Annotated in this window: 62 protein-coding genes and 1 pseudogene (2 of these 63 running past the window's edge); 27 read left to right on the top strand and 36 right to left on the bottom strand. The window is 52.9% G+C overall.

The features are described from left to right. The 4 genes from PGQ95_RS08285 to otnK form a co-directional block, all read right to left on the bottom strand. A protein-coding gene (locus PGQ95_RS08285) for an MFS transporter (RefSeq protein ID WP_430917682.1) crosses the window boundary here: on the bottom strand, positions 1 to 1226 show its 5' portion. It extends 91 nt beyond the left edge of the window; only the first 1226 of its 1317 coding nucleotides appear in the window; the start codon lies at positions 1224 to 1226; its stop codon lies off the left edge, out of view. A gap of 63 nt (positions 1227 to 1289) precedes the next feature. Beyond that, complete coding sequence (otnI, locus tag PGQ95_RS08280) at positions 1290 to 2069, bottom strand: 2-oxo-tetronate isomerase (RefSeq protein WP_430917680.1); 780 nt, start codon at positions 2067 to 2069, stop codon at positions 1290 to 1292. After that, positions 2069 to 2698 carry an aldolase gene (locus PGQ95_RS08275; protein WP_087860718.1) on the bottom strand — a complete coding sequence of 210 codons (630 nt, stop codon included), beginning with the start codon at positions 2696 to 2698 and terminating at the stop codon, positions 2069 to 2071. Before PGQ95_RS08275 ends, otnI begins: the two co-directional genes overlap by 1 nt. Then, positions 2695 to 3963, bottom strand: coding sequence for a 3-oxo-tetronate kinase (gene otnK / locus PGQ95_RS08270; protein ID WP_430917678.1), 1269 nt, complete (start codon positions 3961 to 3963; stop codon positions 2695 to 2697). Before otnK ends, PGQ95_RS08275 begins: the two co-directional genes overlap by 4 nt. A gap of 221 nt (positions 3964 to 4184) precedes the next feature. Here otnK and PGQ95_RS08265 point away from each other — a divergent pair, with 221 nt between their 5' ends. Then, entirely contained in the window at positions 4185 to 4958 is a 774-nt protein-coding gene (locus PGQ95_RS08265; protein WP_015705335.1) for a DeoR/GlpR family DNA-binding transcription regulator, read from the top strand. Here PGQ95_RS08265 and tam read toward each other — a convergent pair. Then, complete coding sequence (gene tam, locus PGQ95_RS08260; RefSeq protein WP_430917676.1) at positions 4948 to 5712, bottom strand: trans-aconitate 2-methyltransferase; 765 nt, start codon at positions 5710 to 5712, stop codon at positions 4948 to 4950. The two genes, PGQ95_RS08265 and tam, sit on opposite strands and share 11 nt — an antisense overlap. Positions 5713 to 5889: 177 nt before the next feature. Here tam and PGQ95_RS08255 point away from each other — a divergent pair, with 177 nt between their 5' ends. Continuing rightward, entirely contained in the window at positions 5890 to 6690 is an 801-nt protein-coding gene (locus PGQ95_RS08255) for an MBL fold metallo-hydrolase (protein ID WP_213316029.1), read from the top strand. Between the two features lie 6 nt (positions 6691 to 6696). On the opposite strand, the gene PGQ95_RS08250 is transcribed toward PGQ95_RS08255, so the two are convergent. Both PGQ95_RS08250 and PGQ95_RS08245 read right to left on the bottom strand, forming a co-directional pair. Further along, a complete protein-coding gene (locus tag PGQ95_RS08250; protein WP_015366702.1) occupies positions 6697 to 6987 on the bottom strand; it encodes a hypothetical protein in 291 nt (96 codons plus the stop codon). A gap of 215 nt (positions 6988 to 7202) precedes the next feature. Then, positions 7203 to 8387 carry an MFS transporter gene (locus PGQ95_RS08245; RefSeq protein WP_430917673.1) on the bottom strand — a complete coding sequence of 395 codons (1185 nt, stop codon included), beginning with the start codon at positions 8385 to 8387 and terminating at the stop codon, positions 7203 to 7205. Between the two features lie 190 nt (positions 8388 to 8577). Here PGQ95_RS08245 and PGQ95_RS08240 point away from each other — a divergent pair, with 190 nt between their 5' ends. Then, positions 8578 to 8811, top strand: a complete 234-nt coding sequence (locus tag PGQ95_RS08240; RefSeq protein WP_213794080.1) for a hypothetical protein — start codon at positions 8578 to 8580, stop codon at positions 8809 to 8811. Positions 8812 to 8862: 51 nt separating this feature from the next. Here PGQ95_RS08240 and PGQ95_RS08235 read toward each other — a convergent pair whose 3' ends face one another. Continuing rightward, complete coding sequence (locus tag PGQ95_RS08235) at positions 8863 to 9741, bottom strand: DMT family transporter (protein WP_271032489.1); 879 nt, start codon at positions 9739 to 9741, stop codon at positions 8863 to 8865. Between the two features lie 98 nt (positions 9742 to 9839). Between PGQ95_RS08235 and PGQ95_RS08230 the strand changes: the two genes are divergently transcribed. Beyond that, on the top strand, positions 9840 to 11168 hold the full coding sequence (locus PGQ95_RS08230; RefSeq protein WP_430917747.1) for a PLP-dependent aminotransferase family protein: 1329 nt from the start codon (positions 9840 to 9842) through the stop codon (positions 11166 to 11168). Positions 11169 to 11342: 174 nt separating this feature from the next. Further along, positions 11343 to 12515: a YbfB/YjiJ family MFS transporter gene (locus PGQ95_RS08225; RefSeq protein ID WP_430917671.1), complete on the top strand. Its 1173-nt coding sequence runs from the start codon at positions 11343 to 11345 to the stop codon at positions 12513 to 12515. On the opposite strand, the gene PGQ95_RS08220 is transcribed toward PGQ95_RS08225, so the two are convergent. After that, positions 12450 to 13334: a LysR family transcriptional regulator gene (locus PGQ95_RS08220; protein ID WP_271032491.1), complete on the bottom strand. Its 885-nt coding sequence runs from the start codon at positions 13332 to 13334 to the stop codon at positions 12450 to 12452. The two genes, PGQ95_RS08225 and PGQ95_RS08220, sit on opposite strands and share 66 nt — an antisense overlap. A 91-nt stretch (positions 13335 to 13425) precedes the next feature. Between PGQ95_RS08220 and PGQ95_RS08215 the strand changes: the two genes are divergently transcribed. Next, positions 13426 to 14484, top strand: a complete 1059-nt coding sequence (locus PGQ95_RS08215; RefSeq protein WP_430917669.1) for an NAD(P)H-dependent flavin oxidoreductase — start codon at positions 13426 to 13428, stop codon at positions 14482 to 14484. Between the two features lie 18 nt (positions 14485 to 14502). Here the strand turns inward: PGQ95_RS08215 and PGQ95_RS08210 are convergent, their stop codons facing one another. Genes PGQ95_RS08210 through PGQ95_RS08195 form a run of 4 tightly spaced genes read right to left on the bottom strand, consistent with a single transcriptional unit; the run spans position 14503 to position 17800 of the window. Continuing rightward, entirely contained in the window at positions 14503 to 15162 is a 660-nt protein-coding gene (locus PGQ95_RS08210; protein WP_161798788.1) for a methionine ABC transporter permease, read from the bottom strand. Beyond that, complete coding sequence (locus PGQ95_RS08205; protein WP_213292570.1) at positions 15159 to 15950, bottom strand: methionine ABC transporter ATP-binding protein; 792 nt, start codon at positions 15948 to 15950, stop codon at positions 15159 to 15161. The genes PGQ95_RS08210 and PGQ95_RS08205 overlap by 4 nt, the downstream gene beginning before the upstream one ends. Beyond that, the gene (locus PGQ95_RS08200) at positions 15947 to 16753 is read right to left on the bottom strand and encodes a MetQ/NlpA family ABC transporter substrate-binding protein (RefSeq protein ID WP_015366692.1); all 807 of its coding nucleotides are present in this window, start codon (positions 16751 to 16753) and stop codon (positions 15947 to 15949) included. Before PGQ95_RS08200 ends, PGQ95_RS08205 begins: the two co-directional genes overlap by 4 nt. An 18-nt stretch (positions 16754 to 16771) precedes the next feature. Beyond that, on the bottom strand, positions 16772 to 17800 hold the full coding sequence (locus PGQ95_RS08195) for an isopenicillin N synthase family dioxygenase (protein ID WP_430917667.1): 1029 nt from the start codon (positions 17798 to 17800) through the stop codon (positions 16772 to 16774). A gap of 296 nt (positions 17801 to 18096) precedes the next feature. Between PGQ95_RS08195 and PGQ95_RS08190 the strand changes: the two genes are divergently transcribed. Further along, a complete protein-coding gene (locus PGQ95_RS08190) occupies positions 18097 to 18372 on the top strand; it encodes a VF530 family DNA-binding protein (protein WP_430917665.1) in 276 nt (91 codons plus the stop codon). Positions 18373 to 18378: 6 nt separating this feature from the next. On the opposite strand, the gene PGQ95_RS08185 is transcribed toward PGQ95_RS08190, so the two are convergent. Next, entirely contained in the window at positions 18379 to 19338 is a 960-nt protein-coding gene (locus PGQ95_RS08185) for an AraC family transcriptional regulator (RefSeq protein ID WP_430917663.1), read from the bottom strand. A gap of 104 nt (positions 19339 to 19442) precedes the next feature. On the opposite strand from PGQ95_RS08185, the gene PGQ95_RS08180 reads away from it, so the two are divergent. Continuing rightward, positions 19443 to 20642, top strand: a complete 1200-nt coding sequence (locus PGQ95_RS08180; protein WP_213292565.1) for an MFS transporter — start codon at positions 19443 to 19445, stop codon at positions 20640 to 20642. Positions 20643 to 20836: 194 nt separating this feature from the next. Here the strand turns inward: PGQ95_RS08180 and PGQ95_RS08175 are convergent, their stop codons facing one another. Both PGQ95_RS08175 and PGQ95_RS08170 read right to left on the bottom strand, forming a co-directional pair. Further along, positions 20837 to 21085, bottom strand: coding sequence for a hypothetical protein (locus PGQ95_RS08175; protein ID WP_015366686.1), 249 nt, complete (start codon positions 21083 to 21085; stop codon positions 20837 to 20839). Positions 21086 to 21360: 275 nt separating this feature from the next. Further along, entirely contained in the window at positions 21361 to 22344 is a 984-nt protein-coding gene (locus PGQ95_RS08170; protein ID WP_430917661.1) for a zinc-binding dehydrogenase, read from the bottom strand. Positions 22345 to 22518: 174 nt separating this feature from the next. Here PGQ95_RS08170 and PGQ95_RS08165 point away from each other — a divergent pair, with 174 nt between their 5' ends. After that, the gene (locus PGQ95_RS08165; RefSeq protein ID WP_430917659.1) at positions 22519 to 23433 is read left to right on the top strand and encodes a TIGR03571 family LLM class oxidoreductase; all 915 of its coding nucleotides are present in this window, start codon (positions 22519 to 22521) and stop codon (positions 23431 to 23433) included. Here the strand turns inward: PGQ95_RS08165 and PGQ95_RS08160 are convergent. After that, on the bottom strand, positions 23430 to 24314 hold the full coding sequence (locus PGQ95_RS08160) for an SDR family oxidoreductase (RefSeq protein ID WP_430917657.1): 885 nt from the start codon (positions 24312 to 24314) through the stop codon (positions 23430 to 23432). The genes PGQ95_RS08165 and PGQ95_RS08160 overlap by 4 nt on opposite strands. A gap of 458 nt (positions 24315 to 24772) precedes the next feature. On the opposite strand from PGQ95_RS08160, the gene PGQ95_RS08155 reads away from it, so the two are divergent. From PGQ95_RS08155 to PGQ95_RS08135, 5 genes are all read left to right on the top strand, one after another. Further along, positions 24773 to 24958, top strand: coding sequence for a general stress protein (locus PGQ95_RS08155; protein WP_004143718.1), 186 nt, complete (start codon positions 24773 to 24775; stop codon positions 24956 to 24958). An 89-nt stretch (positions 24959 to 25047) separates the two neighbouring features. Further along, positions 25048 to 25548 carry a ferritin-like domain-containing protein gene (locus tag PGQ95_RS08150; RefSeq protein ID WP_015366681.1) on the top strand — a complete coding sequence of 167 codons (501 nt, stop codon included), beginning with the start codon at positions 25048 to 25050 and terminating at the stop codon, positions 25546 to 25548. Positions 25549 to 25574: 26 nt separating this feature from the next. Then, positions 25575 to 25790: a hypothetical protein gene (locus PGQ95_RS08145; protein WP_323786832.1), complete on the top strand. Its 216-nt coding sequence runs from the start codon at positions 25575 to 25577 to the stop codon at positions 25788 to 25790. Positions 25791 to 25814: 24 nt separating this feature from the next. After that, entirely contained in the window at positions 25815 to 26321 is a 507-nt protein-coding gene (locus PGQ95_RS08140; RefSeq protein WP_015366679.1) for a ferritin-like domain-containing protein, read from the top strand. 264 nt (positions 26322 to 26585) lie between these two features. Beyond that, the gene (locus tag PGQ95_RS08135; RefSeq protein ID WP_430917654.1) at positions 26586 to 28211 is read left to right on the top strand and encodes an alpha-amylase family protein; all 1626 of its coding nucleotides are present in this window, start codon (positions 26586 to 26588) and stop codon (positions 28209 to 28211) included. Here the strand turns inward: PGQ95_RS08135 and PGQ95_RS08130 are convergent. Further along, positions 28208 to 29203, bottom strand: coding sequence for an SDR family oxidoreductase (locus PGQ95_RS08130; protein WP_430917745.1), 996 nt, complete (start codon positions 29201 to 29203; stop codon positions 28208 to 28210). The two genes, PGQ95_RS08135 and PGQ95_RS08130, sit on opposite strands and share 4 nt — an antisense overlap. 22 nt (positions 29204 to 29225) lie before the next feature. On the opposite strand from PGQ95_RS08130, the gene PGQ95_RS08125 reads away from it, so the two are divergent. After that, positions 29226 to 29501, top strand: coding sequence for a hypothetical protein (locus PGQ95_RS08125; RefSeq protein ID WP_213794120.1), 276 nt, complete (start codon positions 29226 to 29228; stop codon positions 29499 to 29501). A 5-nt stretch (positions 29502 to 29506) separates the two neighbouring features. Here the strand turns inward: PGQ95_RS08125 and PGQ95_RS08120 are convergent, their stop codons facing one another. After that, positions 29507 to 29953, bottom strand: a complete 447-nt coding sequence (locus PGQ95_RS08120) for a DUF421 domain-containing protein (RefSeq protein ID WP_087860738.1) — start codon at positions 29951 to 29953, stop codon at positions 29507 to 29509. Between the two features lie 11 nt (positions 29954 to 29964). Further along, positions 29965 to 30468 carry a hypothetical protein gene (locus PGQ95_RS08115; RefSeq protein WP_430917652.1) on the bottom strand — a complete coding sequence of 168 codons (504 nt, stop codon included), beginning with the start codon at positions 30466 to 30468 and terminating at the stop codon, positions 29965 to 29967. Between the two features lie 143 nt (positions 30469 to 30611). Between PGQ95_RS08115 and PGQ95_RS08110 the strand changes: the two genes are divergently transcribed. Next, a complete protein-coding gene (locus PGQ95_RS08110) occupies positions 30612 to 31016 on the top strand; it encodes a YdeI family stress tolerance OB fold protein (protein ID WP_087860740.1) in 405 nt (134 codons plus the stop codon). A 15-nt stretch (positions 31017 to 31031) separates the two neighbouring features. Then, positions 31032 to 31196 carry a hypothetical protein gene (locus PGQ95_RS08105; RefSeq protein WP_015705356.1) on the top strand — a complete coding sequence of 55 codons (165 nt, stop codon included), beginning with the start codon at positions 31032 to 31034 and terminating at the stop codon, positions 31194 to 31196. A 37-nt stretch (positions 31197 to 31233) separates the two neighbouring features. Here the strand turns inward: PGQ95_RS08105 and PGQ95_RS08100 are convergent, their stop codons facing one another. Further along, positions 31234 to 32379, bottom strand: coding sequence for a trans-sulfuration enzyme family protein (locus PGQ95_RS08100; protein ID WP_430917650.1), 1146 nt, complete (start codon positions 32377 to 32379; stop codon positions 31234 to 31236). 9 nt (positions 32380 to 32388) lie between these two features. Next, positions 32389 to 33765 (bottom strand): pyridoxal-phosphate dependent enzyme, encoded by a 1377-nt coding sequence (locus PGQ95_RS08095; RefSeq protein ID WP_430917648.1) that lies wholly within the window; start codon positions 33763 to 33765, stop codon positions 32389 to 32391. Between the two features lie 95 nt (positions 33766 to 33860). On the opposite strand from PGQ95_RS08095, the gene PGQ95_RS08090 reads away from it, so the two are divergent. Both PGQ95_RS08090 and PGQ95_RS08085 read left to right on the top strand, forming a co-directional pair. Continuing rightward, complete coding sequence (locus tag PGQ95_RS08090; protein ID WP_213794067.1) at positions 33861 to 34034, top strand: hypothetical protein; 174 nt, start codon at positions 33861 to 33863, stop codon at positions 34032 to 34034. An 83-nt stretch (positions 34035 to 34117) separates the two neighbouring features. Beyond that, the gene (locus PGQ95_RS08085) at positions 34118 to 34603 is read left to right on the top strand and encodes an E3 ubiquitin--protein ligase (protein WP_213316046.1); all 486 of its coding nucleotides are present in this window, start codon (positions 34118 to 34120) and stop codon (positions 34601 to 34603) included. Between the two features lie 50 nt (positions 34604 to 34653). Here PGQ95_RS08085 and PGQ95_RS08080 read toward each other — a convergent pair whose 3' ends face one another. Next, entirely contained in the window at positions 34654 to 35988 is a 1335-nt protein-coding gene (locus PGQ95_RS08080; RefSeq protein ID WP_087860743.1) for a gluconate:H+ symporter, read from the bottom strand. A gap of 69 nt (positions 35989 to 36057) precedes the next feature. Beyond that, the gene (gene uxuA, locus PGQ95_RS08075; RefSeq protein WP_045365882.1) at positions 36058 to 37128 is read right to left on the bottom strand and encodes a mannonate dehydratase; all 1071 of its coding nucleotides are present in this window, start codon (positions 37126 to 37128) and stop codon (positions 36058 to 36060) included. Between the two features lie 262 nt (positions 37129 to 37390). Between uxuA and PGQ95_RS08070 the strand changes: the two genes are divergently transcribed. Continuing rightward, positions 37391 to 37549: a YqaE/Pmp3 family membrane protein gene (locus PGQ95_RS08070; protein ID WP_002903230.1), complete on the top strand. Its 159-nt coding sequence runs from the start codon at positions 37391 to 37393 to the stop codon at positions 37547 to 37549. Between the two features lie 54 nt (positions 37550 to 37603). Here PGQ95_RS08070 and PGQ95_RS08065 read toward each other — a convergent pair whose 3' ends face one another. The 4 genes from PGQ95_RS08065 to PGQ95_RS08050 all read right to left on the bottom strand — a co-directional run bounded on the left by PGQ95_RS08065 (position 37604) and on the right by PGQ95_RS08050 (position 41247). Continuing rightward, on the bottom strand, positions 37604 to 38704 hold the full coding sequence (locus PGQ95_RS08065; protein WP_271032500.1) for an NADH:flavin oxidoreductase/NADH oxidase: 1101 nt from the start codon (positions 38702 to 38704) through the stop codon (positions 37604 to 37606). 118 nt (positions 38705 to 38822) lie between these two features. Next, positions 38823 to 40436 carry an FAD-NAD(P)-binding protein gene (locus tag PGQ95_RS08060; protein ID WP_271032501.1) on the bottom strand — a complete coding sequence of 538 codons (1614 nt, stop codon included), beginning with the start codon at positions 40434 to 40436 and terminating at the stop codon, positions 38823 to 38825. Between the two features lie 71 nt (positions 40437 to 40507). After that, a complete protein-coding gene (locus tag PGQ95_RS08055; RefSeq protein WP_087860747.1) occupies positions 40508 to 40993 on the bottom strand; it encodes a GNAT family N-acetyltransferase in 486 nt (161 codons plus the stop codon). Then, positions 40981 to 41247, bottom strand: a complete 267-nt coding sequence (locus tag PGQ95_RS08050; protein WP_015705366.1) for a DUF1778 domain-containing protein — start codon at positions 41245 to 41247, stop codon at positions 40981 to 40983. The genes PGQ95_RS08055 and PGQ95_RS08050 overlap by 13 nt, the downstream gene beginning before the upstream one ends. Before the next feature lie 272 nt (positions 41248 to 41519). Between PGQ95_RS08050 and PGQ95_RS08045 the strand changes: the two genes are divergently transcribed. Beyond that, positions 41520 to 42755 carry an MFS transporter gene (locus PGQ95_RS08045; RefSeq protein WP_047067471.1) on the top strand — a complete coding sequence of 412 codons (1236 nt, stop codon included), beginning with the start codon at positions 41520 to 41522 and terminating at the stop codon, positions 42753 to 42755. Positions 42756 to 42798: 43 nt separating this feature from the next. Here PGQ95_RS08045 and PGQ95_RS08040 read toward each other — a convergent pair whose 3' ends face one another. From PGQ95_RS08040 to surE, 6 genes are all read right to left on the bottom strand, one after another. Next, positions 42799 to 43296, bottom strand: coding sequence for a GlcG/HbpS family heme-binding protein (locus tag PGQ95_RS08040; protein ID WP_087860748.1), 498 nt, complete (start codon positions 43294 to 43296; stop codon positions 42799 to 42801). A 95-nt stretch (positions 43297 to 43391) separates the two neighbouring features. Beyond that, a complete protein-coding gene (locus PGQ95_RS08035; protein WP_113373398.1) occupies positions 43392 to 44009 on the bottom strand; it encodes a response regulator transcription factor in 618 nt (205 codons plus the stop codon). After that, complete coding sequence (locus PGQ95_RS08030) at positions 44009 to 45328, bottom strand: sensor histidine kinase (protein WP_271032502.1); 1320 nt, start codon at positions 45326 to 45328, stop codon at positions 44009 to 44011. The genes PGQ95_RS08035 and PGQ95_RS08030 overlap by 1 nt, the downstream gene beginning before the upstream one ends. Beyond that, positions 45325 to 45912: a hypothetical protein gene (locus PGQ95_RS08025; RefSeq protein WP_047048272.1), complete on the bottom strand. Its 588-nt coding sequence runs from the start codon at positions 45910 to 45912 to the stop codon at positions 45325 to 45327. The genes PGQ95_RS08030 and PGQ95_RS08025 overlap by 4 nt, the downstream gene beginning before the upstream one ends. Positions 45913 to 45933: 21 nt before the next feature. Beyond that, positions 45934 to 46887 (bottom strand): hypothetical protein, encoded by a 954-nt coding sequence (locus tag PGQ95_RS08020; protein ID WP_430917642.1) that lies wholly within the window; start codon positions 46885 to 46887, stop codon positions 45934 to 45936. Between the two features lie 276 nt (positions 46888 to 47163). After that, entirely contained in the window at positions 47164 to 48033 is an 870-nt protein-coding gene (gene surE, locus PGQ95_RS08015) for a 5'/3'-nucleotidase SurE (RefSeq protein WP_271032503.1), read from the bottom strand. Between the two features lie 361 nt (positions 48034 to 48394). Here surE and PGQ95_RS08010 point away from each other — a divergent pair, with 361 nt between their 5' ends. The 4 genes and pseudogenes from PGQ95_RS08010 (at position 48395) to PGQ95_RS07995 (ending at position 51607) form a co-directional block, all read left to right on the top strand. Next, a complete protein-coding gene (locus PGQ95_RS08010) occupies positions 48395 to 49192 on the top strand; it encodes a histidine phosphatase family protein (RefSeq protein ID WP_430917640.1) in 798 nt (265 codons plus the stop codon). Between the two features lie 61 nt (positions 49193 to 49253). Continuing rightward, positions 49254 to 50561, top strand: a complete 1308-nt coding sequence (locus PGQ95_RS08005) for an OprD family outer membrane porin (RefSeq protein ID WP_271032505.1) — start codon at positions 49254 to 49256, stop codon at positions 50559 to 50561. 428 nt (positions 50562 to 50989) lie between these two features. Further along, positions 50990 to 51106 (top strand): annotated as a pseudogene (locus PGQ95_RS08000) (hypothetical protein); the annotation flags it as partial. Between the two features lie 48 nt (positions 51107 to 51154). Beyond that, positions 51155 to 51607, top strand: a complete 453-nt coding sequence (locus PGQ95_RS07995) for a nuclear transport factor 2 family protein (RefSeq protein WP_430917743.1) — start codon at positions 51155 to 51157, stop codon at positions 51605 to 51607. Between the two features lie 119 nt (positions 51608 to 51726). Here the strand turns inward: PGQ95_RS07995 and PGQ95_RS07990 are convergent, their stop codons facing one another. Both PGQ95_RS07990 and PGQ95_RS07985 read right to left on the bottom strand, forming a co-directional pair. Then, complete coding sequence (locus PGQ95_RS07990; RefSeq protein WP_113373392.1) at positions 51727 to 52203, bottom strand: hypothetical protein; 477 nt, start codon at positions 52201 to 52203, stop codon at positions 51727 to 51729. Further along, positions 52200 to 52955 (bottom strand): winged helix-turn-helix domain-containing protein, encoded by a 756-nt coding sequence (locus tag PGQ95_RS07985; protein WP_430917637.1) that lies wholly within the window; start codon positions 52953 to 52955, stop codon positions 52200 to 52202. Before PGQ95_RS07985 ends, PGQ95_RS07990 begins: the two co-directional genes overlap by 4 nt. Positions 52956 to 53257: 302 nt before the next feature. On the opposite strand from PGQ95_RS07985, the gene PGQ95_RS07980 reads away from it, so the two are divergent. Both PGQ95_RS07980 and PGQ95_RS07975 read left to right on the top strand, forming a co-directional pair. Continuing rightward, positions 53258 to 54007, top strand: coding sequence for a fimbrial protein (locus tag PGQ95_RS07980; RefSeq protein WP_213794058.1), 750 nt, complete (start codon positions 53258 to 53260; stop codon positions 54005 to 54007). A gap of 76 nt (positions 54008 to 54083) precedes the next feature. Beyond that, a protein-coding gene (locus PGQ95_RS07975; RefSeq protein ID WP_087860770.1) for a CS1 type fimbrial major subunit crosses the window boundary here: on the top strand, positions 54084 to 54455 show its 5' portion. It continues 135 nt past the right edge of the window; 372 of the gene's 507 nt are visible here — the first part of the coding sequence; its start codon is at positions 54084 to 54086; its stop codon lies beyond the right edge, outside the window.

Below are 54455 nucleotides of genomic sequence, written 5' to 3'. Positions count from 1 at the left end.
GAATGGGTCATATCGGTGAGCAGGCCCATAATCCACGGCGCGACAAAGCCGGCAAGGTTGCCAAAGGAGTTGATTACCGCGATACCGACCGCGGCGGAAGCGCCGCCAAGGAAGGCCGTCGGCAGGCTCCAGAAGAGTGGTAGGGTGCTTAATCCGCCCGCTGCGCCAATTGTTAACCCGATCATCGCAATCACCAGATCGTGGCTGAACAGCGCCGCAATAATCATGCCCAGACCGCTCATGACCGCGATGGCGGCGAGATGCCAGCGACGTTCTCTGCGTTTATCGGCGCTGCGCGAAGCGGCAATCATGGTGACTATCGCTGCGGCATAAGGAATAGCGGTTAACAATCCGACTTTCAGCACATCGCCTTCACCGGCGTTATGAATCAGCGTTGGCATCCAGAAACTGACGGTATAGAACCCGGCAATCAGGCAGAAATAGATAAAAGTTAGTAACCAAACCTTCGGATTCCTCAATACAGCCAGCATTGAACCATGCTGTTCGGTCTTATGGCTGCCATCGCTGCGCAGTCGCGCCTCGAGCAACGCTTTTTCGTCATCTGACAGCCATTTCGCCTGAGAAATGCGGTCGGTCAGCAGGAATATCACCAGCACGCCAATCAGCAGAGATGGCGCGCCTTCAATAATGTACAACCACTTCCAGCCGGCGAGACCGCCGTACTCATGAAAATGGCCCATAATCCAGCCGGAGAGCGGAGCGCCGAGGATCCCGGAAAGCGGTACGGCGGTAGCGAAGAGGGCGAACATCCGCCCGCGGCGATAGCTGGGAAACCAGAAGGAAAGATACAAAATTACCCCGGGATAAAAGCCTGATTCCGCTACGCCTAAAAAGAAGCGCACGGTATAAAACTCCAGCGGTGTACGCACGAATGCCGTCAGCGGCGCGATGAGCGCCCAGGAAATAAGTAAACCGCCAAGCAAACGTCTGGCGCCAAAGCGATGAAGGATCATATTGCTGGGAATTTCAAAAAAGAAAAAACCGATGAAAAATATACCCGCGCCGATACCGTAAACGGTGTCGGAAAATGCCAGATCGCTCGACATTTGTAATTTAGCGATACTGACGTTAACCCGGTCAAGATAGGCCAGAATATAGCAAATCATTAATAATGGCAGCGTGCGGCGGACAACTTTCTTCCACACTAACTCTTCATTTATGGCAGGCGCAGCGCCCTCCAGGCTCAACGCAGAGTGGTTTGACATAGTTCTATCTCCAAAAAATGAGCGCGCATCGGCGCTCACTGAGGCATTGATATTATGTAGGTTTTAGTTATTTAACCAGGCCTGCGCCCAGTGCAGTCCGGATTGCGTTCCGGCGCGCGGACTATATTCCGCGGCGACGTAACCATCATATTTTTCCTGCTCGAGTACGGCGAAAATCCATTGATAATCTACTTCGCCGTCAATCGGCTCCTGGCGCGCCGGTACAGATGCAATCTGGATATGGCCGATATACTCTTTATAGTTTTTCAATAAATAAGTTAGATTGCCATCGACCTGCTGGGCGTGGAAAATATCAAGCTGCAGTCGAATATTGTCGCGGTCCGCCTGGCGAATATATTCCATCGCCTGGTATTGGCTGGAAAATAAATAACCCGGACGGGTGGCAGGCGATAAACCTTCAAGCAAAATAGTGATGTTATGCGCTTTGGCTCGATCCGCCGCGTAGCGTACGTTGTCAATAAACGTGTCCGCACAGTGCTGCCGGTCGAATCCTTCGGTGACCCCCGCCATAACATGTATCGCCGGGCACTGCAAAGCCGCAGCATAATGAATGGCTAAATCAATGGCTTTGCGGGCTTCCTTTTCACGGCCAGGTAAAGCCGATAATCCCCATTCGCCGCGTGCGGTATCGCCTGCCGGAGTATTAATGCCGATAAGCTTGAGGTGATGTTTCTCTAATTCGCGGGCGACGGTCTCTACGGGATATTCGTAAGGGAACCACATCTCAACGGCATTAAAACCGGCTCTGGCCGCCAGGGAGAAGCGCTCCAGAGGCGGATTTTCGCCGAATAACATCGATAAATTGGCAGCTAGTTTCAACATTATTGCATTCCTCGAAGCACAGTCAGTTGTTGATGATCGAGATAGTTCACCGGGCTGTTTTTTAACGTGAAGAACAGGCGGGCGGACGCTTCCATCTCTTCCAGATTGTCGGCGGCATCGCGTAGCGATTTACCCACCACCACCGGACCATGATTAGCCAGCAAAAAAGCCTTATGCTGCGCGGCCCGTTCACCGAGCCATTGGCCAATCTGCGGATCGCCAGGGCGGAAATAGGGGACCAGCGGTATTTCACCGACCCGCATGACCACATACGGCGTACAGGCCGGAAGGGTATTCGCCGGATCCAGATCCTGCAGGCAGGATAAGGCCGTCAGGTAATGGCAATGCAGATGGACGACGGCGCGGCACTGCGGATTGTTGCGGTACAGCGCGAGATGAAAACTCACCTCTTTTGAGGGTTTTAACCCTGAGAGCAGTTCACCGTTCAGGTTCACGTGCGACAATTCTTCGGCGTTAAGCTCGCCAAGACAGGAGCCCGTCGGGGTAGCCAGAATCGTGCCGTCAGCAAGCTGGACGGAAAGATTGCCCGCCGAACCGGTTGCATAGCCGCGATTAAAGAAAGAGCGTGCGATAGCCACCATCTGTTGGCGTAGGGATGACTCGTTCATGCGCAAACCTCCGCGGACTGCGCGCGAGCAAAGAAATTGTCATCGCCAAAATTGCCGGATTTGAGCAGCAGGAAAAGCGGTCGGGAATCTGCCTTGATCCACGGAACGCCGGGTGAGACCGCGGCGCCAATAGCGAAATGGCGAATATCCAGCGCTTGCGTTACCGCGCCGGAGGTTTCTCCACCAGCGACGATGAACCGGCTCACGCCTTGCTGCGCGAGTTGTTTTGCCAACAGAGAAAACAGCGCCTCAACCATCAACCGACTTGGCTCGGCGCCATAGCGCTGCTGGATGTTGTGCAGCTCGGCGACCGAAGTGGTGGCGTAAACCATTGGCGCCATGACCGCGTCAGACTGCTGGTACAGCCATTCAACGATCTGGCCGCAATACTCATCAAGCGTCCAACGTTTATCAAGCAAACCTGCAACATCCACGGACAGCGCTGGCGCCAGTTGGCGGTATTTTTCTACCTGCGCCTGCGTTCTGATAGAACAGGAGCCGGATAATACTACCGTGGTGGCTGCTGACGTGGTGACGTGAAAGGGAAGGGACGTCGCCGTGGCGTTGGCCCAGCTACGCGCGAGACCGGCAGCTAAACCGGAACCCCCGGTAACCAGCTTCATATCGTGCAGCGCTTGTCCCTGAATTTGCAGGTGTTTATCGTTTATTGCGTCCAGCGCGATATAACGATAACCCGAGGCGGATAAAGTTTGGATCTCGTCGCGCACGGCTGCCTCGCCGGACTCCAGAATCTGCACATTGATAAGAGCGCATGTGCCGCGAGACTGGCGTTCCATCAAACGGCGTAGATCGCTGTCATCCATGGGGTTGACCGGATGGTTGCGCATACCGGATTCCTGTAACAGGCGGTCTTCAACGAATAAATGCCCCTGATACACCGTACGACCGTTAATGGGCAACGCCGGGGATATAACCGTGGTTGCGACGCCTAGCGCATCCATTAAGGCATCGGTTACCGGCCCGATATTGCCCTTGATCGTGCTATCGAAGGTGGAGCAGTACTTAAAATAAAAGCGATCGCACCCCTGTTGTTGCAACCAGTGCAACGCATTCAGTGACAGTGTCACAGATTCTTCGGCTGATACAGAACGTGATTTCAGACTCACGACTAATGCGCGAGCATCACCCTGGTAATCTTCCCCGGGGACACCGCTAAACAGGCTGGTCGCTATTCCGTTGTTGGCCAGAAAACTGGCGATATCCGTCGCGCCGGTAAAATCATCGGCAATTATGCCTGCTCTCATATCCTGTCCTCTTCATACAGCGAGTGTTAATTTACGGTACTATCTGTTGTTAAATGTTAATATCAATGATTGATGTGATGAATACAGCGATCTATATCACAATAAATAACATTTATTATCTATTTTTCACACCATGTGCCGCTGTCAATCCGATGTACAGCCTAATGTGATGTGATAAAATGTGAAAATATGAGATAACGAGACACCATCAGGAGAAACCGATGCTGCCGTTGGAAAGACAAGAGAAGATACTGGAAATCATTAAAGATAAGGGGGTCGTCAGCGTCGTCGAACTGGTCGAGGCGCTGGGCGTGTCGCATATGACTATCCGGCGCGATATTCAGCGCCTGGAGCAGCTTAACGTGCTGGCCAGCGTATCAGGGGGCGTGGCCCTGCCGCAACGAACCCGCCTGCTGAACGAACCTTCGCATCGCGATAAAACGCTGATGTTCCCCCAGGAAAAGGAGGCTATTGGTCTGGCGGCGCTTAAGCACATTCCCGCCAACAGTACCGTCTATCTGGATGCCGGGACCACGACGCTCGCGCTGGCCGAAAACCTGGTTGAGCGTCAGGACTTGCTGATCATCACCAATGATTTTGCCATTGCCAATTTGATGATTGAACGCGGGCAATGTGAATTGATCCATACCGGCGGACGCTTATGCCGTGAGAATCAGTCGACCGTTGGCCACCTGACGGCGAAAATGCTGGAGAACCTGTTTATCGATGTCGCGTTTATTTCGGCGTCATCATGGAATTTGCGCGGACTGTCGACGCCCAACGAAAATAAAGCCATCGTGAAACAGACCGTGGCGAAGGTAAGTGAAAAATGTATCCTGCTAAGCGATTCATCAAAATATGGAAAAATGGCGAATTACCTGATCCTGCCGCTCAGCGAGCTTGATGTCATCATCAGCGATGACCGGCTGAGCGGCAGTGTGGTAAATCAGCTGAATGCGCTTAACGTTGACGTCGAACTGGCGACTACGCGTTAGCCAGGCGTCGCGCGACAATAAACAGTCGCGGGAACAATAACAGCACTTTTCCGTTACACTGTAACGGATAGTGTTGTTGCAACAGCGTCAGATAACGCTCTAAAAACACGTTCTTTTCTGCTTCATCAAGATGTTGCAAATACGGACGCAGACCGGTCGCCTGCAGCCAATCAACGATAGCCTGGTGTGACTCCAGAGGGTGATAATAGGTGGTGCGCCAGATATCCACCTCGCAGCCGCTGTTGCTCAGCATGTCGTAATACTGCTGGACGCTGGGGAGCGGCTGTCGGCCGCTATCTGGAAATCCCAGCTCTTCCGCTACCTGGCGCATCAGGGTATGAGAGGGCTCTTGCCAGTTATCCGGCATCTGCACGGCCAGCACCCCATTATTGGCTAACTGTCTGACCAGTCGCGGGAACAGCGTTTGATGTTCACCGAGCCATTGCAAAGAGGCGTTGGCATAGATCACGTCTGCGGGCTCAGATGGCTGCCAGTCTTCTATATTTGCGGTGATAAACTCACAATCGGGAAGCGCTTGCGCCGCCTGTGCCAGCATGGCGTCGGAATTATCAACGCCAATAATTCGCGCTTCAGGCCATGCTGCACGCAGTAAGGCCGTGCTATTGCCTGGACCGCAGCCCAGATCCACAGCCAGCTTGACCGGCTGTTGCGCAATACGCGCCGTTAACTCAGACGCCGGTCGGGTGCGCTCATCAGCAAATTTCAGATACAGCGAGGGATTCCAGTCTGCCATAGATAACCTCAAGTGAACTATCCGAGTCTATCAGCATAGAGGACACGCTGCGGTTGTGAAGCTGTTTTTTAGTGACGGCGTCACTTTTTCGAGGCGAAGGGTGCGGCGTTCATCACACCGATAGCAGGGTTTCTTCGTTACACTGGCTGCGCATATATAACAGGGATGAATGAAATAATGGCCTTAACCATCAGGATATTACTGGAAAATCGCCTTGCGGCGCACGCCGATCCGGCGTTGACAGCCAAAGCCGGACTTAGCCTTCTCCTTGAAGATGAAACCAGCAAAGTGCTATTTGATACCGGGCCGGACGGTAGTTTTCTCAAGAATGCGCAGCGGATGGGGATCTCACTGGATGACCTGACGGCGACGGTATTATCACACGGCCATTACGATCATTGCGGCGGCGTCCCCTGGCTGCCGGAAGAGAGTCGAATTATCTGTCATCCACGGCTTGCCGAACCGCGCTATGCCGCTATCAGTGTTGGCAGGCATGTCCGCAAACTCAAAAAACTTTCGCTTGAGCTCGACTATTCCCGCTTTCGCATGGAATGCTACCGGCAGCCGTTTGCTCTCAGCGAACGGCTGTTGTGGTCGGGCGAGATCGTGGTAAACCGTCCGCAATCCTTTGGCGTTTTAGCCAGCTCGCCGCTAACGCCTGATTATATCGTCGATGAAGGCGTCCTGATTTATCTCTCTGACCATGGGCTGGTCATCATCTGCGGCTGCGGACATCGCGGAGTAGAGAACATCGTGCGGCATTGTCAGAATATCACCGGCATTGAGCGGGTCCACGCGTTGATCGGTGGGCTACACCTGCGCGCCGCATCCGTCGCCAGGGTCTGGCAGGTCCGAAGTTATTTACAGCAGCTGCAGGTGGAGAAAATTTTGGCCTGCCACTGTACCGGCGCTTGGGGAAAACTGTGGCTCGCCGGCGCACAGGCACCGGCCACCGGCGATATTTTGCAACTAGCTTAATAAGGGTTAGTCGGCATCTTTGAGCATTTCGGCGCGCCGGGCGGTGGCATAGACGAATTCCAGCATCGGCTCAAGGTCAGTATCGTGTCCCGCCTGGATGATTTTGCCACGTAGCCATTCGATTTCGCTGGTGATATCCGGATGAAAAATGTTGTTGTCCTGCGCCTTGCGTAACCATTTGAGAAGAAAATTATTTTTCCCTCTCGCTCCGCCCGATTTCTTCGTTTTTACGTGGATTTTCAGCGCGACCAGAATGCAGTAGTAAAAATGGACGCGCTGGTTGAAACTTTGATGCATGTCGGTATTTCCCGCCAGGGTAAGCCGCTCGCCGCATCAGGCGACGAGTCGAATGGAGCCAGGTCACGGGGGGATCGTTTTGTTGACGACCTCTATCACTGCACCCGTACCGCCCGGCATCCAGGACTGGATGCTCGCGGAATGGTGGCACGGATATTAAAGCGTCGTCAATTATTGATTAAATTGTTACCAGTATCATGATTAATCGGCATACATCATACGTTCGACCTGGTCTGTTGCAGACGAACCCGAAGCAGCAGGATAAACGCCATGGCGACTACCACCGCCGCCAGTAGGTACAGCGTATCGAGCGCATAATAACCCGCCACCCAGCCGGCCACCGGGCCGGTCAAACCCAGCGCCAAATCGAGAAAGGCTGAATAGGTACCCAGCGCCGTGCCCTGGTTTTGTTCTTCTACCTGTTTCACCGCCTCGACGCCCAGCGCCGGAAAGACCAGCGAGAAACCAGAACCGGTGAGGAATGCGCCAAAACCGGCGACCCACGCCGACGGCGCCTGCCAGATAATCAATAATCCAAGACACTCCACTACGAAGCAGACAAGCGACACCGGCACGCCGCCGTAGCGGGTAATGGTGTTGCCAAGGATCAGACGTATACAAATAAAACCGATACTGAAAAGAGAGAGGGTGAAGGCCGCGCCCTGCCAGTGGTGAGCCGAAAAATAGAGGGTGATAAAGGTGGCGATGACGCCAAAACCTACCGTACCCAGCGCCAGCCCCAGGCCATACGGCCAGATTCTGCGAACCACCACATGAAACGGCGCTCTCACTCCGGCAGTCACGCTGACATCCAGGCGGGTGCGGGCAAAGAGCAGGCCAATTAGCGCAACCAGCACTACCACTACGGCAAAACCGCTGATGCCAAAATAACTATTGAGCATCACCCCCAGCGGCGCGCCGACGGCCATTGCCACGTAGGTCGCGACGCCATTCCATGAAATCACCCGTGAGGTATGAATCGCGCCAACGGTTTTAATACCCCATAACGTTGCCCCGGTGGCGGTGAAGCTCTCTCCCACACCGAGGAAAACCCGTCCAATCAACAGGGCGCTGACGGCGAGAAGCGGTATAGTTTGCAACATCACCGCCGCGAGGGTGAAAAGTCCGCTTAGCATGCAGCAGATGATGCCGAGGCTAACGACCTTTTTTGGCCCCCAGATATCGGTATAGCGGCCAGCATGCGGGCGGCTTACTAGCGTTGAAATGTACTGCAGGCTGATAACGACTCCGGCGATTAGCGTACTGTACCCGAGCTGATAGTGGATGTAGCCGGGAAGCACCGCGAGCGGCAGGCCGATGGAGAGATAGCAGATACAGGTGAAGACAACGATGGAAATAATTCGCAGGTTAAGCTGAGTGGTGCTGACAGAAGTAGTCATAACGCTAAGTGTTTAAAACGAAAGGGAGGATAAGCATAGCGCAAGCGCGGCGACTACGGCGAGCGGACGAGCATTTTATGCCAACGCTCGGTTCATTTATTGGCAAACTGACCGATAATATAGCTATACAGGTGATAAATGACGCCCATATTATTTCTTAGAGTGATGCCTGAGTTTGAAAGGGAAATGGATGAGTGGCCAGTCTCAGCACGGAGCATGGCAATCTATTCGCTTCCCGGAGGTCATCGCGATGAAAAAATTACTTATATTGCTCATTGTTTTTGCAGCGTCCGCCTGTTCCGGTGGTTCATCATCCTCTTCAGGGATGTCCCCCGGTCAGGGCTTTGATTCGCAGACCTGCATGAACGACACCATCGACGCTAACAGCGCCTGCGGTCATTCGGTCGCGCCACAATTTAATTGATATGAGACAGCCTGATGGAGGAACACGCCTCACATCAGGCCGCCGACTATTTTAACGGGCAAAGCGCTTCGAACCGATAACGCAGAAAATGATGCCAAGCGTGACGACGACCATCAACGGGCTCACTGCTTCATGAAGGAGCAGTGCCGCCAGCGACAGACCAAAAAAGGGCTGCAATAGCTGGAGTTGACCGACCGCCGCAATACCGCCGATTGCCAGTCCCCGGTACCAGAAGATAAAACCGATCAGCATACTGAACAACGAGACATAGGCCAGCGCCGTCCATGCAGACGTACTGATACCCCTGAGACTGACGGGAAACGTTAAGCCGCAGGCTATCAACATCAGGGGTAGGGACAGGAGCAGCGCCCAACAAATGACCGCCAGCCCGCCAAGCGCTCGGGTGAGGCGCGCCCCCTCGGCATAACCCAATCCGCAGACCACTACCGCCGCCAGCATTAGCAGGTCGCCTGAAACGGACATCCCGGCACTACCGGCCAGCGCGAAACTGGCCACCAGTACGCTGCCCAGTAACGAGAATCCCCAAAAGGCAGGGCGCGGTCTCTCACCGCCGCGGATCACCGCGAAAACCGCCGTCGCCAGCGGCAATAAACCAATAAAAACAATTGAGTGTGCGGATGTCACCCGCTGCAGTGCCAGCGCCGTCAGCAGCGGAAAACCGATGACCACGCCGCCGGCAACCAGCGCCAGTGAACGCCATTGTCCCGCCTGCGGGCGCGGCAGGCGTAAAACCCAGATCAGGCCCAGCGCAAGCACCCCGGCAATCGCCCCACGACAGAAAGTCAGGAAAAACGGATCGAATTCCTGCACGGCGATGCGGGTGGCGGGTAGCGAGCCGCTAAAAATAGCGACGCCGATAAAGCCGTTTATCCAGCCGGATAGGGAAGTGGAAGCGCGACGGTTGTGCACGTGTGACCTCTTTGTAGTAATCGTTAAGGTGGTTGACCGGGTCGATAGTAGGTCGCACAATCCATGACAATCAAATAATTGTCATGGATACAATGACGATGAAAAACCGCTATAAATCTCTGGTTGATCGCTATGCGGCAGCAATCCGCAGCGGTGCGCTGGCGGCTGGCAGCCAACTGCCGACCCATCGGCAATTGGTCGTTGAACACGGAATTTCTCTGGCTACCGCGACGCGGGTCTACAGTGAACTGGCGTTAATGGGGCTGGTCAGCGGCGAAACGGGACGCGGCACCTTTGTGCGTGAACTGAGCTTGCCGCCGGGACTGGGTGTCGATCAGCACGCCATTGCCCCGGATATGATCGATCTTAATTTCAACTCTCCGGCGTTGCCGGAACAAACCGTTCTCCTGCGCGAGGCATTAAAAAAGCTTTCTGGCGCGGGCGATCTGGAGGCGTTGTTACGCTATCAACCGCACGCCGGACGTATGAGCGAACGGGAAATAGTGGCCCAGCATCTTAACAGACAGGGTATTGCGGCCAGCGCCGGGCAGGTCGCTATCGTTAACGGCGCTCAGCATGGGCTGGCGGTCACGCTCGGCGGCCTGCTGCGTCCCGGCGACGTGGTTGCGGCAGATGCATTGACCTATCCGGGATTTCGCGCCCTCGCCAGGCTCTATCAACTCGAACTGGTTGCTATCCCGCACACAGCGCAAGGGCCGGATCTCGACTTGCTTCGTAACCTTTGTGAAAAACGGCGGGTAAAAGCGATTTACACCATGCCGACGCTGCATAACCCTCTCGGCTGGGTAATGAATCTGGCGCAGCGTAGTCAACTGGTTGATATTGCCCGCCAGTTCGATTTATTCATTATTGAGGATGCCGCCTATGCGTGGTTGATCGAGAACGCGCCGCCGCCGCTGATGTCTCTGGCGCCTGAGCGTACGGTCTATGTGTGCGGCTTTTCAAAAAACATCGCCACCGGTTTACGGGTTGGCATGGTGGTATGCCGAGAAGCGCTAATGCCGGCGATAGAGCGGACGATCCGCGCCACCAGCTGGAATACGCCGGCCTTAACGACGGCGCTGGTCTGCGGCTGGATCCAGGATGGGACGCTGGCCCGGCTCGAAACCATAATGCGCGCAGATGCGCGGCGGCGGCAGGCGATCGCCCGTCAGGCGCTGGCGGGTTTACCAATTATCGGCAATGAAAATGCCTGGTTCCTTTGGCTGCCGTTGGGCGAGGAGATCCGCGCCGATCGCGTCGTGAAACAGCTGCTAACCATGAATATCGCTATTTCCACCGCCGAACCGTACAGCGTCGGTCGTGATGTGCCGCACGCTTTGCGTCTGGCGCTGGCGTCACCGAGTCTCGATAAACTGAGCGCCGCGCTGAAGATAATGCGGCCCGTTATCGAGTACGGCGTTTAACGACCGTGCGCTTCTGACAACCATCCTTCGTCGCTAACCGAAGTATCCTCTGGTTGGTGCTTTTACTCTTTGCTCAGGTGCGGCGGCTTGCTCGTCGCATCGTGCTAATACATAATAAAAAGAGAATTAAAACTAAATCACATTCTCTTTTTGAGATTAAGTTATGCGAGGGGTATGGGGATGAGACAAATCAGGCCGGAGATAAACGCTTTCTTATTAGCGATGGCAGGGGCGACGGTATTAATGATTGGTATGGGTTATGGCCGCTTCGCTTTCACCGGGATCCTGCCGGTGATGTTAAGCGATCAGATCCTGACGCTGCGTCAGGGTAATCTGGCCGCCTCCGCTAATTATGCCGGATACCTGCTGGGGGCATTGTTGCTGGCGAAGGCAAAGCCGGAGCAGGCGAGCAGAATGAATATTGTCTCGGTCATTCTGACGCTAATTTGTCTGGCGCTACTGGCCTGGCTGCGTTCGCCGCTGGCTATCATTATCCTGCGCGGGTTGGCCGGGGTACTCAGCGCGGTAACGCTTATCTCCGCCTCCTTATGGCTATTGCAACATATGAAACATCATAACGGCGCGCCGGTGCTGTTTGCCGGGGTCGGGATGGGGATTTTTCTGTCGGCAGAGTTTATTGCCGCCGGTAAAGCGCTGGCGTTTAGCAGTCAGCAAATCTGGCTACTGTGCGCTATCACGGCGACGGTGCTGTTTATATGCGCCTTGCGCGGATTATTAAGCCCGGCGGATTCGCTGCTGGCGTTACACAGCGGACCCGCAACAGCGATGGCGCGCAACAATGGGCGCACGAGCGATGCGGTAAAATTGCTGCTGATTTATGGCCTCGCGGGCTTCGGCTATATCATCACCGCGACCTATTTGCCGCTGTTTTTGCAAGGCGCGTTATCGGGTATCGACCCGGTGCACCTGTGGGCGGTATTTGGTCTCGCGGCGGTACCTTCCTGTTTTATCTGGCACCAACTCGTACTGAAAATTGGCTATCAGCGGGCATTTTGTAGCAATCTCGTTATTCAGGCCTTCGGCGTGGCCTTACCGGCGTGGAGCCACTCATTCACCTTTTGTCTGTTGAGCGCGCTGCTGGTTGGGGCGACCTTCCTTGGGACGGTAACCATTGCCTTGTCAGAGGGCAAGCGGCTAAATCAGGCGGTAAAATTTAATATGATCGCCGCGCTCACGGCGACTTACGGCGTCGGGCAGATAATCGGGCCGCTGGTCGCCGATGCGTTATACAGCCTGACGGGATCGTTTAACCCTTCACTATTAACTGCCAGCGGCGTGTTGCTGGGAGCCGCCGGACTGGTTGCCTGCGGCCGGCGCCAGCAATAACTGGCGCAGGGCGTCGAGAATCGGCGACACATACCCGCGGCGCCAGATAAGCTGGGTGGCGGCCTGGGTGACGTATTGCGTCTGGCAGCCTGCGGGTAGCGTGAGCAGGGCCAGAACGCTTTCCGGGAGCAAACAGGCGTAGCGGCCGGTGGCGACGTTGGCCATCATCGCGTGATAGGAGCTGACATCGACGATGTCCACGTGCGCTCCCGTCTGCTGTAGATACTCGATGCCGCGCTGGCGGTAGGAACATCCTGCCGGGAAGGCGGCAAAACGGTAATCGCGTCCATCGACAGGGGCGATCAGGACCAGCTGTTCGATGAAAAGCGGTAGATATTCAAGCGTCTGTGGGCATTGAAGGCTGCCGTCCGGACCGGCCGGCAGTGAAACCAGCGCGCAGTCCAACGTGGAGTTTTCGACCAGTTCAGTCAGCTGACGGGTGGGCATGGTACGCAATGTCAGGTCGGCATCCGGGCAGCGTTGCTGAAACAAAGGCAATATGGCCGGCAGGCGGCTGGCGGCACAGGCTTCCATCGCACCGAGTTTTAACGTTCCCGCGGGCCGTGCCGGGTGCAGCGCCAGTTTGGCTTCTTCGGCAAGGCTTAAAATTCGCCGCGCGTAGCTGAGGAAGTTTTGCCCGGCGGGAGAAAGCAGCATCTTCTTGTTTCCGCGCACGAAAAGCTCGGCCTCCAGCTCCTCTTCAAGTTGCTGGATCCGAGTGGTGATGTTGGACTGCGCGCGACCAAGTTGTTTCGCCGCCTGAGTGACGCTTTGCGTTTCGGCCACCAGCTTAAAGATCAGTAATGTGGTGTGGTTCATATTTTTCTTCTCAATATGACAATATGGTTGATCTTAACATCTTAAAAAGAGATGGTTAATGCCTCACATCGCAAATTGCACAGGATCGCCAATGAATCAGCATTTACCGCGATTACTTAATATTCGTTATCCGATTATTCAGGCGCCGATGGCTGGGGTGTCGACACCAGCCCTGGCTGCGGCGGTAAGCAACGCCGGGGGACTGGGTTCGCTTGGGCTCGGCGCGTCGACGGTTACGCAGGCGCAAGCGCTTATTGAACAAACCCGACGGCTCACCGATCGTCCCTTTAACGTCAACCTTTTCTGTCATACGCCGTCGAGCCGTGATGCCGTTCAGGAAGCGCAGTGGCTGGCGCGGTTGGCTCCGGCGTTTGCCCGCTATCACGGCACGCCGCCGAAACAGCTTAATGAGATTTATCAGACCTTCCATCAACATCAATCCATGCTCGATATGCTGCTTGAACAGAAGCCGGCGGTGGTGAGTTTTCATTTTGGCGTGCCGTCGTCAGAGGTTGTTCGCCGCTTCCAGCAACAGGGAACGGTAACGATGGCGTCCGCCACCTGCGTCGCAGAAGCGCGATTAATTGCGCAAGCGGGTATTGATGTCGTTATTGCGCAAGGGTATGAGGCCGGTGGCCATCGGGGGATTTTTGACCCACACGGCGACGATCGTCAAATGAGCACTTTCACTTTGCTTCAGGCTCTAAAGCAGGCTGTCGATTTACCCATTGTCACCGCCGGCGGCATTATGCATGGGGCGGCCATATCCAGCCTGATGCAGCTCGGCGCGTCGGGCGTTCAGCTGGGAACCGCATTTTTATTGTGTCCGGAAGCGGGTATAGATAGTGGATATCGACAGGCGCTCACGCAAAATAGTGACGTTGTCACCTTTTTGACGGCGGCTATTTCGGGTCGGCCAGCACGCTGCGTTAAAAATAGCTGGAGCGAAGTGGTGGCTTCATTCAGTGAACGTGACATTCCAGCCTATCCGCTCGCTTATGATGCCGGAAAAGCGCTGGCGACGGCGGCAAAAGCGCAGGGCGATCATGGTTTCGGCGCGCACTGGGCGGGACAAGGGGTGGCGATGATCCGCGAAATGCCGGCGGCAGAACTGGTCAGGGTTCTGGTGGTAGAAGGCGGCCTCGAGTAGCCGCCTGCGATTGAGAACTTAGCGGCGATGGGCAAGCTGTCGTACCAGCCTGTCGCCGATCATTTGTACGCCCTGGACCATCACCACCAGAATCAGCACCGTACCGACCATCACCTGATCGTTAAAACGCTGATAACCATAGCGAATCGCCAGGTCCCCAAGTCCGCCGCCGCCAATGACGCCCGCCATCGATGAAAAGCCAATCAGCATCACGATAGTCAGGGTGATCCCGGCAAGCAGGGTCGGTAGCGCCTCCGGCAGCAGCGATTTAAAGATAACGTGCCACAGATTACCCCCCATCGACAGAATGGCTTCAATGCGTCCGTAATCCACTTCGTCGAGCGCGTTTTCGGTCAGCCGCGCGAAAAACGGAAAAGCGCCGATAGTAATCGGCACGACGGCGGCGGTGCTGCCTAAGGTGGTGCCGATAATCAAACGAGTGAAGGGGATCAGCGCAATGAGCAGTACAATAAACGGCAGCGATCGGCCAAAATTGATAATCGCCCCCAGCAACGCATTCAGTTTCGGCATCGGGGCCAGGCCGTTGCGACGGGAGACAAACAGTAACACGCCGACCGGCAGGCCGATTAAAATGGTAAACAGCGCCGCCAGCCCTACCATATAGAGGGTTTCCAGGCTGCCTTCCCACAATAAGGGCCATAAATCTTCCCAACTCATGCGACTACGCATAAAGGCCTCCCGTGAAAGCCGTGGCGGGCAAGGAAATCTTGCTCCGCCTGCGGATTATGCAGTAACGACTGACGTAATCTGGACCACGGCGCCACCAGCAGATCGGCGATTTTCCCGCTCTCGATGACTTCGCCATGCTCCAGCAGCGCCGCGTGATCGCACAGCGTTTTGACGACTTCCAGCTCATGGGTAATAAGCACGATAGTCAGATTGAGCCGCTGATTGATATCGGCCAGTAACGCCAGCACCGAGGCGGTGGTTTCCGGATCGAGGGCGCTGGTTGCTTCATCGCATAGCAGCACATCCGGGCCGGCCGCCAGCGCGCGGGCGATGCCGACGCGCTGCTTTTGACCCCCGGAAAGCTGGGATGGAAAGGCGGTTGCTTTATCCGCCAGTCCAACCAACTCCAGCAACTCGAGCACGCGTTCGCGGCGCGCACGTTTGTCGACACCGGCGATTTCCAGCGGTACCGCGACGTTGTCAGCCACGTTGCGGGCATGCAGCAGGTTGAAGTGCTGGAAGATCATTCCGGTACGCAGACGGTGCTGACGTAAACCGGCTTTGTCTAACTGAGTGATATCTTGCCCGTTCACCACAATCCGGCCCGTAGAGGGCCGTTCGAGTAAATTCAGACAGCGGATCAGCGTGCTTTTGCCTGCGCCGCTGCGCCCGAGAATGCCATAAATCGCGCCTTTCGGGATCTGCAGCGACACGTCGTTCAGCGCCGGTCGGCCTGTTCCGGCATAGGTTTTACTCAGCCCGACGACCTCAATCATGATTGTGGCGCTACCGGGATAACCGAGCCGTTATAGTTTTTGCGAATAAACTCGGCAACCTGCGGCGAGGTGAGATCTTTGGCCAGCGCTTTAATGCGTGGGTCATTAGCCAACTGCGGCGTCGTCACCAGGATATTGGCGTAAGGGTTGTTATTCGCGCTCTCCAGTCCTAACGCATCTTTCGCCGGTACCAGTCCTGCTTCCAGCGCGTAGTTGCCATTAATAACCGCTAAATCGACATCGTCTAAGGAACGCGGGATCTGCGGCGATTCAATTTCTAGGATTTTCAGATGTTTGGGGTTTTCCACGATATCTTTCGGGGTAGCCAGGGTGGTCGCCGGGTTGGTGAATTTAGCGCCGAGTTTGATTAATCCCTGGCTTTGTAGCAGGAACAAGGCGCGACTGAGATTGGTAGTGTTGTTCGGCACCGCGACGGTCCCGTTTTCCGGGACGGAATTAAAGTCTTTGTGCTTACGGGAATAAATACCCAGCGGTTCGATATGCACCGTAGCGGCGACGGCAAAAGTCTTACCCAGCGCTTTTTCCTGATCCTTCAAATAGGGAACGTGCTGGAAGTAGTTGGCATCAACATCGCCATTCGCCAGCAGCTCGTTGGCGTTAACGCCGCTGGTGAGTTCGACCACTTTGATATCGAGGCTGGGATCGATTTTTTTGATGTAATTGAGGATCTCAGCGTGTGGTACCGGGTCAGCGGCAACGCGCAGCGCGGCAGCCTGCGCGGATGTCCATGCCAGAGAAAGAGATAAAGCGACCCCTGCCAGTTTGAATGCGGCATATTTCATATTGTTATCCTTATTAAATTAAACGATCAGTTGCTCAGTACGTTCGCGAAAAACATCCTGGTAATAACGTTCGGCGACGTCCGGGTGGGAACGCAGCCGCCCTTTGAGGTAATTCCAGCCAACATCCCGCAGCAGCGGATTTTGCGGATCGCTATCCGGGCCGAGCGCTTCCTGCGCCAGATGGGCGGGCAGGCGGTACACCGGCACCACGGCATCGAGCTGTGCGCCAAGAAAGAAGGCGATAGAGAGGCGTTCCTGTTCTGCCGGCGGCGAGACCACGCGATGAACGGTGGCGCGCAGGTAACCGTTAGTCGCCAGCTCAAGTAGCTCGCCGATATTCACCACAAAGCTGCCCGCCAGCGGCGTGGCATCGATCCAATGGTCCGGCGCGACTTCCACCTGCAGTCCTTTTTGCTCGTCCTGTAACAGGAAGCTTAAGAATCCAGAATCTTTATGCGCCCCAACGCCCTGGTCGCTTTTCGTTTCACGCTGGCCAGGGTAGCGAATCAATTTGATATGTTCATTCGGCTTATCGCCATACAGCGCGTCAAAGGCGTCGGCAGGCAACTGTAGCGCTTCGGCAAACGCGCGCAGCAAGGTCATCCCGATGCCGGTCATCGCCTGCTGCCAGCCCAGCAGAGTGGGTTTCAGCGACGGTAGCGCGGCGGGCCATAAATTCGGTCCCTGTAGGCGCTGCCAACGTGGCGCGTTTTCGGCGAGGGTTAAAGCCGGGCGTTCAGCGCCGGTATCAAACTGTTCGCGCCAGTCCGGCTGGCCGCGAGTGAGCTCGGAAGCCGCGCGGTTATAGCCGCGAAAGTGCGGGGAGTGAATCATTGCCACCTGCTGCTTTTCGCTATCATCAAGGGCAAAAAAGCGTCGTGCCTGGCGTTGAACTTCAGTTTGCAATCCGGCGTCCACGCCGTGATTAATAAGATAAAAGAAACCAATATCGCGAGCGGCCTGGCGGAGGTCGGCAAGAAAACCGGCCTTTTCAGCAGGATTGGTATAGCGGGCCAGATCGAGAATCGGCAAAGTTGTGGCGTTCATTGTTTTCTCCGAAAACGGGGTACGGGTCATTGGCTTTAAAGTGATTCTGGGTTCGGCAACAACAACGGCGCATGATGATTTCCTCTGTCGGGTAGATGCGCTCAGCTTGCCTTAGCGCAATTTTTTCGACCAATAACGTTCTTTTCTAATTTATGTCCGCTGCGGGTTCAGTGCTTTTGCGAAAAACAGATAAGGAGTAGGGAAACTGCGTGGGTGTGATGTAAAAAAATGGCGGGATGTTGCATGATGCCGCCGCGGTCCGTATGGTGAGCGAAATTTTTCATGCAGGAAAGACAATGCACACGTCAAAAGATCCGCTTCACGGCGTGACGCTCGAAGCGTTACTCACTGACCTTGTGGCCAGATATGGCTGGGATGAACTGGCCAGACACATCAAAATCAACTGTTTCAAAAGCGATCCGAGCATAAAGTCGAGCCTGAAATTTCTGCGCCGCACGCCGTGGGCGCGTAAAGAAGTCGAAAACTTTTATCTCGATTCGCTGGAAGGGCTTATCAACAAATCTACCGCCTCTGCCGACGCTGGCCCGTGGGCCAACTGGCAGAAGAAGTAACGCTTATCAGGTTACCGCTTGTTCATTGACCCCATTGCGCAGCGCTCCCGGCGCTTTGCCGGTAATGCGTTTAAAGGCGCGGCTAAAGGCGGCGAGAGAGTTGTAGCCGAGGCGGAAGGCGACTTTTTCCAGCGCTTCGCCTTCATGGCTGATGTATTGTACCGCCAGGCGCATGCGTAATTCCGTCAGGTAGCGGGCCGGCGTAGTACCGGTGGCGGTGAGAAAACGTTCGGCGAACACCGAACGCGACAGGCCGGATTCGCGGGCTAAGTCCTCTACCTTCCAGTTGACGCCGGGCTGTTGATGCATAGCGTATATCGCGCGCGAAAGCTTCGGGTCACGCAGTACCTGTACCCAGCCGGTGGCGTTACCGCAGCCGCATTCCACCCAGGCGCGGACGATCAGCGCCGCGACGACATCGGCGAGACGTGCCAGAATACCGGCATAGCCCACCTGACGCGTCAGGGATTCACGCTCCATTGCCGCCAGCAGCGGCTGAATTTCCGGGCGGGTGCTTAACAGGCTACTGACCAGCATCACCTCCGGCATGGCCCGAACCAGCGGCTGCATTCCGCCTAATTCAAAATCCATACAGGCGCTGAAGATAACCGCATTCTCTTCGGTATTAACGCAGCCCGCGTTTTTGATGCAGGAAACCGTCCCGCAGACCGGTTTGCTGTCGAGGTCCATCACGTTCACCCGCGCGGCTTTGCTATCTGAGAGCAGGGCGTGCGCGTCGCTATTGGGAATAAACACGGCATCGCCGCTCTCAAGCGAGAACTGTTTGCCGTTGCTCATTTGTAGCAGCAGCGGGCCGCGGCTGACGAAATGAAACTGCGCTTTGCCAGGAACCGAATTAAACTCCACGCCAAAAGGACGCGAGGTTTCAATCCGTCGGTATTTCACTCCCGACAGCCGCATACCCTGTAGCAGCTCGCTGGTCAGATCTAACGTTTGCAGGCTCATCTTTTTTCCGGACGAATAATCAATAATTGCAGAGTATGTATCATATATCGTCTTAACGGAAGCCACTAAGCTTGGCGAATGTTAATGATTCTGGAGAGATGTATATGAGTTCTTGCATTGTCGCTGAAGAGAGCGCAGTTAACGCCCGCCCGGCGTGGCGCGCCGTGTATGCGCTGGCGCTGGGGGTCTTTGGCCTGATCGTCGCTGAATTTCTACCGGCCAGTTTACTGACGCCGATGGCCAGCAGTCTTGGCGTCAGCGAAGGGATGGCCGGACAGGCGGTGACCGCCACGGCGTTAATCGCTCTGGTGACGGGGTTGTTGATTACCTCTGCAACCCGCAATATCGACCGTCGCTGGGTGCTGATGTTCTTTTCCGTATTGCAAATCATCTCCAGTCTGATCGTGGCCTTTGCCGGTTCACTGGAGTTCCTGCTGCTGGGACGCCTGCTGCTTGGTATCGCTATCGGCGGCTTCTGGGCGATGTCGACGGCAACGGCGATGCGGCTGGTACCGGCGGCGATGGTGCCGAAAGCGCTGGCGATTATCTTCTCGGCGGTGTCGATTGCCACCGTAGTCGCGGCGCCGCTGGGTAGCTACCTGGGCGCGCTCATTGGCTGGCGTAACGTCTTTATCATCTGCGCCGTACCGAGCCTGGTCGCGCTGCTGTGGCAGCTATGGGTACTGCCGTCGATGCGCCCGGAGAGCGCTGGCAGCTTTAGTACGCTTTTTAAGGTACTGCGGAGGCCGGGAATGGTTGGCGGCCTGCTGGCTTCGATTTTGATTTTTGGCGGACACTTCGCTTTCTTTACCTATCTGCGGCCGTTTCTCGAAACCGTGGCGCTGGCAAGCGTAGAAGGGGTATCGTTGATATTGCTGGGGTTCGGCGTGGCCAACTTTATTGGCACCTCGCTTGCCGGGCATCTGCTGGCGCGCAGTTTGCGGATGACGCTGGCGCTGGTTCCACTGGCGATGAGCGTGCTGGCGCTGATGATGGTGCTGTATGGTCATATTGCGCTACTGGATGGTCTGTTGGTCGCTCTGTGGGGATTTGCATTCGGTCTGGTGCCGGTGGCCTGGTCGACCTGGCTTGCCACCACGGTACCGGATGAAGCGGAAAGCGCAGGGGGATTATTAGTCGCTGCAATCCAGCTGGCCATTAGCGCCGGGGCTGCCGGCGGTGGCGCAATATTTGATATTAGCGGCGCTAGCGGCGTATTTACCGGCAGCGGGCTGTTATTATTAAGCGCCATGCTGATTGTCTTTATTGGCGTCAGGGTGACGCCGCCGGTCAGAAACAATTAATGATTAAACGCGCCGACTGGCGCGTTTATTTTTCTTCAGGCGCAGCGAGTACTCATTTTATTATTATAAAACGAGCAGCTAATTGATGAGTTGAAAAACTTCTTACGTTTTCCCGCGTGAATGCGGTTGCTGGCCTCAGCGTTTTGTCAGGTGGTTTCCATCACAGATTGGGCGCTATGTTATTAATTATTCTGTTAAATAGCGTCTGTCAGTTGGTCAACGATAACTTTACCGCTGTTATCAAATTGGGTAATACGAAAATTAACGTTCCACGAGCGGCGAGTATTAAATTTATCAAACAGGGAGACGCGGCCTTTTTTCTTACCCTCTTTATTGAGGATCACCCACTCAGTCACTTCGGTATACTGCTGGCTAGGTTGATGACCGCTTTGTTGTTCAACTAATTGGTCTTCAGAATCCAGTTTTAAATAATCGCGTAACATTTTGCACCTCTTTGTTAATGTTTTTTTAACGTTACTCCTTTTTTTGATTCTTTCAATCTGAATTTTTAATCGACAGTGGTAACTATTAGGTAGCAATCTAGCTGTTATATTTTCGGTAATACTCTGCTGAATCCCAGGCTCTTGTAACCATTCAGCACCACACCGACCTACGGAAGCGAAGCGATGGATGCCTCATCCAGCGGAAAGAGGTCCGTTGGATGTGGCATTGATTACCCGGTTTTTGGGATTGAGGTTATTCATCGTGCTGATGAATATTACAGCACCGCTACGTACTTAATACCGTTATTGTTCTGTTTTAGCCTTTCCAGCGCTTGTGGGATCTCATCGAAACTGACGCTTTCTATCGGCGGCATCATCAGTTCGCCGCGGCCAATTTGCTGCAGCATGCTTTCCCCGGCCTGACGTAATCGACTCCACTGTCTCTGGGTACCGTAAGGATGGATTGCCGCCAGTGCGACTTCATGCAATGAGATACTGGTAGTAAATGCCGGTAGCGGCGCGTGCTCGAGCCGGTCCTGTATACAGACCAGATGGCCGTAGTAGCCGAGCAACCCAGCAAGCGAAAGAGCATTTTGCTGATTTACGGTATCGAAAGCGGCATACAGCGATTTACCCGCCAGCGCGCGTTTTAGCTCCTGAGGCCAGGAGGTATGGTGATAATCAAAGGCCTGAATCATCCCGCGAGCCAGCAGTTTCGCGTGATGCGTGGCGCTGGCAGTAACGTAGACGTTAGCGCCGCTCTCAATCAGTAATTGACTTAGCAGACTGCCGGCAGCGCCGCCCGCGCCGCTGACCAGTACATTCTCGTCAGCCGGATGGGGGATTTTCTGCGCTGCCTGCCACGCCGTCAGACCAGGGCACGGCAGCGCCGCAGCGGTGAGGTCGCTGATGTGGTCGGGAACCGCAATCACCGCCTGGGCGCTGACTAATGTATGGCGAGCAAAGCTACCGTCAAAACGCAGGTCGGTGTGATACATCACACGCGTGCCGGGGCGAAGGTGGCGGGCGTTGTGGCCAACGGCGGTAATCACCCCCATGCCGTCGACGCCGGGGATCTGATCCTCCTGCCAGGCGTCGGAGAGACCAGCCATCAACTTCCAGTCGACCGGATTAAGGCCAATAGCGCGGTTCTCGATCAGCACCTGATCGTCAGCGGGCGTGACTAACGTTTTCTCATGCCGTTCGAGCAGAAGCGGGGAGGCGTGCTTTTTCCACAGCCAGGCGTCGGTTTTTATCATTGTTTCTTCCTCTGGTGTTGGTGAGCGGTCCATTAAAACAAAATCAGAACTAAAGATAATTCCATAAATAGCAATTATCTATTGCGATTAGTGCTGTTTATTGCAATAGCATTCCATGAAACACTTTGCTCATATTTTCAACGTGATACCGCCCGGCGGTTGACGGAGTGACTCATGAGCATCGAAAAATTAACCCAGCAGCCGCTAACGATTGGCGTGGAACTGCCGCTGGACAATGACTGGTCGACCAGCGGACAGCTAAAACGGCAGCGTGACGGGCGACCGTTTGGCGTGCCGGATATGAGCGAGCACGCGGAGCGCATTAAACTGGCGGATACGCTCGGTTTTCGCGCCGCCTGGATCCGCGATGTTCCGCTTTACGATCCGCAGTTTGGCGATGCGGCTAACGTTTTTGAAGCTTTTACCTACCTCGGCTATTTATCGAGCCTGACGCAAAATATCTTGCTGGGTACGGCGGCAGTTGTGCTGCCGCTACGTCAGCCATGGCTGGTACGTAAAGCCGCCGCCACGGTGCAGGCGCTCAGCGGCGACCGGCTGCTATTGGGCATCGCCAGCGGCGACAGGCCAGTCGAATACCCGCTATTTGGTGAAGACTACGCCAGCCGCGGCGAGCGTTTCCGTCACGGCGTGAGCGTGCTGAAGGGCGAGACCGATCGTCAGCTGGAACCGGGCCTGCAGTTATTGCCAGCCAAACCGACCCCGCCGCTGCTGGTTGCTGGTTTGGCGCAACAAACGGCGCAATGGGTAGGCAGTAATATGGATGGCTGGCTTGCCTATCCAGGCCAGCCTGACGAGCACGTTAGCCGCGTCAAGCTGTGGCGCCGGGTAGCGGGCGAGAAACCCTATATCAGCTTTATCCATCTGGATCTGCAAGATGACGCCAATGCGCCGATTCAGCGCCATCGTTTCGGCATCAGCAGCGGCCGCCATGGTCTCATTCAGGAATTAAATGCGATGCGCGATGCCGGCGTGAACCATATCGGACTGCATTTTCGTCGCAACCAGCGTCCGCTGGCCGAGACGATGCAGGAGATTGGCGAACTGGTGCTGCCGGCATTCCATTATTAAAGTACGCCGTCACCGCCGTCTGAACACCAGACCTGGCCGGAGGCATACGAGCAGGCATCAGAGGCGAGAGTCACATACAACGGGGCGATCTCAACGGGTTGCCCTGGCCGCCCCAGCGGCGTATCGCCGCCAAAGTTTTGCACTTTTTCCGCCGGCTGTCCGCCGCTTGACTGCAGCACCGTCCAGTACGGGCCGGGAGCGACTGCATTGACCCGGATCCCACGCGGCCCTAACTGCTTAGCCAGCGATTTGGTGAATGCCACCAGACAGGCTTTGGTCTGGGCATAATCCAGCAGGATTGGGCTCGGTTTAAAAGCCTGGACCGAAGAAGTGTTGATAATCACGCTTTGGGCTTTGAGGTGCGGCAGCGCGGCTTTGGTTATCCAGAACGGCGCATAGACGTTGGTTTTGAAGGTCGCATCAAAATCGGCAGTGGTGAGTTGCTCAATTTTTTCACAGTATTGCTGACGACCTGCATTGTTCACAACAATATCCAAACCGCCAAGACCGCTTACCGCTTTTTCCACCAGCGTTTCACAGAAGGATTCCACGCGAATATCGCCCGGTATCGCCACCGCTGTACGGCCTTCCGCTTTAATAAGCGCGATGACGGCGTCCGCATCGCTCTGTTCTTCCGGAAGATAGTTAATGGCAACATCCGCGCCTTCGCGGGCAAAGGCGATAGCCACGGCGCGACCAATACCGGAGTCTCCGCCGGTAATCAGCGCTTTCTTACCCTTTAGCCGTCCTGACCCGCTGTAGCTGACTTCACCATGATCCGGTGTGGGTTCCATTTCGGCGGCCAGGCCGGGAGGCGTTTGCGGTTGATCGGGGAAAGGGGGTTGTGGCCAATGGTTGGTACGCAGTTTGTCATTATCCATAGCAATCTCCTTCACAGAAAAGAGTAATGATAGAAGGTATGCGGTTGTTGCGATAAATGTAAATCTTTGCCCAATGGGTATATTCCAGATTTTCTTTAGCCAACATACTGATATAAGGCGATTTATATGTGATTATTCATTTTATTATTTTTCGGATTATTCAATGAAATATTTAAAAATAGAATATTTAATCTTATTTACAGTTCTTTTTGCTCATTCGTCAGGCACTAAAAATTCTGGCTTTGCCGGCGCGTTTATTTCATCTGATTAATATGATCTTAGCGAGATATTGGTTATTTTTGTCGTTCCGTTATTTATTTTTGTATTAATTATGTAATGACTGTTAATATATTTTATTTGAGTTGCATATTTCACTTATTGCTCCAGACTTAACTCTCGACGGCGATGATTTAGAGCGTTAAATCATCTTTTACTAACCCAGCTAAAAGGTAAACGTTATGGCAGAGCACAGAGGTGGTTCAGGTAATTTTGCAGAAGACCGGGAAAAAGCATCTGAAGCCGGACGTAAAGGCGGACAGCACAGCGGCGGGAATTTTAAAAATGACCCGGAACGTGCATCCGAAGCCGGTAAAAAAGGCGGTAAAAACAGCCATGGCGGCGGCCGTAAATCCGGTGATAGCTAGCTTGTGAATATAAGTAATTTGATCTGGTAGCTGCTGTTAAAAATACCCTGCGGGTCATCCGGCCCGCAGTTTTTTAAAAGGTGTGACTTATGAAAATACAAACCATTGAAGATATTTTTATCCATTTATTATCGGATACCTACAGCGCGGAAAAACAGTTAACCCGCGCGCTGGCTAAGCTATCCCGCGCCAGCGCATGTGAAGAGCTACAAACGGCATTCAGCGCTCACCTTGAGGAAACACAGGGCCATATAGAACGTATTGATAAGCTCCTTGAACAAAATGATCAAATTCGCCTGAAACGGATGAAGTGTGTGGCGATGGAAGGGCTTATCGAAGAGGCCAACGAAGTGATCGAAGCGACGGAAAAGAACGAGATCCGGGATGCTGCGCTGATAGCCGCCGCGCAGAAAGTTGAACACTATGAAATTGCGGCCTACGGTACGCTGTGTACGCTGGCAGAGCAGCTCGGCTATAAAGCCGCGGTGAAACTGCTGGCGGAAACGCTGGAAGAAGAAAAAGACGCTGATATGAAATTAACGGACATCGCCGTTGGACACGTCAATCAGGATGCCCAACAGTCCGCTTAATCCTATCTAAGGCATCAGGCAAAAAAATGAGTCTTAGTCCGGTTGTAATAAAAAGGTGTCATCTCGTCGCGGCGATAATGTGGTTTGTACTGGCTATACCGTCGGTAATATGGTGGAAAGACAGTGTCCTGTGGGTCATCATTATTAGTATTTATGCAAATATTGTCGGCCACTTATCCGGGTATAGCGCAGTGCGAGCCGACCAGGCCGCAGAAGAAAATGAAGATAAGGCTGAAGAGTAATTATCTTGTTATAAAGAGGTTGTTATGACTGATATTGAAAATTATCACGATTGGTTGCGTGACGCGCACGCTATGGAAAAGCAGGCCGAATCGATGCTTGAATCGATGGTCAAACGCATCGACAGCTACCCGGAATTATGCACCCGCCTTGAGCAGCATCTTTTTGAAACCCGTCGGCAAATTACCGTGCTGGATGATATTATTGCGCGCAATAATATTTCCCGCTCGGTTCTTAAAGACTCAATGAGTAAAATTGCCGCGATGGGACAATCTATTGGTGGAATGTTTCCACAAGATGAAGTGGTGAAAGGGGTGATCAGCGGCTACGTTTTCGAGCAGTTTGAGGTCGCCTGTTATACCTCCTTATTAACCGCCGCGCAAAAGGTCAACGATCATGATTCAATTGCGGATTTAGAAAGTATTCTGGCGGAAGAGAGAGGCATGGCCGAATGGTTGCTGCAACATATTCCGGATATTACGGAGCAATATATTATCCGCTCCGAAACGCCGGGTTTTGATGCCAAACGTTAGCGGCAAAAGGTCTGTAAATGATCCGTCTCCTTGCTATCTTGTCGCGTATTAACGATAGCGCGCCGCCGCTAACGGCAGCAGGGCGGCAAATTACATTAGAGATAAATTTTGACGCGCACTGTCAGTGTCCGTCATTGACCCCGAGGCAGCAAATTCTGGTAGATAAACTGGCCAGACGCTCGAAGCCCGCGCAGAGAAAATAAGAGCTTATATCTCGGGTATGCTTCGGGCGCTCGTGATGTTCTGCTGATACGAGGGGGAATAATGCCTCGCCAACCGTGGTTTCAAAACGCTGTAATTTATCAGGTTGATACCTCGCTGTTTTATGATGCCAATGGTGATGGCTGTGGCGATCTGGCCGGGATAAGGCAAAAACTCTATTACTTACGTAGCTTTGGGGTAACGGTATTGTGGTTAACCCCCTTTTATCTGACGCCATTTCTTGATGACGGTTACGACGTTCAGGATCACCTGCAGCCCGATCCGCGTTTTGGGCAAATCAGTGACGTTATTCAACTGATTGATGACGCGCGGGAACTGGGGATACGCGTTATCATTGAGTTGGTTATCCAGCATACCTCTTCGCAACACCCCTGGTTTCAAGAGGCGCGTAAAAACAGACATTCTCCTTTCCGGCCATATTATCTGTGGGCCGATTCGCCGCCCAAACAGGACGATCCGCCAATGTTTCCCGGTGTCGAAAAGAGCGTCTGGCGCTGGGATCAACAGGCGGGACAGTATTATCGTCACATGTTCTATCGCCACGAGCCTGATCTCAATCTGGTGCACCCTCCGGTGATAGACGAAATTGACAATATTGTGCGTTTTTGGCTGCGCGTAGGGGTGAGCGGTTTTCGGCTTGACGCCGCCTCGCACCTGGTGAAACAAGCCGGAAATGGCGACGAAGAGCAGGGGTACTGGATATTGGCCCATCTTCGGCAACTGGTTGAACAGACCAATCCTGAAGCCATTCTGCTCGGTGAAGTTGACGTGGCAGTGAACGATTATCGTCACTATTTCGGCCACAGCGATCGCCTGCAACTGGTGCTTAATTTCTGGCTGAACAAATTTTTTTACGTCAGCCTCGCCCGGCAGAGTGCGAAGCCGCTCGTTAGCGCGCTGCAAGCGATGATTAAGCCGCCGCCCGGTTGCTGTTTTGCTAACTGGCTACGTAATCACGATGAGCTCGACCTGGAGGGTATTGAGGACGCAGACAGGCAGTTTGTGCTGCGCTGTTTTGCCCCCGAGAAGTCGATGTCAGTCTATCAACGTGGCATTCGCCGCCGCCTGGCGCCGATGCTGGAGGGTAATATCCGTCGGCTGGCGCTTTGCCATGCGGTGTTACTGTCGCTGCCTGGCGTGCCTGTGATGCGCTATGGCGATGAAATCGGTATGGGCGAGGATCTGTCGCTGAAAGAGCGTTATGCCGTGAGGACGCCTATGCAGTGGTCAGCCGGGGTGAATGGGGGCTTTTCCACCGCCGCGGCGGAAAAATTACTCGTCAGGCCGGTTGCCAGCGGTTCATGGCGATATCAGCAGGTCAACGTCGAACTGGCGCTGCGCCAACGCCACTCGTTACTGCAGCAAGTGCGGCAGATGGTTCAACTGCGCGCCGAATACCATGAGCCGGGCACCACGCCCTTTGAGCTAGTATCCGGCTTGCCGCCATCGGTGTTAGCGCTGCGCTACCGCGGTCAATCTCGCGATCTGCTGATGCTGGCGAACTTCAGCGAATGCCCCGTAGAGGTACGATTGCCGCGTCAGGAGACAGGTTACTGGTCCTGCCTGCTGGAGGACCGCCGTTATCGCGATCGCCTTACCGGCGGCAAGGTCTGCCGGTTACAGCTTGCCGATTACGGTTATCGCTGGTTTAGCCGCCAGCACGATTAACGGCGCTTGCGCGGGCGGCGTAGTAGTCCGCGTAATATCATCAGTCCAAATGCGATCCCTACGCCAGATGCGATTTTACCAGGCAAATCGGCGCTGACGTTAAATGAACGCTGGCGAGCGCCGGCGCTAAATGTCCCGCGAGTGCTGTGCTCGCCCCGCACGGCAGAATAGAGATCGTCTGGCTTTTCGCTACGTTTCGCTTGCGCTGTCAGCTGACCTTCCCAGGCTTTGTTAACCATCAGGCGGTCAAGTAGTGAAGGGAAGAAAAACTGGCCAACGATGGATTGAATGGTGCTTTTACCTACCCACAATTCGCGAACGGGGCGCTGAACGACGCTGAAAATCGCCTCTGCCGCCACCTCCGGTTGATAAACCGGGGGAACGGGCTGCATCTCTTTATCCATTTTATTTCTTGCCCAACCAAACTGCGTCGTATTCATTCCCGGCAGTTGGACCATGGTTAATTGGATCCGGCTGCGTTGATGCATCAGTTCGGTTCGCACAGCATCGGTAAATCCGCGAATCGCTGCCTTCGCGCCGCAATACGCCGATTGCAAAGGGATGGAACGCCAGGCAAGCGCGGAGCCCACCTGGATTATTATACCGCGGTTTCTGGGGCTCATGACTTCCAACGCGGCGCGTGTGCCGTTGACATAACCCAGATAGGTCACCTCCGTCACGCGGCGAAATTCCTCATCACTCATCAGATGGAAGGGCGCTAACACCGTGGTCATGGCATTATTGATCCACACTTCAATGGCGCCAAGCTGGGTTTCGATTTCTGCCGCGGCTTGCCGCAGCGAGCGTGCATCAGCGACGTCAGCGCTGATAACCTGCGTCCGGACGCCATACTGGCGGCATGCGTGTTCGGCCTCCTGTAGCCCGCTTTCATCGCGCGCAATAATCGCCACGTCATAACCGGCTTTCGCAAAGCGTAGTGCCGTTGCTTTACCGGCGCCCGCGCTGCCGCCGGTGATAACCATTACCGCCATAGTCGCCTCAATTGATCGGAACATGGCATTTCGCCATGGTGTAGTGGTCACTGAGTACTTGAGTATTATTGATTCATTGCTGGCTGGTGGTCGGAAATATCCGAGAGTACTTATTATGGCTAACAGGCGACATTATTTATTATGGCAATGGCCAAATTTCATGACAACGCTACAATTTATCATTCAATGCCGCAAAGTTGGAGGTGGTATGTATATTAATTATGTTACTGAAAAAGAAGAGGACGACCCGACACGGGCACCTGAGTCAGGCGATAAACAACCGGAACGCGATAAGTAACGTCTCTACGCTTCGGTCGGAATGATTGAAATCTGGCCGTTACGTTCGAGGATCGCAAATTTAATCTTCTCAAGTTGATATATACCATGGTGCTGTCGCGCGGCGAGCAATATGTCATCCACAGAGATATTGACCATTTTCATTTTATCGTCAGCGACAACACCATTTTCTACGATGATCGTCGGCGAACCATCAAGATAATTCTCTGCCTGTGAAAAGCGCTTCTTAATATAGCCAAATAAAATATCCACGCTGACCAGCGTGACAATAGTCAGCATTGAACCGGTAACAGAATAGTCGGTGCTGAGCATGGCCTGCTGGGTGGCCTCACTGATAATCAACAGTAAAATCAGATCAAAACTGGTGAGTTGCATAAGCGTTCTTCTGCCAGCAACTTTAAAAATAATCAATAAGATAAGATAGATTGCGACGGCTCTGAGCACCATTTCCATCGTTGTGGCTCCTACGGAAAGACAAATTGGTTAAAGGTGACGGCAGGTTGCCGGTTCGCCTGTAGTGTCGTGGAAAGGTTGCCAAATGTTTTTGGCGTGATAGATAACCACAGCGAAAGCGGCGCGCCACTGCTATTTTCATTGTAAACCAGTATCAGATGACCGTTAGCGCTGTACATATTATCGGGCTGCGGTCGAATATCGCCAATTTGGTAATGGCTTAATAACGTGGGTGAAAAATCCACTGAGGTATGAGCGAGGCCACTGTTTTTTACCTGAACATTGACTTCGGTTTCGCTCATTAGCCTGGCAAAACGGTCATAGTCTACCGTTAATGATGAAGAGGAATTCTCATGATGGGCGGAGCTCAGGAAGCCAGATGAAAATAAACCGCATAATGCGGTAATTATAATAATGGCGAGAAAAACCACCCCATAGCGCCGGAAGTTATACTCGAAGCGTAACGCCCGTAGATTCTCGTTTATCTCTGGCGGATCCTGTTGATTATTGTCCATCTTTCGGCTCCAGCATGATGTTTATATTTAACGCTACGATAGCGACGTTGTTATTTTAGCTGATATCAGAATTATTGACGTTGTTAAAATCGCTATCCGCGACCAGACTTTAATAACAGTCTGCTGACATGAAAGGTGAAATAATGAGGAAAAAGCTAATCGCAACACTCTGTTTGTTACTCACCGCTGGCGTCTGGGCTGAAGAAAAGGGCGGTTTTAAAAACGATGCCGCACCGCCGCCGCCGCACCAGCTGGATGACGGCTATCGCGGTATGGAGGATGGCCGGATCATGACCATTGAGCAGGCGAAAACCATGCACGACGGCGCGACTATCTCCCTGCGCGGCAATGTGATTAAGCATGAAGGCGACGACCGCTATCTGTTCCGTGATAAGACCGGAACCATTGCGGCCATAATTCCGGCAGCCGTTTTCGATGGCCAGGAAATCAAGCCGGACAAACTGGTGAGTATTAACGGAAGCCTGGATAGCAAAATGACGCCGCCGCTGGTGCGGGTTGATAAGCTGCGCAAACAAGCACCCAATTAACCGGAGAGCCTGAGTATGAGCAGAGCGCATCACCATGAACTCGATAAACGCGGTAAACACCCGGCGCGAGAAGAGCCGGGTAAACACGGTGAGATCCCGCGGAAACGGGATGATAGCGACGATCACCGAAGCGATCCCTATCATCCGACGGAAAACGCCAAAGCGGTATGTTTCTGCTGAGGGTAATGAAACCCCGCGCGGCGCGCGGGGTTAGCGTTTACTCACGTAACGCGTTTCGCCAGTCAGCAATCAGGTCCTGCGGATCTTCAATACCTACCGAGAGTCGAATCAACTGCGGCGTTATGCCATTCGCCAGCCGCTGTTCCAGCGGAATGGAGGCGTGCGTCATGCTGAATGGCTGGCTCACCAGGCTTTCCACACCCCCCAGGCTTTCCGCCAGGGTAAATAACCGGAGTTTTTTGATGATGCGCCCGGCGTAGTCATCATCTCCTTTGACCACAACGGAAATCATACCGCCTGGCAGGGCCATCTGTCGGCGGGCCAGATCGTGATGGGGGTGGCTGGCGAGCCAGGGGAACCACACTTTTTCGACCTGCGGCTGCTGCTCCAGCCATTCCGCCAGCAGCAGAGCGTTGCTGCTATGACGTTCTACCCGCAAAGCCAGAGTGCGAATGCCGCGCAGGGTCAGGAAGCTGCTGAATGGGTCAAGTACGCCGCCGACGGCGTTTTGCAGATAGCCCAGCTTCTCGGCCAGCGCCGGATTATCGCCAACCACCGCCAACCCGGCAACGACATCCGAATGACCGTTGAGATATTTGGTCGCTGAATGCACCACGATATCAAAGCCCAGTTCGATAGGGCGATGGATGATCGGTGAGGCAAAGGTATTATCGGTGACGCTGATAATGTTATGTCGACGGGCAATCGCGGCAATGGCCGCAAGATCCGCCAGCTTGAGTAACGGATTGGTCGGCGTTTCCACCCAAATCATCCGCGTATCAGGGCGGATCGCGGCTTCGATGCCTGCCAGATCGTCAGGTTTGACCCAGGTCACCTGCAGACCGGCGCTACGGCGGCAAACATTTTCAATCAGCCGGTATGTGCCGCCATAAACATCATCTACCGCTACCAGGTGGCTGTCCTTATCCAGCAGTTCCAGTACCGTGGAAATGGCCGCGAGGCCTGAAGCGAAAGCAAACCCCCGGCTACCGCTTTCCAGCTCCGCGATGGCCGTTTCCAGCGCGTGGCGAGTTGGATTGCCGCTACGCGAATATTCATAGCCGGTATGCTGACCCGGCGCGGGCTGGGCAAAGGTGGAGGTGGCGTAAATTGGTGGCATCACCGCGCCATGCTGGTCGTTAAAAATGCCGCTATGGACGCTGAGCGTCTGTAAGTTTTTCATGTTCGTTCCTTATTGTTCCAGTCGGTTACGCCAGGTGGTCAGGACGTCGCTACGGGTGATCAGGCCGATAAACCGATCGTTATCGGTGACGACCACGACGTGTCCACGGTCGAAGATATCTTTAAGCGCGCTTTCCGGGGCGTGCTTATCCAGGGTTTCGACATGGCGGGTCATCGCCTCTCTGACCGGCAGCGCGAAACGCCGGCTGTCGCCCTGGACGTGGCTTATCAGATCCCATTCATCGACGATGCCAACCACGTGGCCGTTTTCAAGCACCGGCAGTTGTGAGAAATCGTACAGGCGCATACGCGCAAGGACGGCAGCCAGCGTATCGTCGGGCGCGGCGGTGACGGTTGCGCCTTCATCATGACGCAGGGCGATAAAATCGCTAAGATCGCCGCGCGTCGGGCGGCTTAGCAGACCTTGCTGGCGCATCCAGTCGTCGTTGAACATTTTCGACAGGTACTTGTTACCGCTATCGCAGGCGAAGGTTACCACCCGCTTAGCGGTGGACTGCGACCGGCAGTAGCGCAGAGCTGCTGTCAGCAGGGTGCCCGTTGACGAGCCGGCGAGGATACCTTCCACTTGCAGCAGCTGCCGGGCGGTGGCGAACGCTTCACGATCGGTCACGCGCCACGCTTTGCGTACTTTCTCCAGATGGGCGAGCGGGGGAATAAAATCTTCGCCGATCCCCTCCACCAGCCAGGCGCCGGTTTCACCGTATTGCCCGGTCTCTACCTGGTCCGCCAGAATTGAACCGGCTGGATCGGCAAGAATAAATTCGGTTTTCGGCGAATGTTGCGCAAACCACGCCTGCAAACCGCCCAGGGTACCGCCTGAGCCGACACCGACCACGATGGCGTCAATATCGCCATCGAGCTGCTCAAACAGCTCCGGCGCGGTAGTGGTGGCATGAGCCAACGGGTTGGCTTCATTATTGAACTGGTCAATATAAAACGCGCCCGGCGTTTCATCCGCCAGACGGCGGGCGTAGTCCTGATAATAGGCGGGATGACCTTTGTTGACGTCCGAGCGGGTTAACTGCACGGTGGCGCCGAGCGCACGCAGATGGAAAATTTTCTCGCGGCTCATTTTGTCCGGCACCACCAGGATCAGTTTGTAGCCTTTCTGCGCGGCAATCAGCGCCAGCCCCAGCCCGGTATTACCGGCGGTGGCTTCAATGATGGTGCCGCCGGGGCGCAGTTTTCCCTGGCGCTCGGCTTCATTAATCATCGACAACGCCACGCGATCCTTTATCGAACCGCCGGGATTTTGGTTTTCCAGTTTCAGGAACAGGCTGCACGGGCTGGTATCCAGTTTATGCAGTTGTAACAGCGGGGTATGACCAATCAGGTCGCTTACAGAGTGAAAGAGTGACATAACCATTTACCCATTCGTATCGAGATAGCTGAATGGTAGAACTGTAAAAACGGCATTTTAAAGAACATAAATCTGCTGTTTAGCGCAAAATGGAATATAAGATGCTTTTTAGCCATCCAGAAGGAAAGCAGGTTATCCGCCCGGGCGTATTGATTGCTGGAATAGTGGTTTTTTGTCTTGTTTTTAAGCAAATTAGCCGCCGTCGTTGGCTGATCTATGCATTTTCCGGCAAAGCATTACTGAAAATTATCGATAGCTTGACTCTCCAGGCATAGCGATTATAAATAAATTGACTATGCCGATACGGCAAGGCTATGACCGTCACTGGATTACCACCTGGACCGATAAGGGAATACTGATGAAACTGTGGAATAAAACGCTGATTACCTCTGCATTGTGCCTGGCGTTGTTTGGCTGCGATGACTCATCGAAAGTCGACAATAAACTGGATCAGGCCAAAGATAACGCGGAACAAATTAAAGATGCGGCCGCCGATAAAGCGCGGGCCATTAAGCAAGAAGCGGATAAGCAGATCGACGACATCAAAACGCAGGCCAATAATGAAGCGGATAGCCTGAAAAACCAGGCCAGTAGTATTAAATCTGAAGCTGACAAGAAAGCTGACGCGATTGCCCAGGATGCGAAAAATAAAGCGGATGCGGTAAAACAGGATGCGCAGCAAAAAAGCGATGCGATCATGAAAGAGGCGGGAAAAATTAAAGATAACGCTATCGTTGAAGCCAACCAGCTTTCCGCGGATGCCGCCAATAAAACCAAAGAAATAAAAGAGAGTATCGCGCCGGAGCAAGCGCCAGCGCAGCAGGCGCCGGCCAGCCAGCAGTAATATACTGGACTGCTACCGCGGCGATACCATTCTCGCCGCGGTGTATTTTATCAGGAAATAAACAGACTCAGTAATAATACCATCAACAGACCCACCACCGAGTTGATAAGCTCCAGTAAGCCCCAGGTCTTAAAGGTATCGCGCATCGAGATACCAAACGTTTCCTTAAATAGCAGAAACCCGCCGTCATACATCAGAGTAATGGTATTGCTACCGCAGGCCACCGCCAGACACATCAGCGCCGGATTAAGGTGAAACGCGGTCACCATCGGCGAAACAATCCCGGCTGAAGTAATTGCCGCCACGGCGCCCTGGCCGGTAAGAATACGAATAATCGCCGTAATCAACCAGGCGATAATAAACGGCGACAGCGGGACGTGGCTCATCATCGTGACAATATGGTCGCCGACGCCGGAATCGATAATAACCTGTTTAAGAATGCCGCCGGCGCTGATGACGAACAGGACGTTGGCAATTCTGGCGACCGAATCCGTCACGCAGTGGTTAACCTGAACGGCGTTCATGCCGCGGCGGCAGCCAAGCAGCCAGATTGCGGCGCCGGTCGCCAGCAGCATGCTAATTTCCGCACTGCCGAGGAACTGGAAGAATTTTGCCGCAGAAGAGGCCGCGCCAAACAGCGACTGAATCAGCGAAGACGCAATCATTAATATCGCGGGGATCAGCGGAATGGCAATGCTGACCGCAAACGACGGCAGCGCGTCGGCAGGTTTCTCCTCCTGCGGTTTAATCATGGCATTCAGCTTCATCTCGCGGATACCCGGAAGCCAGGCGGGTAACAGGATCCCCGCACAGAACAGCGCCGGGACTATCACGATAATGCCGTACAGATAAACCTGAACAATATCCGCCTGGAAGGCGCTGACTAATGCAACCGGCCCCGGCTGTGGCGGAAATAAACTATGGCCCATGGTGGCGCCGACGACCGTCGGTATAACAAGTTTCATCCACGGGATATTGGCTTTGCTGGCGATGTTGAGAACCAGCGGCATAGCAATCAAAAACGCCACTTCATAAAACATGGCAATACCGAAGATGACGCCGATAAACATCAAGCCGACCGCCAGATAACGGGTACCGCAACGTCTGATTACCGTATCGGCAATCTGCTGGCTGGCGCCGGATTCGGTCATAAATTTGCCGATGATAGCGCCGAATATAATGATCAGCGCCAGGTGTCCCATTATTCCGCCCAGTCCTTGCTGAACCATCGAGACGATTTTATCGAGGGGCACACCTTCCATAATGGCGACAAACAGGCCGGCAATTAATAAGGCGAAAATATTGTGTACTTTGTATTTCAGATTCATGATGACCAGTAGCGCAATACCGACCACCACCCATAGCAGTGCCAGGGCTGGAGACATGGCATCCTCCCAACAGAGATTTTATTATTTTCAGTGCCGGAGAGCTCCGGCACCAGGGTGACGAGCGGATCAGGCGTGCTGGTTTTCCAGCGCTTCCCATAATCCCAGTAGGTAAGTGGCGCCGAGCGCGCGATCGTATAAACCGTATCCCGGACGGCCGGTTTCTCCCCAGATAAAACGGCCATGATCGGGACGAATATAGCCGTCGAAGCCGTTGTCGTGCAGCGCCTGCATCACCCGGTACATATCGAGCGAGCCGTAGCGGGTAGGGTGCGCCGATTCGTAGAAATCTTTGTCTTTTATGATTTTAATATTTCTGACATGAGCGAAATGAATGCGCCCGCGCTGGCTGAATTCCGCGAGGATTTGATAAACGTTATTTTGCGGCTCCTCGGCAATAGAGCCGGTACATAAGGTAATACCGTTTGCCGGTGAATCCACCGCGCGACACAACCAGTCGAGATCGTCGCGGTTTTTAATAATGCGCGGCAGACCAAAAATAGAGTACGGCGGATCGTCAGGATGAATGGCCATTTTCACGCCGACCTCTTCGCAGACCGGGATAATTTTCTCCAGGAAATAGACTAGGTTTTCTCGCAGTTTGTCGTCATCGACCGCTTTATAGCTGTCGAATAGCGTCTGTACCTGCGCTAAACGTTCGGGCTCCCAGCCCGGCAGGGCATAGCCGTTGGCGTTGCTGAGCACTTCCGCGACGACCTGTTCCAGCGTTTTATCGATGCCGGCTTTTTCAAAAGCCATCGTCAGCGACCCGTCCGCCAGCCGGTAGTTCATGTCGGTTTTCATCCAGTCGAAAACCGGCATAAAGTTGTAGCAGATGACCTTAACGCCAAAGGCTGCGAGGTTACGGATAGTTTGCTGATAGTTAGCGATATAGCGATCGCGCTCCGGCAGCCCGATTTTAATCGCGTCGTGAATATTCACGCTTTCGATAACTTCCATCGTCAGGCCGTTAGCGTGGGCCTGCTCGACTAACGCCTTAATTTTCTCCCGTGGCCAGACTTCGCCAACCGGAACGTCGTACAGCGCGCCGACCACACCTTCCACCCCCGGAACCTGACGGATCTGCTCAAGAGTGACTTTATCTTCGTCTGGTCCAAACCAGCGCATCGTCATTTGCATGAAAACTTTTCCTTACCGCGTTGTTTATAGTCTACTACCATACAAGTTAGATTAAGGATAACGACAATGCGGTGAGGGGGACATGATCGAACTCACAAAACCATACATCGGCTGAATTGCACACTCACTGAAGGAATACTCATTACAAGATGCGTAAAATCGGGTAAAAGGGGCGGCTAACGTGGCGGCATCAGGTAGAATTACTATGCTTAGAGACGAGGTCTCTTTTTTAAGTCGTTAATTTTGTTTGTATGGAGAGTGTATGGGTTTCTGGAGAATCGTATTTACTATCATCCTGCCGCCGCTGGGCGTACTGCTGGGTAAAGGTTTCGGCTGGGCATTCATTTTGAATATAATTCTGACCTTGCTGGGCTACATTCCTGGTCTCATCCACGCGTTCTGGGTGCAAACCCGCGATTAACCCTGCCGTAATCTAGCGGCGCTGTTGCGCCGCTATCATTCATATCGTTAAGCTTCAGCGATTAGCTTTTAACGTGCCTTTCAGCCCATGCGGCTCCGAGCGCAGATATTGCGGCGGCACGCTAACCTGGGCCCCCAGAGCCGCCGCAGCCTGCCACGGCCAGTGTGGGTTGTAGAGCGCTGCGCGGGCGATGGCAATCAGATCGGCGTCGCCGTTTTGCAGTGCATCTTCAGCCTGCTGCGGTTCGGTAATTAACCCTACGCCAATGACCGGAACGTTAACCTGCTGGCGGATTTCATGGGCGAACGGTAATTGATAGCCAGGACCGACCTGAATCGCCTGCTGCGGCGACAACCCGCCGCTGGAGACGTGAATATAGTCGCAACCCAGTGCTTCAAGCTGCTGACTAAAGACGATGGATTGCGCGGTATCCCAACCGCCGTCTACCCAGTCTGTCGCCGAAAGTCGCACGCCGACGGCGATATTTTCGCTGACCGCCTCCCGTATTGCCTGGAAAACCTCCAGCGGGAAACGTAAGCGGTTTTCCAGTGAACCGCCGTATTCATCTGTACGCTGGTTGCTCAACGGAGAGAGGAACTGATGCAGCAGGTAGCCGTGCGCGGCATGCAGCTCTATCAGTTCAATTCCCAGGCGTTCGGCGCGCCGCGCGCTATCAACAAAGGCTTGCTTAAGCCGCGCCAGATCGTCATGGCTCAGCGCTTTTGGCGCCCGGTCGCCGTCATGAAATGCCAGTGCGGATGGGGCGACGGTTTGCCAGCCGCCGTTATCCAGCGTCAACTGACCGCCGCCAAGCCAGGGTGCAGTGACGGAGGCTTTGCGCCCGGCATGTCCCAGCTGGATACCGATGCGGGTTGTTGAATAGGCGCGAACATCTTCCAGCACTCGGTACAGGGCGGCTTCGGTTTCATCGTCCCACAAGCCGACGTCCGCCGGGGAAATGCGGCCCGCAGGCTCGACGGCGCTGGCTTCAATAATCACCAAACCGGCGCCGGAAAAAGCCAGCTGTCCAAGATGAATGCGGTGCCAGGCGGTCGCCTTGCCGTTTTCGGCGGAATACTGACACATCGGGGCGATGACAATACGGTTTTCCAGCTCCAGTTTACCAATGCGCGCAGGGCTAAATAGTTGACTCATATGTACCTCGTAAGAGTTGTGCTGCCTGATAACCTTTAGTTGTAACATGCCTGAATGACGGCCTCTTTTCCGTTGTTGCGCTTAAGAGGCTGTTAGTTGTTAATCGCATGCTAATGGATCACCAATCATGACTGAACCACAGCTTACGCCGATGTCCGCTGGCCTGCTGTGAAACCGCTCTGGCCATTGCGGCGCCGATCTCCGCGCTGGCGACGAGCCCCTGAACGAAAGGACGGTCATGCATCAGCCACGGCAGCGCGCCGAAGGCAATGCGGCCGCGAGCGCACGCTGGCGCCTGCAGGGTGTAATCATCACCGATATCCGGGATTTCATCACCGCAGGCGAGAAGCTGCTGGCGCAGCGTCGGGAAAGGGATGTCTTTACTCTTCAGCGCCTTTTGGCCTCTGGCGTCAATAAAGACGTCAAATTCGCTGCGTTGGTTATGGTGGTGGATGACCGTCAGCTGTGGTTGAACCTCCAGTTGATAATCGGACCCCAGCGGCAAAATACTAATAACCCCGGCCTCCCGTAACGCCAGCAGACGGCGAATCGATTCCGACGGAATGGCCGCGTAATTATCGATAAATATCCGGGCGAGCCCTGTTTTAAAGCGTTCGCGGTCGCGTTCATCAAGATGCGGCGTAATCGTCTCAATGACTTCATGCAGACGAAGAATGGTATACCGCCACGGCACGGTATGCTGTTGCTGTTTATTGCGTTCCACTTCCTGCAAATTGACATGTGCCCAGGCGAAGGGATCGTGTCGTTTTCTATCGATAAACCAGGCGTCGCTGAACGTATCCGCGGTCAACTGGCGCAAGCCTATCTGCCTGCACCATTGCGGCGCGGCGAGCTCCAGCTCTTTGACGATAAGCTGGAATACGCGATCCAGCAATCCCTCGCTCCCCTTAGCGATGGCCGCTTCCAGCGCCTGATGGGTGACTATCTCCAGCGGTTCATAGGGGATGGGGCAGTAGAAATCGGCCTCGGGCAGAATGCCATTTCGCGACATCAGTGTGATGTGGAGTTTATGGCTCGCGTCATTCAGCCGAAAATGGACGCTCTCATCGGCGTCAGCCGAAAAATGGCCATGCTGAATGACGACGGCGACGGCGGCATCAATACCGCTGAGTGACGTTCCCATGATACCGACCCGACACGGCGCGATCTGCGCCTGCATCAGACCGCTCCAGGGGCTGGGATAATATTCGCGGGGGGAATCATCGTCCTGCGGCCAGAGATGTCCGGTGGCGATAACGGCAAAATCCGCGCGTTCCGCTGTGGGCGCATGGTTAACCCACAGTTTGACGCCATCCTGTTCCGCCTGGAGATCGGTCACCTCGCAGGACTCGCGCACGCTAACGTTGAAACCCGCTAACCTTGCTTTCTCCAACACCGCCAGGAACCGATCGCGATAATAGTCGCCGAGGATCACGCGCGGTAAAAATTGCCGCTCATGTAAGGCCTCACGCTCAATGCCATGCCGGGTGAGCCAGTCTTCGCTCTGATTTTGTAGCCACGTCAGATAGGTAATATAGATGGGGGGAATTTCGATACTGGCGATATTCGCCAGCATTTGCGCTGAGTTATGCTCATCGTTATAAGGCATTCCGACGCCAGCCTCTTCACCCTGCTCGTAGAGCACTATCTCCAGCGGCTCACCCCGTTCAACCAGGGAATGAAAAGTATAGATCCCGGTCGGCCCTACGCCGACAATCGCCACTTTCTTCATCGTTATCCTTCCTTTGGTGTGATTCCCGAACTGAAAGATAAGTGTGGTAGAGAAAATGACGAAAGGTGGAGTTATTTAGGCAAGGCGAGGAAAAGAGTGCGTTCCTGGGTGGTTGAGGCTTTAAATCCGTGGTGTAGATAGAATCGTTTCGCGCTATCGGTCAGGGCATGGACCATCAGGGCACGTACGCCAACATTTTCGGCAACGCGATAACTGCGTAACAGCGCATCATGGAGTAGATCAGCCCCCAGCCCCTGTCCGTGAAAAGCGCAGTCGATCGCCAGGCGGGCGAGAATGATGACCGGGATAGGATCGGGCATATTACGCCGCAGGCCGCCAGTGGCTTCCGTGTGATTAACGCTGCCGGTTGCCAACGAATAAAACCCCACCACCTGGTGGCTATCTTCCTTGCAGACCACGAAGGTTCTCGCGGCGCCCTGAGCCTGGTTTTTCATTCCTCGCTGTTTTAGCCATTGATCGAGAACCGTTTCTCCGCAACAAAATTCCGCAATCTGATGGTATGAGGATAGCGGTGCAGGCGCGCTTACTTTTCCCATTGCGGCTTTCTCGCCAGCAATTTATCGAGAGCGGGGTTAGCTTCAACCGGCGCATCCAGCATGTCGATAAATTCGGCGTATTGCTCATCGCTTAAGTTAAACACCCGACGGTCGAGAATAACGTTTTCTGCCGCCTGGCAGGCCATCTCAAGGATAAAGTCGGTCCGCGATTTGTGCAGAATTTCAGCGGCCGCATCAATCAGCGCCCGCTGGGACTCCTTCGCCCGGATGTTGAGTTGGATATCTGATTTCATCTTCTTTTCCTGTATAGCAATTGGTATACAGCTCATTGTAGAACAGCCGTATATCAAATGCTATACATTCTGCCAGCGCGGAATATCAGGGGACATATACTTAATTTGAAACAAATTAGCATGCTAATTAACTTGCGGCCATACGATTATTGGGTGTATTTAACATATGGGTAACTTAAGAAACTTTACATTTACATATGCAGTTGGCCCTGCATGTTCATTCGGGGAGCTGCTACATCTCCAGGCCGCTGTGCCAGGATAGGGATAACACGATGTTAGGCTGGACTTCACTACAGCGCAATGCCGCCATTGCCAGCTTCTTAAGCTGGACACTTGATGCCTTCGATTTTTTCCTCCTTGTATTCTTACTGAGTGACATTGCCCAGACGTTTCACGTTGGGCTGGAAAAGGTCACGCTGGCGATATTACTGACGCTTGCCGTACGGCCTATCGGCGCGCTCATTTTTGGACGGCTCGCCGAGAAATATGGCCGTAAGCCGATCCTGATGTTGAATATCATCTTCTTTTCGATTTTCGAGCTGCTGTCTGCCGCGGCGCCGTCATTAACGATTTTTCTGGTTTTAAGAGTGCTATATGGCGTGGCGATGGGCGGTATTTGGGGCGTGGCGTCGTCGCTGTCAATGGAAACTATCCCGGACCGTTCCCGTGGGCTAATGTCGGGGATTTTCCAGGCCGGTTATCCGTTTGGCTATCTGATTGCCGCCGTCGCTTATGGGCTGCTATTTGATTTACTCGGCTGGCGCGGGATGTTTGTTATCGGCGCAGCGCCTATTTTGCTGCTGCCGTTTATCTGGTTTTGCGTGCAGGAGTCACCGGTATGGTTAGCGTCACGGGCGAAAAAGGAGAGCACGGCGCTACTGCCGGTACTGAAAACGCACTGGAAATTGTGCTGTTATCTGGTGGTACTGATGGCGGCGTTCAACTTCTTCTCCCACGGCACCCAGGATCTGTATCCGGTATTTTTGAAAGTGCAGCATGGCTTTGATCCGAAAACGATCAGTATTATTGCGGTCACTTACAATATTGCGTCGATCATCGGCGGGGTGCTGTTCGGTTCGCTTTCCGAGAAGATTGGCCGTAAAAAGGCCATTATTACCGCCTCGCTGCTGGCGCTACCGGTTATCCCGCTGTGGGCATTCGCTAGCGGTTCACTGATGCTGGGAATCGGCGCATTCCTGATGCAGTTTATGGTTCAGGGCGCCTGGGGCGTGGTCCCGACCTATCTAAATGAACTGGTTCCCGCGAATACCCGGGCGGTGCTGCCGGGCTTTGTGTATCAACTGGGTAATCTTATCGCTTCGGTTAATGCGACTTTACAGGCGACGATTGCGGAACACCATGGACAGAACTATGGGCTGGCGATGGCAATCGTTGCCGGTACGGTGGCGATCATTATCGCGATACTGACCTTCTTTGGTCAAGAAAGTCGGGCGAAGAAGATAAGCGGGGCGGTTGAGCAAAACGCCATGCAGCATGTGAGTCGGTAACACGCTATGGCAAAGCGGGTAGCAATAGTCTACCCGCTTTGGATTAGCCCTGGTTAAGTTCGCCTTCGATAGATTTCAACCCGGCCATCGCGCAAGCTTCGTCGAAATTTCCCCCCGGCGCGCCGCCGACGCCAACCGCGCCAATGACCTGATCTCCCATCTTAACCGGCACTCCGCCAGCTAACAGCAGGAAGTCTGGTATATCACGCAGGTTCGCGGCCCCGGCGTTAGACTGAGAACCTTTCATGACATTGCTGGTGGCATTTTTAGTGGTTAGCGCGGTGAACGCTTTCATACGGCTGGCTTCGACGGTGTGCGGGCCGGCATTATCCATTCTCTTCATTAATAGCGGCGTACCGGCACGGTCGACCACAGTAACGGCGACGTTGTAGCTGTCTTTGGCGCAGGACTGTAGCGTGCTTTGCGCGATTTTATCCGCGAGCTCCACTGACAAATTTTTCTGGCTGAGAACGCCCGTGGCGGCGCTTGCGGTAGTGACCAGGCTGCCGAGCAGGATGGCGCTTAGAAGGATACGTTTCATAGTGATGCTCCGTCGTGTTGAGTGGCGATAGGGCAATACTAGGGGGCAGGGAGCATGGCGACTATTGCCGCGAATACGGAACGTACCAGGTATTTTTACTTAGACGCGCTGGCGACATCAGCGTAAATCTTCAACAGTTTGGGCAGCGAGTTAACTTCAAGCTTGCTAAAAATATTGGCGCGATGCGCTTCGACGGTACGCGGCGAGAGTGAACATATACGGGCGATTTCTTTACTGGAGTAGCCCTGGATCAGCTGCTGGAGCATTTCATGCTCGCGTGCGGTTAGGGTGGCGAGTTTTTCCTGCAGCGGCAGTAATTTCTGTTGTTGTTCGAGGTGCGCGCTTTGCTGCGCCATCGCTTCGCCAACCACTTCGAATAACAGGTCGGCATCAATGGGTTTGGTTAAAAATTCAAATGCGCCATTTTTGAAGGCGCGACGGCATAAATCAATATTACCGTGCCCGGTCATAATAATAACCGGTAAGGTTAGACCTAACTGGCGCCACTCATCGAGCAGCGTCAGCCCGGTTTTCCCCGGCATGCGAATATCTAGCAGCATACAACCGGTTAATTCGGCAAGATTCCCTGCCTGATGTTGAAAAGCGTGTGCGCTATCAAACGCCTGCGTCTGCCAGCCAACGGTTGAGAGCAGCAGACTTAATGAATCGCGTATTGCCGCATCGTCATCAATTAACCAGATATACTGCTCCATCACTTCTCCTCATTGCGCAGCGGAAACCATAACCGGAAGCAGGCGCCTTGTCCGGTGATATTGCTCGCTTCTATCGTGCCATTAAGACGCTGAACAAGGGTATCCGCAAGGGCCATGCCGAGTCCCACACCATCAGTACGGGTGGTATAAAACGGTATAAAAACCTGCTCCAGCGCTTCAGATGATAACCCTGGTCCGCCATCAGTAAGAGTTAAGGCGATACCGTCATTCACTCGCTCAGCTTGCAGATGGATCCACGCGCTACCTGGAACATTTGCGCTTTGCGCCTGAATGGCATTGCTAACGATATTATGCAGAATTTGCTCTACCCATAGCGGCGGCGCTGGAAGCGCGGGTAGGTCCGGCGGAAAATGGCTGGAGACGCGAACTTTCCCCGCGCTGATCTCGTTATCCAGCAATTCGCAAACGCGTAGCCACAGAGACGGAAGGTCCACCGGCTGATATTCGGCGCGCTTGCTGGTTAGCTTGAGACGAAACTGGCTGAGCAGGGCGTCAATGCGTTTTATCTGCAACACTGAGGCCTCAAGCAGTTCGGGGATCTTTACGGGATCGTTTTTTTTAATCAGGCGCACTGCCGCCTGGTTATAGCTCATGATGGCGGTCAACGGTTGATTAAGCTCATGTACGATGCCGGCGGCCAGTTCGCCCATGGTATTAAGACGAGTGAGTTCGCCATAGCGAGAGCGTAAATCGGCGATATCCCGTCGGCGTTTATTGGTTCGATACTGATTAACGAGATAGATAATCACCGCCCAGAACAGTGCTGGTGAAAGTATCAGCCACCACGGCAGTTGATGCCACTGCGGGTTATCGCCTGCGCTAATCCGCAGCGGCTGTGTCGGGCTGGCGACGGTTTTCTCCCAACGCCACCAGGTGTTGGCAGAGGCGGTACCTTCCTCAAACAACGTGGTATCGTCCCAGAGAATGGCAAGATGTTTGAATGTCTTTTTCTCATTGAGACTGTTAAGTAGGGTGTTCAAATCAATCAGCAGGGAAATGCCCGGAAGATTCAGCCAGTAGCGTGCGGGGCTTTGCGCGACGATGGGGCGTCGCGGCTCCAGGGAATCATAGCGCCGCCATTGCACGATCTGCGGCAGGATCTGCTGGACTTCGGCGGCATTTTGACCGGCCGGAAGCAGGGGGATGATGGCATCGTGCTGCGACACCTTCACCGTGATTTCTCGATACAGGATGCGGAAGTCGGCGGAGCGCGCGTCATATTGCTGTTGAAGAAACCAGGCGCCAAGCCCCGTCGAGCTTAACAACGTCAGCATGAGCCAGCAGAGGTTTTTTATCATATCGCATTTTGTGCATGATGTTTTAATTGCCAGCGCCAAACTCGATTATGTAAATAAAATGCTGAGGTTTTTACAAACATTGCGCTGTTAATCAGTTTGATGCTCCCAGCGCTAAACAATACACCAACCAAAGCGCTTATAAGCAAACCGGCATGCCCACCAAATATGAATACCGAAATGAATGCGTAAACGAGATTTCCCGCGGCGAGCGCGGCGGTCAGGAAAATCAGACCTAGATAGAACTTAAGCGCCGCCAGAAAACCTCGAGAGAACAGCGTCATCGACGGGAAGATCAGCAGACAGTAAAGTAAACCTGTGGGGATGATACCAGCAAAAACAGCATGCGCGGGCCAGGAAAACCACTGAAAGATGGCTCCCCAAAGCGTTAGCTGCGGCATAGCAAAACTTATCACGCTTAACAGCGCGCTTAAAATAAAAGGCACGCCAGCCGTATGCAACCCGACAGGGGTTCCCATACGCTCCATCAAGTACATTTTCGCGGACTCTAACTGCTTAGGATCCTGCTCCTTTATCCTTTGCTCAACGATGGTGCCCAGTTTGAGACTGTCATTAATATATTTCATTATGCCGAGTGCTTTAACTATCTAAAATGAGAACGACTGTATAACGCCGATGACGTACTTACCGGATTGCGACACATTTTGCGGATGGCGTATTGTTCCGGTGAGCGCGCTCCCCGCGAAGGCTGAGGTATTAATAACCGCATTCGTTAATTCGCGCTGCAAAGAACGCTGTATTGCCTCAGACGGGAAACGCTTAGGGTAAAGCTGCGCCTGCATGGCCGCCTTAATTCCACCGTTAGAAATTCCTGGATTTTGGGCGCGGATGATTTCTTCTGTAATACGCTTACGTTCGGCCCGGCTCAGACTTTTGAGCCAGTTTATCGCCCCGGAGGAGGAACTGGCTTTCATTAATTTATATGTTGCAATGGTACTTTTTAAACCCGCCCCAGCGCCAGCTAAAGAAACGATATCCAGGGCTGACGAGGTTGCGGTATACCAGTCCTGGCTGTCAAGCCAGGCAATATCCTCCTCATGGCCGATACCGATAGCTAACAGACGTCCGCTACCGATAAAACACTGTAAACCTGTCGCCACACCACCTGCAGTGATCATTGCTGCCACCACGCCTGAGGCTCCGGCGGTGAGCGGGATGGCCGCGCCAGCTCCAAGCGCTAAAAAGACAGTGACCACGGCAGCGCCGCAGGCTATAGCCGTGGAGGTAATTTCATTAGCCAGTGACGGTGCTTGTAGCGTTTTGATCGTGGCTTTTGCGGCATTGTGCGGCGTCGAGGATGCAATTTTTGTCACGATAACATGGCTAACGCTACTTTGGTTTGGTGTGGCGATTCTACGTGAAGGGCGCACAAGCCAGCGATTCATTCCGTCGGAATAGATTATCCCGGCTTGAGAGAAATCACGGGAGCAGTCCAGTTGTGCGGCCAGCGCGGTAAAATCAAAATCACTACCAGAGGCTAGTCCCAGGCTACGAGCAAACCCATAGTCGGGCAGATTTGAAGAATGTGCAGGGAAGGTCATGAGCTGCTCGCTACGTGAATTGTGGAATTATAGAAAAATGAGGTTAGATGTTAAAAAAACCATAAACAACCAGGAATAGTCCGAAACAGACTAACTTTTGAACTCAATCAAGTATTTACCTGATATTGGAAGGGTACGCGTCGTACAGTACGGATGAGGGCTTGAGCAATATAATTAGGCGGTGATGAAAAATTGAAAACATCGCCTGCCAGCGATTTAGTGTGTCGCCGGCAGGAACGAAGTGGATGGTACAAAGTTGTGAAATAAACTGGTGAATTATTTATTCAGCAGTTCTTCATATTGCGCCTGGAATTGCGGGGCGTTCATTGCCCCATCAAAGAGGCTATAGGTGATATAACCTTTATTAAGCCAGCCGGAATCGGTGTCATTCTCTACTGTCTTTAATGATTCCGGATTGATGGTTTGTTTAGCGCGTCCATCAGGCAAAATATCATAACCAATCTGTGGGGTAGGGAACATCTCATTTTCAACATAGTGCACACCTTTAATTTTTGATTTTGGCAGCGGCGGATAGTTAATGCTTAAGCCCGACCCTTTAGGCAATAAAGGTGTTCCAGAAACCTGTTTATGATTCAGCGTTTCAACAACATCAACCACATAATCCACTGCATCAGGCCAGTATTTATGGGTGCTTGGCCATTTATTCTTCATTTCATCTTCAGTAAAGATATATCCAATGCTGGCCGCAATCGCCGGGAAACCATAACGTACAGCCCTGGCTGCCGCACTTACCGTCCCTGAATTGACCTGAGCCATTCCGGTATTCGGGCCATCGTTGACGCCAGAAATAACCAGGTCCGGCGGATTATTAATGAGTATTCCCCGTAAGCCAAAATCAACCGCATCGGCGGGCGTTCCCGGGAAGCAGTAGCGTTTATCAGCAGCCTTCTTTACATCAAAGATTTTACCCGTTTTGAATGTAATGGCCGAACCGATGCCGCTCTGATTGGTGGCTGGAGCAACCATCCACACATCAAAACCTTTTTGCGTGAGTTTTTCCTGAAGCGAAATACTGCCCGGAGATTCGCAACCATCGTCGTTGACAATCAAAATTTTTAGCGGCGCGGCGCTTGCGGTAAAAGCGAATGCAGAGATCAGCGCAGCGGCAATACATGACTTGTTCATCGTAACTCCTGTTATTCATGAGGGTAACTAAAATGCAAAAAAAAAACCTAAGGCCGCTCCTGCAACGAGTACAGAAACGGCCTTAGGTTTTGCCTGAAACAGTAACAATCCCAAGAGAGTTTAAAATACGTACTGCAGATATTAACGTCCAGATGGGAATACGGTTGATATGAGGAGGATCACAATTACATAAATCATCGCTATAGATTAGGTGCAATTCAAAAACATTAGTGATAGGGTCCGTAATAGCTGGATTGTTACTGTTTCAACAGGCAAAACCTACGTTTTCTTCTCCACCTCAATACCAGGGGGCTGAAGAGTACGTAGGTTTTTTTTTGGCTATGAAAAAGGACTCTTTAAAATGAAAAAATTATTTCTGGGTGTCTTAATGGCAGTTACTGCCATTACCAGTCCACTGCTGATGGCGAACACGAATGATAAAAATGACCAGCAGGAGGTCATCAATATTTATTTTGCGCGCCATGGTAAAACGCTGCTTAATTCGTTTGACCGCGTGCAAGGTTGGATTGATTCCCCATTGACCAAGGATGGGGTGCAGGTTGCTCAATATTTAGGTGAGGGACTCAAAGGGATAAAATTTGATCGTTTTTATTCCAGTGATGCGGGACGGCAGCGCGAAACCATGGCAGTGATTCTTAAACAGGCTGGCGTAACGGATTATCATTTAACAGAAATGACAGGCCTGCGAGAGGCGTTTTTTGGTGGTTTTGAAGGCGGTTATAATGTCGATATGGCCAATGCAGGCGCACACACGCTAGGAATGACGGACAGCAAAGCGCTTTTTAAAGCGATGAAAGCAGGCACGCTCTCGGTAAAGGAAAGCCAGAACGCGCTGGCCAAATCCGATCCTAAACAGCTAGCGGAAAACTATGAGCAAGTAAAAGTACGGACACAAGCTGCGCTGGCAACTATTGTAGAAAATGCTCAAAAAGAGGGTGATAAAAATATTCTGGCCATTTCTTCAGGCACGGCGATTCAGATAATGATTTCCGATCTGACGGACGACTCGGCCAAAAATCTGCCATTGTCGAATGCTGCAGTGGTGAAAATCACGTATCACGATGGTAAATACAGCGTGCCAGAAATTGGCACCATGAAATACGTTGAAGCAGGCAAGGTTTCACTAAACCATAAATAATATGACAGTTTAGTTTTCCGCCATAAACATGCTATGGCGGATCTTTTCTCAGGAAATAAAAATGTTTAACAACATAACTGCTGCATTAATAGCGTGCGGGCTGGTTACGCCTGTATGGGCCGCTACAGACGCTATTTTTGAAGATCCTTTTTTTACTGACTCACAGCTCACTGTCTCTGCAAAGAATTATTGGAAATATCTTAAGGAGGAAAATGCCAACCCTAAACATGTACACAACGCCTGGGGACAGGGATTTTCAGCAGAATACCAGTCTGGTTATTTAGCCGATATTATCGGCTTCGACGTATCGTATTATAGCGCGATAAAGTTGGGCGCCAGCGACTATTTCAACTCCCGCGGTGTGCTTTATAACAATGGGACTGGTAACAAAAAAAGCAATGCAGAAGGGTATTCAAAGTTTGGTCAACGTAATGTGAAGCTTAACTACACGCTTTCTGGTGCTCAGCTAAACGCGCGCTGGGGATGGCAGATACTGAAAAATTATGGCGTTATTTCAACATCTAACAGGCTTTCGCCGACAACGTATTCCGGCGTAAGCAGTGCTTTAAGCTACGGTCCATTTACCATAAGAGGGGCATGGCTTGAAAATTCCATGGACAGAAACTCACCAGATAAAAAGCGATTTCAGACCAATACCGGTGAATATATTAGCCACCTGGCAAGCGGAGAAATTCTCTGGCGGGGAAAAAATTTTGATGCACAGTATGCTTATGGTGAGAGCAAAGGCTATCTGCAGCGGCACCTGCTGTTTACGCAGTTTCGACCTGATACGCAGCTAACGATAGGCACTCAGGTATACGGCACCCACGCCATGGAAAGTTACCGTGCAATGCCCGCGAGTAAACGGGATTTTGACAATAATGCTTGGCATTTTGCGTTGGACGCGACCTGGAAAGGTGAACGCTGGAATAGCAAAATGGGCATTGGCTACACCAATGCTAAAAAAGCAGATGAAGTCGGGTTTTATCCACGCCACATGAGTAAAAATTCCCGGGGAACATTTATTTCCATGGCCTACGCTGGCGACGATTACATGCGTGATGGGGAACTGGTGCTGGCGAACATCACCGAATATCGATTAACCCCTGAATTAGCCGTTGGCCTGGCGGGAAACATCGGGCAATTTAACTATAAAGGGAATCACGTGCGCACCGGGGAGATCAATGCCTTTAGCCGTTGGGTTCCAACGCAGTCCATGTTTAAAAACTTCACTTTTTGGGCGATGTTCGGGCCAGGATGGTCATACAAGACGCAGGGAAAAACGCCAGTCCTTACGGACGGCCATTACACACGTACAAACACGCTGTCGTCGGAAGTGATCATGGAATATCGATTCAAGGTGTTCTGATCGAGATGACATGGCGAGGACGAAGCCGCCCAGGAGCGATGGCGAACGATGTGCCGTGAAAACGCCATGTCGAGAATGATATTGTAGACGCGGACAACGACATAATGATGTTGTTGTCCGCGATTTAATCTGACAGCCGGAGATGATTGTTGGAGAAAGAAAGCGACATGTCTGATTGCGGATATCATGAAGGCTGAATAGCGCTCGTCGCAGACGGAGCAACGATAGATGACCAGTTTGATTGGATAGCTACGAGAACGGAACAAGCACAGGCCAGCAAGAACCACAGTAATGCACAACGTTAAACGCCGTTATCCGTCACATGCCATGTAAGTGCGCATAATGTATATTATGTTAAATTCATTTAATCACACGTACCGATGTCCTCATCAGCCTATGACCTAACGATTTGAACCACCCCTTCTTAATTGAACAAGCAACTTGATCTAAACGAGTCGATGCCGCAAATTCAAGATGCCATTTTGTTCAGAAAGAATTACCTCAATCAACTACCAACCCAACTGGCTGTTAAGTTCGTTGGGAGTCACCTGTCAGGCCTGGCACCTGACATCAAAACCATCGCAGGAGGATCAATGCTGAAAAAACCTATCGTTGCCCTTTCATTGTTTTTCGCTCTAACGCCCGCCGTTTTTGCTGGCAATAGTGAAAGTGAACTGTTGAATAAAAAGAATGTCATTGATTTTTATAATAAAGCTTTGAACGATAAAGACTTCTCCGCCGCCAGGCCATATCTCGGGGATCGTTATGTACAGCATAACCCGATGGCAAAAGATGGCGTGGAAGGCTTCGAGCAGTTTATCGCTTTTCTGAAGAATAAATATCCCGACTCGCACAGCGAAATTAAGCAGGCGTTTGTCGACGGAGATAACGTGATCTTGCACGTTGAAGTGACCGGTCGTGAACCTGGCGTTACGCGGGCTATCGTGGATATCTTCCGCCTTAACGAACAGCACAAAATCGTTGAGCATTGGGATGTTACCCAAAACGTCCCGCCAAAAACCGCCAGCGGCAACGGCATGTTCTAAAATCCGGGCTGAATCCTTCTGCTAACGCTCTCGCTTTCCCTTATTCTCGCCCTTCCCTTGTCGGCAGATTCTCTAACCGTAAAAGGAGAATACCACCGGTATTCTCCTTCGTTTATGTGTTAATCACCCCGGCATATATAAGTGGGATAATGTCGGTCCTGGATCAGCCACACCGATGGCGAAACCTCGGAGATGGTCAGATAGTAACGGGCGGTTGGATTGGCGAAGCTTCCCCATTGCGCATCCGGCGTGTTGTCATTGTGCCTGCGCCAGGTTTTGGTATAGCTCAATACCACCACTTTATCATCCTCCCGACGCGACCAGACAAAATCGACGTCTCTGTCGACGATCATGCTCTGGCCATTGGCCCAGGCGGCCCCTTTATAGGCTGTCAGGCCAGTGCCGTCGCGGTGAAAATAGAACTGAGCAACGGTATTAACCCGCACTTCACTGGCCTTACCTTCGTTGCGCGTAAAATTAAACACTGTACTGCAGGCCAGTACATCCCGCTTACCAACACCGGTGGAACAATAATAAAGCGCCAGTGCGCCACCTAACAGAAAAATGCTGAGGCCGCCGATGAGTTTAATTTTCATTTCTCAGCCCCGCTTTTATAACGAATGGTTTTACACAAACTGTCTTTATTGACCGGGCATGCACCGATAAACACTTCATCCGCCGCGACAAGGGAAAAACGAGCGCTGAAATAATAGACGCTGTACTCCTCTCGCTGGCACGCCACGTTGTTTTTATCCAGCAACGCGGCTAATTTAGATAGCACCAGCGGTCGCCCATGATCGTTAATAAGCCAGATGCTACATTTTGCAATTTTTTGCTCAACGGGCTTTAGCTTTAGCGGAGTCGTTATATTCTGCTGCTGGCGAATAATTATACCAATGCCGAATACCGACGCTAATAATGCCGTAAATACCAGCCACCATTTCAGACGTGGTCGCTGCTGCCACTTTTCAGTTTTTTGTGTCTTCGGTTGAGGTTCGCTGACGTAATTGTTTTGCGCAGGTTGAAAAATAACATCCGCATCAAACCGGAAACCATATCGCGGTATGGTCACAATCAATTCATGATGTTCTCCCAACGCCTGGAAACTTTTGCGTAACTCACTTATCGCTTTGTTGAGATTATTTCCCGAGGGCGTAAAACCAAACTCTTGCCATACGCGGGTAATCAACTCCTCACGGCTGAGTTCGCTTCCTTTATGACGAATAAACTCCTGTAACAGACGCACGGCGGGCGCCGAAAGCGTTAATACGGATTCAGGTTGTCCAACAACACTTATTGTGTGAGCTTCAGGATCAAATAACAACGAATTGTTGCATATAAAAAACATATTATATTCTCGGCTGTTGCCGCTTGCTTTTTATCCCTGTAACTGCAGGCAAGAAAGCCCCTCCTGAATTAGCTTGTTTTTTCATCAGTAGGAATTTTCTCCCCATCCTGGGTTGCGGCATTTTCTTTTAACTATACAACTTTAAAGCCTGGATTGCAGGATAAAGAACTGTATTTTTTGAGTTAACTAATACAAATTTTCACAACCTGCTGTTCCGGTTAAAGTTTCCCTGTCCTGAAGCGATACGAAAGCAGACGGTGTCGTGGTGTCAAAACGTTGTACATGAACTCAGAGCAGGCAGAATGAATGTGAAAGTAAAAAACAGAGTAAACAAATCCACTGCGCTTTATCTCGCCGCCCTGTCGATGTCATTTTTCGCAGAAATGACACAGGCCAATATGAGCGTCTACCCGATGGAACTTAACGTCGACAGTTCCGGGACGGCCCAAATCAGAGTGGCCTCTAAAAGCGATGATATTCAGTTCATTCGGGTGAGGCAAAAGAAAATTCTTAATCCTGGTACGCCACAGGAAAAAGAAGTTGAGATGGCAGCCTGGAAAGACGGAGGCGTTGTCGTCACCCCTGAAAAATTTGCTTTAGCGGCAGGTGCATTACGTATCGTGAGGCTGGTATCTCTGACGCCGCCTGAAAAAGAAAGTACCTGGCGCGTTTATTTTGAAGGTGTAAAACAGCCGGATAGCATTCTGCCCGTACCATCCGCGGGAAAGCCGGCTTCGGCCAAACTCGGCGTTAACGTTATCTGGGGAGCATTGGTGCATTTGGCGCCGGAAAAGCCGCTGGTTTCCCTGCGAATAAATCCCGCGTCAGGAACATTAAAAAATGATGGCACGTTGCGGGTACCGTTGAAAGAAATTGGCGCATGCGATGTTAATGATAAATGCCAATGGTTTAAAGAAGACGCGACCATTTATCCTGACACTGAGCGAAAGTTAAAAGTGCTCGCTAAGGCTCGCGGCCAAAAATATAAATTCCGCTATTTCAACTGGATTAATAAAACAGCTGAAGAAGCAGACTTACCCGTCGTGCAATAACACGACATCACTGTCAAAACCACGAGTGGTTTGTTTAAAGAGCTAATGGAGCTCGTTTATAAATATGGAGATATCAATGAAGAAATATATTAAACCTCTGATGATCGTTGCTGCGATGTCTACTGCGTTCAGCGCAATGGCTATTCAGAAGGATATTACGGTTAATGCCAACGTCGATTCCCAGTTGGATATGACCCAAGCCGATAATACGCCGTTACCAGCCAGCATCGATATGCAATATCTGCCGGGCCGTGGGCTGGAAAGCTACCGTCTCAATACCAAAATCTGGTCGAACTCAGCCACCAGCAACGTCAAAGTCCGTCTGGTTAGCGCCGCGAATCTGACCAATGCCGAGGGCGCCGAGACGGTACCGATGACCGTAAAACTGGGCGATAAGACCCTGAACACCACCGATGCAGAATTTACCGGCAGCGAACTGTTCCCGGGC

The organism is Klebsiella sp. 141240, from assembly GCF_050600805.1.
In the GTDB taxonomy this organism is placed as follows: Bacteria; Pseudomonadota; Gammaproteobacteria; order Enterobacterales; family Enterobacteriaceae; genus Klebsiella; species Klebsiella aerogenes.
This window is presented reverse-complemented; position numbering and strand designations above follow the sequence as displayed.

Excerpts from the sequence above, each read along its gene's own strand:
- PGQ95_RS08010 (WP_430917640.1), top strand. The coding sequence starts at position 48,395 with ATGAAAAAATTATTTCTGGGTGTCTTAATGGCAGTTACTGCCATTACC.
- PGQ95_RS08225 (WP_430917671.1), top strand. The coding sequence starts at position 11,343 with ATGGGGATGAGACAAATCAGGCCGGAGATAAACGCTTTCTTATTAGCG.
- PGQ95_RS08005 (WP_271032505.1), top strand. The coding sequence starts at position 49,254 with ATGTTTAACAACATAACTGCTGCATTAATAGCGTGCGGGCTGGTTACG.
- PGQ95_RS08195 (WP_430917667.1), bottom strand. The coding sequence starts at position 17,800 with ATGAACGCCACAACTTTGCCGATTCTCGATCTGGCCCGCTATACCAAT.
- PGQ95_RS08185 (WP_430917663.1), bottom strand. The coding sequence starts at position 19,338 with ATGAGCCTGCAAACGTTAGATCTGACCAGCGAGCTGCTACAGGGTATG.
- PGQ95_RS08115 (WP_430917652.1), bottom strand. The coding sequence starts at position 30,468 with ATGGACAATAATCAACAGGATCCGCCAGAGATAAACGAGAATCTACGG.
- PGQ95_RS08160 (WP_430917657.1), bottom strand. The coding sequence starts at position 24,314 with ATGGATAATGACAAACTGCGTACCAACCATTGGCCACAACCCCCTTTC.
- PGQ95_RS08240 (WP_213794080.1), top strand. The coding sequence starts at position 8,578 with ATGAGTGGCCAGTCTCAGCACGGAGCATGGCAATCTATTCGCTTCCCG.
- PGQ95_RS08050 (WP_015705366.1), bottom strand. The coding sequence starts at position 41,247 with ATGAAATCAGATATCCAACTCAACATCCGGGCGAAGGAGTCCCAGCGG.
- PGQ95_RS08130 (WP_430917745.1), bottom strand. The coding sequence starts at position 29,203 with ATGGCGGTAATGGTTATCACCGGCGGCAGCGCGGGCGCCGGTAAAGCA.
- surE (WP_271032503.1), bottom strand. The coding sequence starts at position 48,033 with ATGAACAAGTCATGTATTGCCGCTGCGCTGATCTCTGCATTCGCTTTT.
- otnI (WP_430917680.1), bottom strand. The coding sequence starts at position 2,069 with ATGTTGAAACTAGCTGCCAATTTATCGATGTTATTCGGCGAAAATCCG.
- PGQ95_RS08055 (WP_087860747.1), bottom strand. The coding sequence starts at position 40,993 with ATGGGAAAAGTAAGCGCGCCTGCACCGCTATCCTCATACCATCAGATT.
- PGQ95_RS08020 (WP_430917642.1), bottom strand. The coding sequence starts at position 46,887 with ATGACCTTCCCTGCACATTCTTCAAATCTGCCCGACTATGGGTTTGCT.
- PGQ95_RS08180 (WP_213292565.1), top strand. The coding sequence starts at position 19,443 with ATGAGTTCTTGCATTGTCGCTGAAGAGAGCGCAGTTAACGCCCGCCCG.
- tam (WP_430917676.1), bottom strand. The coding sequence starts at position 5,712 with ATGGCAGACTGGAATCCCTCGCTGTATCTGAAATTTGCTGATGAGCGC.
- PGQ95_RS08110 (WP_087860740.1), top strand. The coding sequence starts at position 30,612 with ATGAGGAAAAAGCTAATCGCAACACTCTGTTTGTTACTCACCGCTGGC.
- PGQ95_RS08190 (WP_430917665.1), top strand. The coding sequence starts at position 18,097 with ATGCACACGTCAAAAGATCCGCTTCACGGCGTGACGCTCGAAGCGTTA.
- PGQ95_RS08090 (WP_213794067.1), top strand. The coding sequence starts at position 33,861 with ATGCTTTTTAGCCATCCAGAAGGAAAGCAGGTTATCCGCCCGGGCGTA.
- PGQ95_RS08120 (WP_087860738.1), bottom strand. The coding sequence starts at position 29,953 with ATGGAAATGGTGCTCAGAGCCGTCGCAATCTATCTTATCTTATTGATT.
- PGQ95_RS08080 (WP_087860743.1), bottom strand. The coding sequence starts at position 35,988 with ATGTCTCCAGCCCTGGCACTGCTATGGGTGGTGGTCGGTATTGCGCTA.
- PGQ95_RS08205 (WP_213292570.1), bottom strand. The coding sequence starts at position 15,950 with ATGATTGAGGTCGTCGGGCTGAGTAAAACCTATGCCGGAACAGGCCGA.
- PGQ95_RS07990 (WP_113373392.1), bottom strand. The coding sequence starts at position 52,203 with ATGAAAATTAAACTCATCGGCGGCCTCAGCATTTTTCTGTTAGGTGGC.
- PGQ95_RS08085 (WP_213316046.1), top strand. The coding sequence starts at position 34,118 with ATGAAACTGTGGAATAAAACGCTGATTACCTCTGCATTGTGCCTGGCG.
- PGQ95_RS08025 (WP_047048272.1), bottom strand. The coding sequence starts at position 45,912 with ATGAAATATATTAATGACAGTCTCAAACTGGGCACCATCGTTGAGCAA.
- PGQ95_RS08030 (WP_271032502.1), bottom strand. The coding sequence starts at position 45,328 with ATGATAAAAAACCTCTGCTGGCTCATGCTGACGTTGTTAAGCTCGACG.
- PGQ95_RS08040 (WP_087860748.1), bottom strand. The coding sequence starts at position 43,296 with ATGAAACGTATCCTTCTAAGCGCCATCCTGCTCGGCAGCCTGGTCACT.
- PGQ95_RS08200 (WP_015366692.1), bottom strand. The coding sequence starts at position 16,753 with ATGAAATATGCCGCATTCAAACTGGCAGGGGTCGCTTTATCTCTTTCT.
- PGQ95_RS08150 (WP_015366681.1), top strand. The coding sequence starts at position 25,048 with ATGAAAATACAAACCATTGAAGATATTTTTATCCATTTATTATCGGAT.
- PGQ95_RS08145 (WP_323786832.1), top strand. The coding sequence starts at position 25,575 with ATGAGTCTTAGTCCGGTTGTAATAAAAAGGTGTCATCTCGTCGCGGCG.
- PGQ95_RS08035 (WP_113373398.1), bottom strand. The coding sequence starts at position 44,009 with ATGGAGCAGTATATCTGGTTAATTGATGACGATGCGGCAATACGCGAT.
- PGQ95_RS08250 (WP_015366702.1), bottom strand. The coding sequence starts at position 6,987 with ATGCATCAAAGTTTCAACCAGCGCGTCCATTTTTACTACTGCATTCTG.
- PGQ95_RS08215 (WP_430917669.1), top strand. The coding sequence starts at position 13,426 with ATGAATCAGCATTTACCGCGATTACTTAATATTCGTTATCCGATTATT.
- PGQ95_RS08140 (WP_015366679.1), top strand. The coding sequence starts at position 25,815 with ATGACTGATATTGAAAATTATCACGATTGGTTGCGTGACGCGCACGCT.
- PGQ95_RS08045 (WP_047067471.1), top strand. The coding sequence starts at position 41,520 with ATGTTAGGCTGGACTTCACTACAGCGCAATGCCGCCATTGCCAGCTTC.
- PGQ95_RS08095 (WP_430917648.1), bottom strand. The coding sequence starts at position 33,765 with ATGGTTATGTCACTCTTTCACTCTGTAAGCGACCTGATTGGTCATACC.
- PGQ95_RS08245 (WP_430917673.1), bottom strand. The coding sequence starts at position 8,387 with ATGACTACTTCTGTCAGCACCACTCAGCTTAACCTGCGAATTATTTCC.
- PGQ95_RS08275 (WP_087860718.1), bottom strand. The coding sequence starts at position 2,698 with ATGAACGAGTCATCCCTACGCCAACAGATGGTGGCTATCGCACGCTCT.
- PGQ95_RS08065 (WP_271032500.1), bottom strand. The coding sequence starts at position 38,704 with ATGAGTCAACTATTTAGCCCTGCGCGCATTGGTAAACTGGAGCTGGAA.
- uxuA (WP_045365882.1), bottom strand. The coding sequence starts at position 37,128 with ATGCAAATGACGATGCGCTGGTTTGGACCAGACGAAGATAAAGTCACT.
- PGQ95_RS08125 (WP_213794120.1), top strand. The coding sequence starts at position 29,226 with ATGGCATTTCGCCATGGTGTAGTGGTCACTGAGTACTTGAGTATTATT.
- PGQ95_RS08255 (WP_213316029.1), top strand. The coding sequence starts at position 5,890 with ATGGCCTTAACCATCAGGATATTACTGGAAAATCGCCTTGCGGCGCAC.
- PGQ95_RS08135 (WP_430917654.1), top strand. The coding sequence starts at position 26,586 with ATGCCTCGCCAACCGTGGTTTCAAAACGCTGTAATTTATCAGGTTGAT.
- PGQ95_RS08170 (WP_430917661.1), bottom strand. The coding sequence starts at position 22,344 with ATGATAAAAACCGACGCCTGGCTGTGGAAAAAGCACGCCTCCCCGCTT.
- PGQ95_RS07995 (WP_430917743.1), top strand. The coding sequence starts at position 51,155 with ATGCTGAAAAAACCTATCGTTGCCCTTTCATTGTTTTTCGCTCTAACG.
- PGQ95_RS08060 (WP_271032501.1), bottom strand. The coding sequence starts at position 40,436 with ATGAAGAAAGTGGCGATTGTCGGCGTAGGGCCGACCGGGATCTATACT.
- PGQ95_RS08220 (WP_271032491.1), bottom strand. The coding sequence starts at position 13,334 with ATGAACCACACCACATTACTGATCTTTAAGCTGGTGGCCGAAACGCAA.
- PGQ95_RS08155 (WP_004143718.1), top strand. The coding sequence starts at position 24,773 with ATGGCAGAGCACAGAGGTGGTTCAGGTAATTTTGCAGAAGACCGGGAA.
- PGQ95_RS08070 (WP_002903230.1), top strand. The coding sequence starts at position 37,391 with ATGGGTTTCTGGAGAATCGTATTTACTATCATCCTGCCGCCGCTGGGC.
- PGQ95_RS08105 (WP_015705356.1), top strand. The coding sequence starts at position 31,032 with ATGAGCAGAGCGCATCACCATGAACTCGATAAACGCGGTAAACACCCG.
- PGQ95_RS08100 (WP_430917650.1), bottom strand. The coding sequence starts at position 32,379 with ATGAAAAACTTACAGACGCTCAGCGTCCATAGCGGCATTTTTAACGAC.
- PGQ95_RS08265 (WP_015705335.1), top strand. The coding sequence starts at position 4,185 with ATGCTGCCGTTGGAAAGACAAGAGAAGATACTGGAAATCATTAAAGAT.
- PGQ95_RS08230 (WP_430917747.1), top strand. The coding sequence starts at position 9,840 with ATGAAAAACCGCTATAAATCTCTGGTTGATCGCTATGCGGCAGCAATC.
- PGQ95_RS08210 (WP_161798788.1), bottom strand. The coding sequence starts at position 15,162 with ATGAGTTGGGAAGATTTATGGCCCTTATTGTGGGAAGGCAGCCTGGAA.
- PGQ95_RS08165 (WP_430917659.1), top strand. The coding sequence starts at position 22,519 with ATGAGCATCGAAAAATTAACCCAGCAGCCGCTAACGATTGGCGTGGAA.
- PGQ95_RS07985 (WP_430917637.1), bottom strand. The coding sequence starts at position 52,955 with ATGTTTTTTATATGCAACAATTCGTTGTTATTTGATCCTGAAGCTCAC.
- otnK (WP_430917678.1), bottom strand. The coding sequence starts at position 3,963 with ATGAGAGCAGGCATAATTGCCGATGATTTTACCGGCGCGACGGATATC.
- PGQ95_RS07980 (WP_213794058.1), top strand. The coding sequence starts at position 53,258 with ATGAATGTGAAAGTAAAAAACAGAGTAAACAAATCCACTGCGCTTTAT.
- PGQ95_RS08175 (WP_015366686.1), bottom strand. The coding sequence starts at position 21,085 with ATGTTACGCGATTATTTAAAACTGGATTCTGAAGACCAATTAGTTGAA.